A 45,279-nucleotide genomic window follows, 5' to 3' on the forward strand; every position below is an offset into this window, starting at 1 on the left:
CAATCAGCCTACAAATAGCTTGCCCCATTAATGACTCTACAAGCGCACTGGTGCATTTCCCGCCTATTTCTGGAAATGTTCTGCCTCGGTAGCAGCCCAAACTCGTCGCCCAACCGTTTCACCCCTGGCTAACGATGCTGATTAACCAAAGAATCGCTTATATTAAAAAAGCTCAATTGAAGCCAATTGCCTACTTCAAAATCCGCCAGACCTGAGCCAATCTACGCTCAGGGCAGCCCAAGAGCGGCGGGTTCTCTAGATACCTGCTTGAGGAGGTCAGTCGTTTGTCGTTTTCCAGTGATGACTTTGCCAAAGCCCTAGAACAGCACGACTATGCGTTTCAGAAGGGACAAATCGTGCGGGGCAAGGCCTACAGCTATGAATCGGACGGAGCCTATGTCGATATTGGCGGCAAGTCCGCTGCGTTTTTGCCGCTAGAGGAAGCGTCTTTGCGGCGCATCAGCAATGTGTCGGAAGTGCTGCCGCTGCAAGAGGAGCGCGAGTTTCTCATTGTGCGGGAGCAGGATGCTGATGGCCAGGTGACGCTATCGCTGCGTCAGCTTGAACTGCGCCAGATCTGGAGCCAGTTCGCCGAAATGCAGGAGGAAAACAAAACGATCCAGGTGCGGGTGAACGGGTTTAACAAAGGCGGCGTGACGGTGGATGCAATGGGGCTGCGGGGCTTTATTCCGCGATCGCACCTGAGCGAGCGAGAGAACCTGGAGTCTCTGATTGGCAAGTCTATGACGGTGGCCTTTATCGAGGTGAATCCCACCACCAAGAAACTGGTGCTGTCGCAGCGGCTCGCCGCGCAGGCTGCCAGCTTTAGCCAAATCGTGGAAGGTCAACTGATCAGCGGTAAGGTGTCGGGCATCAAGCCCTTTGGCGTGTTTGTGGATTTTGACGGCGCAACGGGGCTGCTCCACATCAACCAGATCAGCAAGAACTACATCTCGTCCCTTGGCGACCTGTTTCAGCTAGGGCAGCCTGTCCGGGCGCTCGTAAATGAGGTGGATGAAGTCAAGCGGCGGATTTCGCTGTCTACCAAGCCGCTGGAAAACTATCCCGGTGAGATGCTGGAAAATATGGCGGCGGTGATGGCCGAGGCTCGTGCCCAAAAGCTTCAGCAGTCGGCAGCCAGTGCGATCGCCCCTAAAGATGTGGAGAGAAATGCAGAGACAGATGCAGAAAGCAGCGTCGAGATGGCTGAAGAAGCCGTAGAAGCCCCAGAAGCTCCAGAAGCCTTAGACGAACCTGCTGCATCGGACGACTCAACCACAGACGAAGCCGCTGAATAACTTGGGGCGGGGTTTTGCGGGCGATCGCCCCTATGAGTTCTGAAACGCGGGCTAAACTCGAAGCGGAACGGGGCCAGCAGGCGATTCTTATCCTCGCGCTTGCCAGCCCCGTTGCCGTTCTGTTGTTATGACCAGTCAGTGAACCTAAATCCAGTGTGGCTCAAGCCTGGGTATAAGTCATCACATCGTCCAGGCTTTTTACGGAAACTATGTTTTTGCCCCTGGGCGATCGCACATTCCGCAAGGCTTCAGCAGAGCGAGTTTGCCCTTTTTCCATAGATCAACGGATTTGCTTTTTTGAGAGCGCGTTCAGCCCAGTTTGCGTGAATTGGGATGTGCGTGGAATTCTGGGGTGTGTTGCCGCAGGGGGGCGATCGCCGCCAAGCACAGAGTGCGTGTTTACAACCAGATGAATATTTTTGGTATAAAAAGAGACTCAAAAGTGTTGATTTTTGAGAACCTCACGGGTCAATTTTCCTGGCTGAGGCATCGTCTGTGGCGGATCTGCTACCTAAAGGTGAATATTCCTTAAAGCACTTGCCCGATCCCGCTGACCCGACTCTTGTCTACAGACTACCCTTCTGGGAAATTTCCCAGAGAAATTTTCCGGAGAAATTTCCCGACAGACAATTCCGCAACGCAGCTTAAACAGGCGCTAGGCTAGTATTGACTACACGACTGCTCTATCCCGTTGCCGCAAAGCTTGCCCATGACTGCCCCGACGGAAACCGACCTCGCCACCCAGAACGGAGCCACCCAGAATGGACTGAACGCCGCCGCTAACCCTGGGCGATCGCCCGCTGTGGATGTGCAGACGGATGATGTTGCCGATCTGGATGTAGAAATGTCCCTGTTCGACCATCTGGAAGAACTGCGGATGCGGATTTTCTACGCCCTCATTGCGATCGTGGTGGGTGTCATCATCTGCTTCTTCTTTGTCAATCCCATCGTGCAGCTTTTGGAAGTGCCCGCGCAGGGGGTGAAGTTTCTTCAGCTTTCGCCAGGGGAATATTTCTTCGTATCGCTGAAAGTCGCAGGCTACAGCGGCTTGCTGGTTGCCAGCCCGTTTGTGCTGTACCAGATTATTCAATTCGTGCTGCCGGGGCTGACTCGCAAAGAGCGACGTATCATTGGCCCCATCGTTCTTGGCTCCAGTTTTCTATTCGTCGGCGGGCTGGTGTTTGCCTATGTGGCGCTGATTCCCGCAGCCCTAAACTTTTTTATTAGCTATGGCGCGGACGTTGTGGAACAGCTTTGGTCCATCGACCGCTACTTTGAGTTTGTGCTGCTGCTCTTGTTTAGCACTGGGCTGGCATTTCAGATTCCAGTCATTCAAGTTCTCTTGGGGCTTTTGGGACTCGTCACCTCCAGGCAAATGCTGTCGGGCTGGCGGTATGTGGTGCTAGGCGGCGCGGTGCTGGGCGCAGTCCTCACGCCTTCTACCGATCCGGTGACGCAGAGCTTGCTGGCGGGCGCAGTGCTGGGGCTTTACTTTGGCGGCACGGGCATGGTGAAGCTGTTGGGTCGATAGCAACCGGGTTCATGCTCCAGGGATAATTTTTGACCCTCAGACCATCCACTCTGAAGCGCGATCGCCCAGGTCGATGGGATAGCTGACTGCCTTTCCCAGGCGCGGCTTCTCTGTGGTCTGCTCAATAAACTGCTGGACTCGCTCAGCGCTGCCCAGCGCGGTGAGATAACTGGCGACATCGTTGAGATGCTCCAGGTATTCGTCTTCCGTCATGGGAAACGACACCTGCTCCAAATATTTCCACATCACCTGAAACAACACCTTTCCCTGCACCTTCCGTAGCTGCACGTCGAAGGAGCGGCTCCATTTGGTCAGTAATAGCTGATGCAGTTCCTCGCCAGTCATCTCGCCAGTCATAGGGGCTAAGGGATTAGGGTTTAAGAAGTCAGGGGTCAGCTCAGGTTGGGCTATTAGGCTGGGCTGTCGGGTTGGGCTATTAGGTTGGGCTACTCGATTTATTTTAGGAGATCTGAAGTTTTACGTTTCGTTACGATACCGCTGTTCAGAGGGGCTATCTGCGGTTTCTGGTGCGGTCAGCGCTATAGAATACTTCATAGAAAACTGTAAACCATTGCCGAACAAGGATTGCTGCCAAGGATGGAGGCCTTGCACCGGACAGGGTTTTACCCAACGTTACTTCTCTAAACTCACCGTTCATAATCATGACTCAAGCTTCTGGAACGCCTGATGTGCCCGATTTGGGCCGGCGGCAGTTTATGAATCTTCTTACTTTTGGGGCAGCCACGGGCACGGTGCTGGGCATGTTGTATCCCGTCGTGCGGTACTTTATTCCCCCCTCCAGTGGCAGTGCAGGCGGCGGCGTGACGGCCAAAGATGCCCTGGGCAACGATGTGGTGTTGAAAGACTTTTTGGCTACCCATGCTGTGGGCGAGCGCGTGCTGGCGCAAGGGCTAAAGGGCGACCCGACCTATTTGGTGGTAGAAGACGCTGGGGCGATCGCCAGCTATGGCATCAACGCGGTTTGTACCCACCTGGGCTGCGTTGTTCCCTGGAATGCCAGCGAAAATAAATTTATTTGCCCCTGCCACGGCTCTCAATATGACGCGACGGGTAAGGTGGTGCGCGGGCCGGCTCCGCTGTCGCTAGCGCTGGTGCATACCGAGATCACCGAAGACGGCAAGATTGCCATGACCCCCTGGACGGAAACCGACTTCCGCACGGGCGATGCGCCTTGGTGGACTTAGGGATTTGCCCTGCCTGATTCTGACCTGCCCCATTTTTGGGTTTAACGTTGGGCGATCGCCCATTTCTGCCGAACCTTTTTCTAAACCGAACACGCACTCTAAAAAATGAACTTCAAGGTTTGCTCATTTCCCTCTCGTCGCCGGAGTATAACCGCTCTGGTTCGGGGGCTGATGGTGGCGGTGCTGACGCTAGCGGCGCTGGTGTCGAGCGATGCCCTGCTGCCTCAGTCCGCTGCTGCCTACCCCTTCTGGGCACAGCAAAACTACGCCAATCCTCGCGAAGCCACGGGTCGCATCGTCTGTGCCAACTGCCACCTGGCCGCCAAACCCGCCGAAATCGAGGTGCCCCAGGCTGTGCTGCCGGATTCTGTGTTTAAGGCCGTGGTGAAAATTCCCTACGACCACTCGGTGCAACAGGTACAGGCGGACGGCTCTAAGGGGCCGCTGAATGTGGGGGCAGTGCTAATACTGCCGGAGGGCTTCACCATTGCGCCGGAAGACCGTATTCCTGAAGAAATGAAGGAAGAGGTCGGTCCCAGCTACCTGTTCCAACCCTACGCCGATGACAAACAAAATATCGTGCTGGTGGGGCCGCTACCGGGCGACCAGTATGAGGAAATCGTTTTTCCGGTGCTGTCGCCTGACCCCGCCACGAACAAGAGCGTTGCCTTTGGCAAATACTCGGTTCACCTGGGCGCAAACCGGGGTCGGGGACAAGTCTACCCCACGGGTGAAAAGAGTAACAATGCCGTTTACAATGCCTCGGCAGCGGGTGTGATTACGGCGATCGCCAAAGCAGACGACGGCAGCGCTGAGGTCAAGATCCGCACCGAAGACGGTACGACCGTGGTGGACAAAGTTCCTGCTGGCCCAGAGCTAATCGTTTCTGAAGGCGAAGAAGTCGCCAGTGGTGCTGCACTGACCAACAACCCCAACGTCGGCGGTTTTGGTCAGAAAGACACCGAAATCGTGCTGCAAAGCCCGAACCGCATTAAAGGTCTGATTGCATTCCTAGCGGCCATTACGCTGACTCAAATCCTGCTAGTGCTGAAGAAGAAGCAGGTCGAGCGCGTCCAGGCTGCCGAAATGACCTTCTAAAGGCTGCGTTCATCGCAGGTTGATAGGTACAAGGGTGTTCCATTGGAGCGCCCTTTTTTGGACACTAAATGCGATGTGCAACTTGCAATCTGCCCTTTGCCTTTTGGGGTGCGCCGAAGGCTTCAAGCTCTTTCCAGCGTAGGATAGAACCTCCAAGCCAATTCCTCCACTCTTCTTCTCAGATTAGAGAAGGCGTGAGCGTTGCAAGCTATTCGCTATTCGACTTTATCTACACCAAAAAAGCCAGAGAGAATCGAGTCTCTCTGGCTTTTTGAATTCCAGCCCATCTGCGAACACCCAAGATGGAATTCAGCGTGGGGTATGCCTTAACGGAGTATTACCCAGGGCGATTAGGAAGCGGGTGTGTCGCTCCCAAACCACTTCACAATCAGCTTTTCCAACTCGCCGTTGGATTTCATCTCGGAAATGACGGGGTCAAACTGGCCAAGCAGCTCAGACCCTTTGGGGAAGGCGATCGCCGAACCCGCTTCTCCTTCGTTGGGGAGGACATTCATTTCCAGGTCGGGGTTGGCGGCCATGTAGCCCTTAGCAACCGTGTCTTCCATCAAAATGGCATCAATCCGTCCGGCCTTTAGCTCCTGAATCATCTCATTGATCCGGTTCAACGCCTTGACGTTTGCGCCCTGAAACTCCTTGGCAGCTTGCTCTTGAATCGAACCCAACTGCACGCCTAAGGTCTTGCCGCTCAGACTTGCAGCACTCGTCAGACCTGAGCCAGATTTCGACACGATCGCATTCTTGGCTTCGTAATAAATCTGGGAAAAATCGACGTTTTGCTTCCGCTCTTCCGTCGGGGTCATACCCGCCATCACAAAATCAGCCCGCTTAGATTGCAGAGTTGGAATCAGCGCATTGAAGTCAATGTTGTCAATTTTGAGGCCATAACCTAGCTTGCTGGTGATGTATTTGGCGATATCGACATCAAAGCCAACGATTTCCTGGCTGCCGCTCGACGTGTCGATAAACTCATAGGGGGGATAGTCGGCAGAGGTAGCCATGGTCAATGTTCTACCAGCGTCGCCGCCCGCTGTGGGGGCGCTGGAGTTACAGGCAGTCACGAGTGTAATCGTCAACAGGGCCGTCAAAAAGGCCGTGAACAAAAACTTGAGTCGCTTCATAATCAAAGTCTCTAGAAGAACTAAAACCAACCCGTGCAAACGTTGCAGTCTAAAAGTTGCAGTCTAAAACTCGTAATCTTTTCACTGCTCGCGTAATGCCTGCTATACAACCGTTTTTGAGCTTGAGGGATAAACCGTTTTTACGACGGTTCAGGTATAGTGGCATTTTCCGAGTTGGGTCGGTATCTCGAAATACCAAACCGAGTAGCCTTGCCTGCAATTAGGCTGGCCAGTTAGCTATTGTGCCACTTAAATTCGAGGTTGTGGAGCTTGCGTCCTCTAAAAGCTGCTTTCTGGGTGTTATTAGCGGTTGAGTTTTGGCGGCAATTCTGGCGCTGTTTCCGCTATTCGCTCTGCCACCCGCAGCTTGGCTGAGCGGGCGCGGGGATTGGCGGATAGCTCTGCATCGGTCGGCTGGACTGGCTTTTTGGTGATGACGCGCAGGGCGGGGGCGACTCTAAAAGTGTGTTTGACTAGCCGATCTTCCAGACTGTGGAAACTGATGATGACTAATCTTCCAGTCGGCATCAGCCAGGCGGGCGACCTGTTGAGAAATGTTTCTAAAACGTTGAGTTCGTCGTTGACGGCGATGCGGAGGGACTGGAAGACGCGAGTGGCAGGGTGAATGCGCCCGTGTCGATAGGCGGGGGGAACGCTGCGGGCGATCGCCTCTGCCAGTTCTGTCGTCGTCTCAAAAGGGCGCTGTTCCACAATGCGGCGGGCAATCCGGCGCGACAGCCGCTCCTCGCCGTAGCGGTAAAACAGGTTGGCTAGCTCAACTTCATCCCAGGTGTTAATGATGTCGGCGGCGGTGAGGGGCTGATGGCGGTTCATCCGCATGTCTAGCGGGGCCGCATGGCGAAAGCTAAAGCCACGATCGCCCTGGTCGAACTGTACCGAACTCACGCCCAGATCCGCCAGGATGCCGTCGAATCTGATTGCGCCCGGATCGTAAGCCGAAAAGTTGGTGTGGCAAACCGAGACGCGATCGCCAAATTCTGCCAGGTTAGCCCGAATCGCGGCGATCGCCTGCTCGTCTTGATCCAGGGCCACAAGCTGCGTATCGGGCGCTGCTTCAAGGATCAGCCGACTGTGGCCGCCGCCGCCAGCCGTTGCGTCCAGATAGCGTCCGCCAGGTTTGACCGCCAACCCCGCCAGCACCTCCGCGCCCAGCACGGGAATATGGTGAAAGGCGGGTTCAGACGTGATGTGTGGAGGGGCGATCGCCCCGCTAGTTGGGTCTGCGGCTAAACGGTCTGCCGCTGGGGAATCGCAGTGCAAAACCTCCCCGTCCGCCTCATCCGGCGGTGGGCCAGTAGCCATCTATCCGCCCTCCATCCGATGGCTCACTGCACCACACGCCCCGGCGTGTCTACTGCGTCGATGCAGGTGGCCAGGGCCCGGTCGGTGGTCAGGGTGCTGCCGTTTTTGATGCCCACTACGCAGTTGGCAAACTCGTTGGGCAGCAGGCTGCGGCGACAGTGGCTCAGCACGCTCGACAGGTTGGCCGTCTCATCATCTCCCACGATTTGGTTGAAACATTGCGCTAGGTCTTCGGGACGACGCACGCTGCGGCAAGCCTCTAGCACATCGCTGACCACCAGTGTCTCGCCACCGCCAATGCCTGCCACGCAGCGCGACACTTCTCGCGGGTGAAACGCGCTGGCGCAGGCCGTCGCTGCAACTGCCTCCGCTGCCCCTCGACCGATCAAATCCGCAGTACATTCTTCATAGTCGGACGTTCTGACGCGACGATAGCGATAGCTGGCCAGCGCGGATGATGTGGGCAACCCCAGGACAAGTAATCCCGCCGTCGTCAGCACCAGGGCAGACACACGAGCAAGGGGCGATCGCAGTGCAGAATGTGGCATAACAAAACCCGTGAAAGAGACCGTGGAGAATGCGTCAAACGCCCCAATTCTACGACAACTTCCGTCCGCTCGCTGCGCCAACTGTTTTATTTCATGAACATCTAAAAAGAAGTTGCCAAGAACCTGTGCCAACTGCCCCAAAACGCGCTACAACTCTCCAGATCTGCCTACTTCCAGGTTGGGGGCTGCATCGAAGCCTCTCTGAATCTCTCTGAATCTGAATCTCTCTGAATCTGAATCTCTCTGAATCTGAACCTTGCTGAAAATGTCGTGCCCCGGTTCCTTGCCCCTTCGTGCTGATTTGCTACCCTCGTCCATTGAATCCATCTCCCATGCAACCTTTGGAACAACTTCTGGAACAGGTCAACCAGCAGCGTGTGAAACACATCATCAAGCTCTACGCGCTCGATAGCGAAGAGACTCAAGACGTTTATACTTGCCTGGACGCTTTGTTTCGCCGCTATCCGCCGCCGCTGATCGAACTGGCGCTAGTGGAAACGCTGGTGGATTGCTGGGCCGCTGTGCCCCTACCCAAAGGACTGCCATTTATCAGCCAAGTGCGCGATCGCCTCCGCCAGTGGGAAGCCCAACGCGAGACAGAGCCACTACTTAACACCCTCACGCCCCAGCAGTTTCACCACATTACCGGACTGGACCCCGCGCCGATCTTTGGGCCGGGGCTGGTTGATGCTGGGGGCGATCGCCCTGCCGATCATTAAGAGCGCATAAAAATGCTTAAAGCCGAATAAATCAGCAAAAGCGTGGATAAAGCAGCAAAACCTCTCGGAAAAGATTTCGCAACTCTTGTACCGTGGCAAACCGGAAAATCCTAGCCCTGGATGCTACTCTAAGTAAAACTACTAGGACTTACGCAGTTGGACGATTTCTCGCGGGCGCAACCTGGGAGAAATCGTGCAAAACTTAGAAAATTTAACCGCAAGTGCGTAAGTCCTCATTACATAAGGCATTAATATTTCCAAGACAAACTGGAGAGCAGGAGGCCCACTATGCGCTGGGAGTTTGGTCGGCGAAGCACCAATATAGAAGATCGGCGTGGAATGAGACCCTCTCGCGGCGTGGTTGGCGGCGGGCTGGGGGCTTTGCTGTTGGCGCTGCTGGTGGCGCTGCTGGGGGGCGACCCGTCAATGGTGCTGAACCAGTCTCCCGTATACGACGGCCCCGCCCAAGTCGCTCCGGCCCCTCCCCAAGACGACCAGGCGGCTGCCTTCGTTTCGACGGTTTTGGGCTATACCGAAGATACCTGGTCGCAGATCTTCCGCGAAAAAGGCTCAAAGTACGTTGAGCCAAAGCTGGTGCTGTTTTCGGGTGTTGTAAATTCGGGCTGCGGCACGGCACAAGCCTCTATGGGCCCCTTCTACTGCCCGCTGGATCAAAAAGTCTACTTGGACATGAGCTTTTATAACGACATGCAGCGTCGGCTGGGGGCAGGGGGCGACTTTGCCTACGCCTATGTGATTGCCCATGAGGTCGGGCACCATGTGCAAAACCTGCTGGGGATTTCCGACCAGGTGCAGTCGATGCAGCGTCGCGTCAGCAAAACCCAGGCCAATCAGCTTTCGGTTCGGCTGGAGCTTCAGGCGGATTGTTTCGCAGGCGTATGGGCAAATCGCACCCACCAAGCTCAGCAGATCTTGGAGAAGGGCGATGTGGAAGAAGCGCTCAATGCTGCTGCTGCCATTGGTGACGATCGCCTCCAGAAGCAAGCCCAGGGCTATGCTGTTCCCGATTCCTTCACCCACGGCACCTCAGCACAGCGCGTCCGCTGGTTTACCCAGGGAATCAAGACAGGCGACGTGAATCAGTGCAATACATTTGAGGCGACGACGCTTTAAGGTTTGGGGATGAGATAAAGCGTGTCAGCCCGACTTTGGATTTCTTCGGCTGGGTCTTCAGGAGCTATACCCAAACGGTGACGGCGGCCACGGCAATTAGCATTTCGTCGTTTTTGTCATCTAGTTCCGGGATGGCTCGTCCCTGAACCACCATGCCGCCAGATTCCACGATCAGGCGTTTTTGCCCAAAGGGAAGCACTGCCAGCACTTCTGCCTGCCGCACTAGCTCTGGATAGGGCACGCCGACTTGCACTTCGACGAGCATTTCATCGGGGTGGTTGAGGCCAGCGACTTCCCAGATGCCGGGAAGGGCATTGTGGGCGATCGCATTTCGCACGGCCCGCGCTGCGGCAACCGTCGGGTCTTGGCCATGCTGGTCAATGCCCATGCCCATTTCGATGATGAAGCGTTTGTGGGTCATATCCGCAACTCGCTAAACAGCATCAGCAGCCCACCTAGCACCCCGATCACCGCAATCGTTCCCAGCGCGTTGAGTTTTTGGGGTAGCGGCTGGGCAGCGGGTTGCAGCCAAAAGGACAGCGTACGTGTAACCCACGGCATCACCAGCCAAGTCAGGATAGAACAGGAAATGAAATTGTCGAGCAGCATGGCGCTGGGGTGGGGCAGGTTTTTCATAATGCCCAGTGCGCCCAGCAGCACCGACTGAATCATGAGCGTCGGGTATAGCCCCAGCACGACTGCTAGGTTTTGCTTCCAGGCGGGCGGCCCCAACCCCAGTTGCTCACCGCCGATTTTGGGCGAAAACCAGCCCTCTAGCCCGGTGGTGAAGGACTTGAACTGGTAGGACTCGACGGGATGATCTTCGGCATTGATCACGGCTTCCCGGTCTTCCGACTTCAGCCAGGCGTTGAGATTCTCTGGCGAGTCAAAGTGAACGATGGAATACCACTTGAGCTGGCTTTTGCCTTTGACAGGCGGCAGCAGGTCGGTGCGGATATAGCCCTTGCAACGCCAGGCCGTGCGGGTGAGTTTGGCGTGCCATCGGCGAAAAGCAATGCCTTTGCCGCGTGGCACAGTATGTTCAACAACCAAGCTGGCATGGACGGGCTGCTCGGTTTGCAGATTAAACATGAGTTTGGGATTGAGGGATAGAGCGCAGGGAATTGGGGGTAGAAAATCAGTCGTTTTGAGGGTCTGAATCTTAACGATTGATTCAGTCGATTGATCAATCCACTGAAATGATCAGTTCCAGTTTCGACTGCTTCTAGTTTCCAGGTCTAGTTTCCAGCAAAGGAAAGCATACTGCTTTGTGGGATCGCGGATACTCTATCTGCCGATAGAGGAAAACCCAACTCCTAGAGGGAGAGGGCCGAATCCTTTGCCATAAGCGCCATAAACACAGGACTTACGCACCTGATTGACTGACAAAACTCGAAGCACCCTCACTCCAACCCCTCTCCCAGAGCGGGCGAGGGGCTTTTGACCCAGGTTTGGCAGTTCAAGTCCCTTCGCCCCTTGTGGGAGAAGGGATTTAGGGATGAGGGGAAAAGATTTGTCAGGTAACCAGCTTACGCACTTGCGATAAGCTTCCTAGATTTTGGACAATTTCTCGCGGGCTGCGCCTGTGAGGAATTGTCTAACTACATAAGTCCTAAAACAATGGTGTGAACGTTGTAAACAATGTCGTGGCGGGAAAGGACGGTGGAACAAGCGGTAGAACCGGGGGATGTATCGGGTTGCACAATCCCGCTGCTGGATTTGCGTTAGTTCTAGGCTAGACGATTCTACGTGAGTCGGCGCAAAGCCTTGACGAGAGTGCCAGGTAGCTTTTTGAGCCGCTCCTTTTAAGCAGATCTTTAGAAAAGACGCATTCTGCAAAATTTTGGAAGCTTTGGGCGATCGCCCAAGTTCCCGTCATAGAATCACCCTAATCTTTTGTCCCTAAGCGAGATCCGGATTCATCTACTTATTCAATAACCGTTAGATATCCATCTAGAGATATCCATCCAGATATCCATCAAACGCCATCCCTCAGACTCTACTCCTGACGCTCCTGTGACACAGCAACTCGAAACCCAACTGGCGATTACTATCAATGGCGATCGCGTTCGTATCCAAGACGTTCCCCTCACCACCACGCTGCTGGATTTTCTCCGACTCATTGGGCGTGTGGGCACCAAGGAGGGCTGCGGCGATGGGGACTGCGGAGCCTGCACCGTGGCCGTGGTCGGCGTGGGCGCAGATGGCAAGCCCCATTACCAGGCGGTAAATAGCTGCCTGATTCCGCTGGGTTCGGTGGTGGGGCGCGAAGTGATCACGGTAGAAGGCGTGGCCAACGGCAAGCTGCATCCTGTTCAAGACGCAATGGTGAAGCTGGGTGGCTCCCAGTGCGGCTACTGCACACCGGGGTTCATCATGAGCATGTTCGCCGCCTACTACGACGGCAAGCTGGACGATGTGGCCGTGGAAGGCAATCTCTGTCGCTGTACGGGCTATCTGCCGATTCGCCGGGCGGCCCAGGCTGCGGCGGCCGAAACGCCCTGCGACCATTTCAGCGAGCATCTGGCCGAGGCAGATGCCGATCTGATGCCCTACTGCTTCACGGGACACGGGCAATTCTATCGCCCGACGAGGCTTCTAGAAGTGCTGGAACTGCTGCGCGACCATCCCGATGCGACGCTGGTGGCGGGCGCGACCGACATAGGGCTAGAGCTTCAGCGGCGCGAGTTTCCGGTGCTGATTTCCCTAGAAGCGGTGGCGGAACTGAAGACACTGGTGCAAACCGACGAGTTTGTAGAAATTGGCGCGGCGATTCCCCTAAGCCACATCGAGACGCAGCTTCACGGCGTGTTTCCCTGCATAGACGAGATGATTCACTGGTTTGCGGCACGGCAGGTGCGGAACCGCGCCACACTGGGGGGAAATATTGGTACGGCCTCACCCATTGGCGATTTGCCACCCGTGCTGCTGGCGCTGGATGCGGAGCTGAAGCTGGCGAGTCTGGAGGGGGAGCGGGTCATGTCCCTGTCGCGATTTTTCCAGGGCTATCGCCAGACCAACTTGCAACCCGGTGAAGTGATTCAGTCGGTGTGGATTCCTAAGGGCATCACACCGGGCGCAGCGCAGCGCCTCAGCCAATCTTACAAAATCGGTAAGCGCGGTACGGACGACATCAGCATTGTGGCGGCGGCCTACGTGGTGGATTTGGACAGTGAGAAGCGAGTGGTTCATGCGCGGCTGGGCTATGGCGGCGTGGCGGCAACCCCAATTCGGGCGACGGCGGTGGAAGAGTTTCTGGTGGGCAAACCCTGGAGCCTGGACACGGTGCAACAAGTCAAACCTATGCTCTACAGCGCTTTTACCCCGTTGACAGATTTGCGGGGCAGCGCCGACTATCGCAAGATGCTGGTGGCCAATTTGTTTGAAAAGTTCTTTGTGGAGTTTGCAGCAGCGGCGGGGGTGGAAGTATGAGCATGGTCGGTCAACGCAAGAGCCATGAGAGCGCCGAAGGTCACGTTAGCGGCAAGGCGGTGTATACCGATGACCAGCGGATGCCGAGTGGGATGCTGTCGATTTATCCGGTTCTATCGCCCCACGCCCATGCCAGGATTCTTAGCATCGACACGGCTCCGGCGCTGGAGGTGGAGGGCGTGGTGACAGTGCTGACGGCGGCGGATGTGCCCGGAACCAACGATACGGGCGTGATTCGTCAAGATGAGCCGCTGTTTCCCACCGATGAAGTGAGCTACTGGGGGCAGGCGATCGCCTGGGTAGTGGGCGAGACGGAAGACGCAGCGCGGCGGGGAGCGGCCAGGGTCACGGCGGAATACGAACCTCTGGAGGCGGTGCTAACGATCAAAGGGGCGATCGCCGCCCATAGCTACCACAACGATCCGCAGTTCATCCGCCGGGGCGAAGTGGATCAGGCCATGACCGCAGCCGCCCACACCCTCGAAGGCGAACTGGAGATGAACGGGCAGGATCACTTCTACCTAGAAACCCACACAAGCTGGGTCGTGCCTGATCCTGAAGGTAACTACCAAGTTTACTCGTCCACCCAGCACCCCAGCGAAACCCAAACCATTGTGGCGCGGGTGTTGGGGATTCCTGTGAATCGCGTCGTCTGTACCTGTCTGCGGATGGGCGGCGGCTTTGGCGGCAAGGAGTCCCAGGCAAACCCGATGGCGGCCGCAGCGGCCGTCGCGGCGCACAAGACGGGTCGCCCGGTGCGCGTGAAGCTAGAGCGCCACCATGACATGATCCTGACGGGCAAGCGCCACGGTTTTTTGGGGCAATACAAGGTCGGTTTTGATCCCGACGGCAAGATCCTGGCGCTAGATGTGGCGCTCTATGCCGAGGGCGGCTGGAGCCTGGACCTGTCGCCCCCCGTGCTGATGCGGGCCATGCTGCACGTCGATAACGCTTACTACATCCCCAATATGCTCGTGCGCGGGCTGATCGTGAAGACTCATCGCGTGTCTAATACTGCCTATCGCGGCTTTGGCGGACCCCAGGGAATGCTGGTGATTGAAGACGTGGTGGATCGGGTGGCGCGGCATTTGAGCCTGCCGCCGGATGTGGTGCGCGAGCGAAATTTCTATCACGGCGAAGGCGACAGCACCACTACCCACTACGGCCAGGTGATTGTCGATAACCGCATCGCCCGTGTCTGGCATGAAGCGAAGGAGCGGGCCCACTTTGCCGAACGGGCCGCCGCTGTTACAGCGTTTAATCAGCAAAACCGCTACAAAAAGCGGGGGCTGGCGATTACCCCGGTAAAGTTTGGCATTTCCTTCAATAAGGTGCAATATAACCAGGCGGGGGCGCTGGTGCATATCTACACTGACGGCAGCATCCAACTGAACCACGGCGGCACGGAGATGGGACAGGGCCTACACACCAAGATGCAGCAGGTGGCGACGCGGGCACTGGGGGTGACGCTCGACCGCATCCGCATGATGCCCACCAGCACTGACAAAGTGCCCAACACCTCGGCTACGGCCGCCTCTAGCGGAGCCGACCTGAACGGGCAAGCGGTGAAAAACGCCTGCGAAATCCTGAAGTCGCGGCTGGCTCCGGTGGCGGCCAAGCTGCTGGATTTTGACGCAGCCGAGGAGATGGTGTTTGAAAATAACGAGGTCTATTGCCGCACCTACCCGACGGCGCGGGTGTCTTTTGATGCGGTAGTGCAGCAGGCCTATGGCGATCGCATCAGTCTCTCTGCCACGGGTTACTACCGCACGCCGATGATCCACTGGGACCCGGTGACCGCGACGGGTCGCCCCTTCTATTACTTTGCCTATGGCGCAGCGGTGAGCGAGGTGGAAGTAGACGGCTTCACGGGCACGTTCAAATTACGCCAGGTGGATATTGTGCATGACGTGGGCGAGTCGCTAAATCCGCTGGTGGATCAAGGGCAGATCGAGGGCGGCTTTGTGCAGGGCATGGGCTGGCTGACGATGGAAGAACTGGTCTGGGATGAGCAGGGCCGCCTCCGCACCTTTGCCCCCAGCACTTATAAAATTCCCACCATCAGCGAAATCCCAGAACATTTCCAGGTGCATCTGATCGAGCGAGGCAGCCAGGACGGCACGATCTACGGCAGCAAAGCGGTGGGTGAGCCGCCGTTTATGCTGGCGATGTCCGTCCGCGAGGCAATTCGAGCAGCCGTGGCCGCCTTTGGCAATGCCGCCGTGGTAGAACTGGCTGCACCTGCTACGCCGGAGGCAACGCTGCGGGCGATCGAGGCAGTTCGGAGCGCTACCTCTGCGACAGAAGCCGCGCTATCGTCTACGTCGGTCTAGGGTTTCTCCTGGTCTAATTTCGACCGAAATTCTGAGAAAAACGAGCTTTGTGAATGGAGGGGCGATCGCCCCTTTTTTATGCCCTTTTTATGTCTTTACCCAATTCCCCAGCGCTAGCGTTGTGGAGCAATCACCCCTAATCCCCAGTTTTCTAGTTTTTCTGCCCTCCGTTTTAGCTCGTCACGCTTTCAGATAATATGAAGGAATGCCTAATTTCCCACTAGGTCAAGCGCATCGTCGGTTCCCGGCACATCGCAAGCCTTGCGGACAGAGACAGGCAGTGTCCAATTCTGTCGAGTTTCAAGTTTGGATTCGGCTAGACTTGCACAACAGATTGAATTTCTTTGAATTTCTCAACTTGCATCCGCGTTGGGTAGGAACATAAAAGCTATGAGCGACGAGATTCTCACAAAGGTCAAAAAGATCGTATCCGAGCAACTGAGCGTCGAAGAGAGTGAAGTCAACCCTGAGTCTAACTTTGCCAACGACCTGGGCGCAGACTCTCTAGACACGGTTGAACTGGTGATGGCGCTAGAAGAAGAATTCGATATCGAAATTCCTGACGAAGCCGCCGAAGGCATCGCTACGGTTCAAGCTGCTGTGGACTACATCAAGCAAAAGGTCGCTGCGTAGGACTGGACGCAAGTTTCCACGCCTTCTCCAACCTCCTGCTGTTCTCTGCCCTGGCTATCTATAGGCCTCGGCTATTCTGTGGTTTGGGCAAAAGCCCACGAATTTGCTGTCATGACAACTTTGGATTCTGGATTAAAGCGCGTCGTGGTTACGGGTCTGGGTGCTATTACGCCCATTGGCAACACCTTGGCGGAATACTGGGACGGTTTGATGAGCGGTCGTAACGGCATTGGCCCGATTACGCTGTTCGATGCGTCTCGCCACGACTGCCGCATTGCGGGCGAGGTCAAAAACTTTGACCCACAGCTCTATATGGATCGCAAAGAAGCGAAGCGCATGGATCGCTTTGCCCAATTTGCGGTGTCTGCCAGCAAGCAAGCCCTCGCCGATGCCAATTTTGTCATTAACGATCTGAATGCTGAACAGGTCGGCACGCTAATCGGCACAGGCATTGGCGGTCTTAAGGTCATGGAAGACCAGCAGGAAGTGTTTCTAACGCGCGGCCCCGATCGCTGTAGCCCGTTTACTGTGCCGATGATGATTGCCAACATGGCGGCCGGGCTAACGGCGATTCAAGTGGGGGCAAAGGGGCCCAACAACTGCACAGTGACGGCCTGTGCGGCTGGGTCAAATGCCATTGGCGATGCGTTTCGCATTTTGCAGCGGGGATTTGCTCAGGCAATGATTTGCGGCGGCACAGAGGCGGCCGTCACGCCTTTGTCTGTAGCGGGCTTTGCTTCGGCCAAAGCCCTATCCACCCGCAATGATGATCCGCTACACGCCTGCCGCCCGTTCGACAAGGATCGCGATGGATTTGTGATGGGCGAGGGCGCTGGCATTCTCATTCTGGAAGAACTGGAACATGCCCTCAGCCGGGGGGCGCGGATCTATGCCGAGATTGTCGGCTATGGTATGACCTGCGATGCCTATCACATTACCTCGCCTGTTCCCGGTGGCGCAGGGGCTGCCCGTGCGATGCAGCTTGCAATGAAAGACGCGGGCTTGCGTCCTGAAGAGATTCACTATATCAATGCCCACGGCACCAGCACGCCCGCTAATGACTCTACGGAGACGGCGGCCATTAAAACTGCCTTGGGCGATCAAGCGTACAAGCTCGCTGTCAGTTCTACTAAGTCCATGACAGGCCACCTGCTGGGCGGATCGGGCGGCATTGAGGCGGTGGCAACCGTGATGGCTGTGGCTAACGATCGTGTACCTCCCACGATTAATCTAGAAAACCCAGACCCTGCCTGCGACTTGGACTACGTGGCAAACGAGAGCCGCAGCCAGACGGTCGATGCAGCGCTGTCCAACTCTTTTGGCTTTGGCGGCCACAACGTGACGCTGGCTTTCCGCAAATATCAGGGTTAAAGTCTGGGGTTCTTGCGATTTTCCCTGCATCCGATGGAAAGCCGGTCAGTCAAAACTCTGAAGGTCAAGACTCTGAAGCAGTGCCCCAAAGTAGCGAGGCTAACCAAAGTAGCGAAGCTAACCTCTAAGCTGCTCAGTTGCCTATCAAGTTGCCTGTAGCCTATACAGTATTCGGCTTTACAGAAAGCTGTGATTAACCCTTGTCCAGTTTTCCATAAACCGTTAAGCTAATTTTATTGAGTATATTTGCCTAGTGCGATCGCCCAGGAAATCTTTCACCTGTGATCCCCTGTAGTGGGATGATGGGAAGGATGCCTTTGGTGATTCAGGATTCTTCCGTTTGCCTATCCGCCCCGCTTGCCTGTTTTGGCGTGTTTGTGAGCGCCTGTCACCCGTCGTTGAGTAGAAAGAAGACAATGGCTGTTGCGACCTTAACCCTCGAACAACTCTGTATTAATTCCATCCGGTTTTTGGCGATCGATGCTGTTGAAAAGGCAAAGTCTGGACACCCCGGCTTGCCGATGGGTGCTGCGCCGATGGCGTTTGTGCTGTGGGATCAGTTCATGCGGTTTAATCCCAAAAACCCCAAGTGGTTTAACCGCGATCGCTTTGTGCTGTCGGCTGGGCACGGCTGTATGTTGCAGTACGCCCTGATGTACCTGGCGGGCTACGATAGCGTCACGCTGGACGAAATCAAGAACTTCCGTCAGTGGGGTTCAAAAACGCCTGGTCACCCCGAAAACTTTGAGACTCCTGGTATTGAGGTCACGACCGGGCCGCTCGGTCAGGGCATTGCCAATGCGGTTGGTCTGGCGATCGCCGAAGCGCACCTTGCTGCCAAGTTCAATAAGCCCGACCTGACCCTGGTAGATCACTACACCTACGTCATTCTGGGCGACGGCTGCAACATGGAAGGGATTTCCGGCGAAGCCTGCTCACTGGCGGGTCACTTGGGGCTGGGCAAGCTGATTGCGCTCTACGACGACAACCACATTTCGATTGACGGCTCCACGGACATTGCTTTCACGGAAGACGTGTCTAAGCGCTTTGAAGCCTACGGCTGGCATGTGCTGCATGTGCAGGACGGCAACACGGATTTGGAGGGAATTGCTAGGGCGATCGCCGAAGCCAAATCCGTCACCGACAAGCCGACGCTGATCAAAGTCACCACTACCATCGGCTATGGCTCTCCCAACAAGGCCAACACCGCTGGCGTTCACGGCGCGGCACTGGGCGAAGCCGAAATCAAGCTGACTCGCGAAAACCTGGGCTGGACCTACGATCCTTTTGTCGTTCCTGACGAAGCCCTGGCCCACACTCGCAAAGCCATCGAGCGTGGTGCTAGCTACGAAGCCGAGTGGCAGGAAACCTGGGCACAATACAAGACCAAGTATCCTCAGGAAGCAGCGGAGTTTGATCGCCTGCTGAGCGGCAAACTGCCTGAGGGTTGGGACAAAGTGCTGCCCACCTACAAACCTGAAGATAAGGCGCTAGCCAGCCGCAAGCACTCAGAAATCTGCCTCAACGCGCTGGCTCCAGTATTGCCAGAACTCATTGGCGGCTCGGCCGACCTGACCCACTCCAATCTGACGGAGTTGGAAATCAGCGGCAATTTCCAGAAAGGCGCTTACGAAAACCGCAACATCCACTTTGGCGTGCGCGAACACGGCATGGGCGCAATTTGCAACGGCATTGCGCTGCATGGTTCCGGGCTAATTCCCTACGGCGCAACCTTCCTGGTGTTTACCGACTACATGCGCGGCGCAATTCGCCTGTCGGCACTGGCAGAGTGCGGCGTGATCTGGGTGATGACGCACGATTCTGTGGCTCTAGGCGAAGACGGCCCGACCCACCAGCCCGTAGAAACCATCGCCTCGCTGCGGGCTATACCTGACCTGACGGTGATTCGCCCTGCGGACGGTACGGAAACTTCTGGTGCTTACAAAGTGGCGATCGAAAACGCTCGGAAGAACCGTCCGACGCTGCTGGCCCTGTCGCGCCAAGGTCTGCCAAACCTGGCAGGTAGCTCGATCGAAGGCGTGGGCAAAGGCGGCTACACGGTGATCGAGTGTGACGGCACGCCGGATCTGATCTTGATTGGCACGGGTTCGGAAGTGAATCTCTGCGTCAAGGCCGCAGAACAACTGGCCGCAGAAGGCAAGAAGGTTCGCGTGGTTTCTATGCCGTCTACCGAATTGTTTGAAGCGCAGGACGCTGCTTACAAAGAGTCGGTGTTGCCCAAAGCGGTAGCCAAGCGCTTGGTCGTGGAAGCGGGGACGACCTTCGGCTGGCATAAGTATGCAGGTAGCGAAGGAGATATTCTCGGCATTGACACCTTTGGCGCATCGGCTCCTGGCGGCGTTTGCATGGAGAAGTTTGGCTTCACGGTAGACAATGTGCTGAGCCGTGCTAAGGCGCTACTTGGCTAAGCCGTTGCTTTGCTAAACCATTTCCAAATTTGCTAAACCATTTCCAAAACCAAAGCCCAGCCTCGATTCGCTCTTGGCTGGGCTTTTCATATATAAACCTTCTTTTACGAATATGTTTTGGAACAGTCTTCTTGAGCTTACCCATCTAGCCGCTGTTGTTCGCTGCGATAGCGGATGAACTCTGCTGCAAAGGCTAGGGTTCCGGATGCCAGAATCAGCACGACGCTCAGTGCGTTAATGTCGGGCTTTACGCCTGTGCGGACGCGGCTAAAAATCTCCATTGGCAACGTCGTAGTGCCGCCGCCTGCGGTGAAGCTGGAAATCAGCAGGTCATCCATGCTTAGCACAAACGCCAGCAGACAACCGGAGATAATTGCAGGCATAAGCTGGGGCAGCAGAACTTTAGTAAATGCTTGAAACGGAGTTGCGCCCAGATCCAGCGCCGCTTCTTCTAGGTGAGGATTCATGCCCGTGAGCCGCGTCGAGACGACGACCGCGATATAGGCGAGGCAAAAGACAATGTGTGCGGCCACGACTGTCCACAGGCTCAGGGGAATTGCCAGCGAAGCCAGAAATACAAGCGTTGCAACGGCGATCGCAATATCAGGAATAATCAGCGGCAGGTAGGAAATGCCCTGATACAACTGCTTGCCGGGAAAGGTGTAGCGGGCTAGCCCCACGGCCATCAGCGTGCCCAGCACGGCCGCAATGCCCACGGCCAGCAGCGCCACCGACAAGCTATCTGCCAGCGCTGATAGAATCCGCGTGTCGTTGAACATGCGCTGATACCACTGCAACGAAAAGCCGCTCCAGCCTGCACTAAAGGGCGATGCGTTGAAGCTAAAAAACGCCAGCACCAGCACTGGGATGTACATGAATGCAAACATCACCAGCGTGAAGAGAAACTGCCAGGAGAGGCGGCGTTTGGCGGCAACAGTTTTGGGCAGATCGAGGGTTGCGGTCATAGTGGGAAACCGAGGGGAAAACAGGGGGAGTATTAGTAATTCTCTAGCTTGCGATCGCCATACTTCAGCAGCAGCCCAATGCCCAGCCCCATCGCGCCGATCAGCACCATGCTGAGGGCAGAGCCAAAGCCCCAGTTGCGAGTCGCGCCAAGGAACTGGTTGTAAATGAGGCGAGCCATAGTCATACTGGATGCTCCGCCCAGCAGTTCAGGCACCACAAAATCCCCCAGGCTGGTAATAAACACCAGCAGGCAGGCGGCAGCGATGCCAGGGAGCGTCTGGGGCACGGTGACTTTCCAAAAGCCCTGCTGGGGAGTTGCCCCCAGATCGGCCGCCGCTTCTAGCAGCCGCTTATCAAGCCGCTCCAGCGAAGCGTAGAGGATTAGCACCATATAGGGCAAAAAGTTATAGGCCAACCCAATCATCACGGCAGTCTGGGTGTTCAGAATATCCAGCGTTGGCAAGCGGAGGGTACTCAGCAGCGAGTTCAGCACGCCCGTCGGCCGCAGAATGGTGATCCAGGCGTAGGAGCGGAGCAGAGAGGATGTCCACAGGGGCAGCACAAAGCTGACCAGCAGCAGGTTGCGCCAGCGGGCAGGAGCCATCACCGCAATCCAATAGGCAACAGGAAAGCCTAGCACAAGGCAAAGGAGCGTACTGGCGATCGCAAAAAACACTGATCGCCCAATCACCCACAGATAAATCGCCTGACCGTCAATTAGCTCAAAGATTTTGACATAGTTGCCCAGACCGTAGGGTGCGGGCTGGCTGCCAGGACGGAATCCTGGAATCAGGCTCAGTTCCAGGATCATCAGCGTCGGCACGACCAGCAGCAACAGCAGCCAAAGCCCTGGCGGCCCCAGCAAGACAAAGGGCTGAATCAAACCCATCAGCCGCTGCTTTAGTCCCTTGCTGGCAGGGCGCTGGGGTTCGACTTCTGGAGTCGGGGAGAGCGGAGCGGAGGTTGCCATAGTGGAAAAATATTGAGAGCGATCGCTCAAAAACGGGGTCAGGCGCTGGTCAACTGCGTCCAGTACCGATCATAAATATCGACCGCTTCGCCCACATTGGCAAGAACCTCACACTTTGCCAGAATTTCTTCGGGGGGGAAGAGATCTGGGTTTTCGACCAGCTCCTTCGGCAATAGCGTCAGCGTTTTCTGGTTGGGCGTGGGTAGTTTGAGCCGTCCTAGATTCTTTGCCGCTGTCTGCGGTTCTACCGAATACTCAATCCATTTGTAGGCGGCATCAACGTTGGGAGCCGTTTTAGGAATGGCGATGGTGTCCGTCCAAACCGTTGCGCCACTAGACGGCACTACGTATTCTAGCTGGGGATTTTCCAGCACCATATCGATGCCATCCACCGAGTAGGCATGGGCCACGGCCAGGTCGCCTACTGCCATCTGATCTCGCCAACCATCGGTTGTAAAGGCATTGATCGCAGGCTTGAGTTCTTGCAGCTTCTTGTAGGCGGCTTCAATTTCTTTGGGATCTTGGGTGCTGTTGGAAAAGCCCAGCATCTTTAGCGCCATGCCCATAACCTCGCGCACGTCGTTGAGCAAGGTCATTCTTCGAGATAGCTCAGACTTTCGTTCCCACAGGTCAGACCAGTCAGTAATGGGCTTCTTCACCAATTCTTTGTTGTAGACCAACCCTGTTGTGCCCCAGGTATAGGGCACGCTGTATTGGTTGCCAGGGTCGTAGGGAGGATCTTGCCACTGCTCCAGAAGATCGGCATAGCCAGGAACGCGGTCTTGGTCAATTTCGAGCAGCATCTCTTCCTCAATCATGAGTTCTACCATGTAGTCGGAAGGATAGACGATGCTGTACTGACTGCCGCCGCCGGCCTGCATTCGAGCCAGCATGGTTTCGTTGGAGTCATAGACATCGGCAATGACCTTAATCCCGGTGTCTTGCTCAAAGCCCTTCAGCAGGTCTTCATCGATGTAGGCTGACCAAGTGTAGACATGGAGAGTATTATCTCCGCTGCTGGGCGGTGAAGCGGCGGAAGTATCTGTGGCGGCAGAACTGCCCGTTGTACCAATGTTTCGGGCGCAATTGCTCAACAGCACGCCAGAGAAAGCTGCACTCGACAACTGCAAAAAGCGGCGACGGCTGGCGCGGGAGGCGGAGGAATAGGGCGATCGCCCACCGCCAGGATTCCGCCTCAGCGAGGATTCAGAATTGGAACGACCAGAAAATCGATAGGGAGGCATAGCAAATCTCCTAAAACTGCGGTGTCCATGCGAAGAATGACCGCCCCCTTTGAGGGCAGTAATTCCAAGGAGTGCATCCAATCTTGACTCCCAACGCCTTCGTCCTTGGCCCTGGGTTCCAGGCTTCGGGTTCCAGGCTCTAGGCTCCAGGCTCTAGGCTCCAGGCTGAGTTGCAAGGGGAAGGGCATCTGCCGCCGACCAGGATACGTACACAGGCGTATCAACCTGGGGCATCGACTCTGGGCGATTTGGGCGCATCACCGTCACCATATCCCCCGTTGGCAAATCGACCACATAGTGGACATGGGTGCCCAGGTACATAGTGTGCCGGAGTCGTCCTTCAAAACAGTTCATTTCGCTACCAGGAGGCTCTAGCGACAGCCGCACCTTTTCGGGGCGAATGCTGACCACAACAGGCTCCGCTGCCGCGCCGGGGCAAGCCTCCGTCGGCTTCACCACCATCTGGAGTCCGCGCTCGGTTTCCACTTTTATCAGCATCGGGTCTGCGGCAGCCATATACCCTTGGAATAGATTCGTCTCGCCAATGAAGTCGGCCACAAAGGGCGTAGCTGGAAACTCGTAAATCTCGCTGGGCGTGCCAATTTGCTCTACCCGCCCCTCATTCATCACGGCAATCCGATCGGACAGGCTGAGGGCTTCTTCCTGATCATGGGTCACCATGATGAATGTGACACCCAGTTCTCGATGCAGCGTCGAAAGCTCCACCTGCATTTCTTTCCGCAGCTTCAGATCTAGCGCTCCCAATGGCTCGTCAAGCAGCACGACGGTTGGCTGGTTTGCCAGCGCCCGCGCCAGCGCGACCCGCTGCTGCTGTCCGCCAGAGAGCTGAGCCGGATAGCGTCGGGAAAAGGACTCCATCTTGACCAGTTGCAGCGCTTCTCCAACTGCTTTTTGAACCTCTGCCTTGCTCTTATTTTTTAGCCGCAGCCCAAACGCCACATTGTCCCACACGGTCATGTGTCCGAACAGCGCGTAGCTCTGAAATACTGTATTCACCGGGCGGCGATAGGGCGGCACGCCCACCATTGACCTGCCCTGGAGTAACACCTCACCTGCCGTTGGCTCGTCGAACCCCGCCACTAGGCGCAGCGTTGTAGTTTTGCCGCAGCCGGAAGGGCCAAGAATGCTGAAGAACTCCCCTTGTCGCACGTTCAGGTCGATGCCGCGAACCGCCGTGTAGCCATCGAAGACCTTGAATACTCTGCGGAGTTCGACATCATATTGGGTTTCGGTTTCTACCGTGGACTGATTTGGGGTGATGGTCTGTGCCATGTGGCAAATTCCCTGTAGAAATTCTGCTAGAACGGGGCAGTGGTCAAGGCTTAGGTCTGAGATTTTAGCAGTTGAGTCCTCACGTGAGTATGTGTGTCCCTATGGGCGACGCGGGGAAAGACAAGCGCCTGATTCTATATGATTTTATGACTCGTACTTTGATGACTTGTAAATATCCTAAGGGATGAAGCCTGTAGACTCGTGAAATTGCTGGATTTGAAACCGTTTGGATTTGAAATTGCTGGATTTGAAATTCGCAAGATGGAAATTCGCGAGATGGAAAGGCTCGAATGCCGGGGCGTTTCCTAATTCCGGGACAGCGACTCAGCTTGTAAGTCAGTTTGCCCGCGACGGGGTCACGACTATCGCTATGCGCTTTTCAAGCTGGATCTACGCAGACGGCCGCCGACACGCCATAACAGACATTGCAGGACAGATGTTGCACAACAAACATTCCATCCGGCTAACTTTCCCTTCATCTTCAAAGAAGCCAGGGTAATCAACGGTTGTTTGGTATACCGTTTGGCAATTTGGGCTGAGTGATTTCGGCAGCGGCTATGGCGGGTTTGGGATGTGGGGGCGATCGCCCTATACCAAGATACAGTCCAAAATACAGGTAGCTGAATCCGACACTACCGGGGATCAACACCGGGATCAATACCGGGATCAATGGCGGTAAACTATGTGAATTGATTTACCTAATGATTTACTAAACATTTAACGTTTCTCCAACCTGCACTGGGTTTCAGAGGTTCTGTCAGAGGGCGCGTTTTCATTTATGACGCTGACGCAAAATCCGCCAACCGTGCGGCAACAAACAGGCCGCACCGTGGGCAAGTCCTACCAATCGCTGGTGGTGATGCTCACCGTCACCGTCGCTCTGCTAGGAGGCATCGGCACTCGCCTAGCCTACCTGCAACTGGTCGAAGGGCAATACAATCGGCAATTGGCAGACGACAACCGGGTGCGGCTGATTCCTCGACAGCCAGAGCGGGGGCGAATCCTCGACCGCAAAGGGCGGACGCTGGCAGGGAGCCGCCTTTCCTATGCGGTGTTTCTCTGGCCGATTGCCAATCGCCAGGCCAACTGGCGGCCCATCGTCAAGCGGCTATCCACGATCCTCAATATTCCTGAAGAGACTATCCAGAAGCGGCTGGATCAGGCTGGCTATAGCTCTCCAGAACTACTCCGCATCGCTCGTGGCATCAGCCCTGCCCAGGTAACAGCGCTGGCCGAGTTTAGCCAGCAGATGCCGGGGGTGCAGGTGCAGGCAGAGGCGGTGCGCTACTATCCCCACGGGGATCTGGCGGCCCATGTGCTGGGCTATACGGGAGAAATGTCGGACGAAGACCTGGAACGGCGGCGGTCTGAAGGCTATCGCTTGGGGGATGTGGTCGGGCAGATGGGCGTGGAGGCGGCGTTTGAACGACAACTCCGGGGGCAGTGGGGCGGGCAGCAGGTCGAGGTGGACGGCATGGGCCATGTGCTGCGGGTGCTGGGCGAAAAGTCGGCACGGGCGGGCAATACCGTGACGCTGACGCTGGATCTAGATTTGCAAAAGGCGGCGGAAACGGTGCTGGGCGATCGCAAAGGGGCGATCGTTGCCCTCGATCCGCGCAACGGAGCCGTACTGGCGCTTGTCAGCCGTCCAGCCTTTGACCCCAATCTTTTTTCTACCCACATTACGGATGCCCAGTGGCAGGAGTTGCAAAGCAAGTCCTATCCGTTTGTCAACCGGGCCCTCCAGGGCTATCCGCCGGCCAGCACCTTTAAAATTGTCACCACGACAGCGGCGATTGAGTCGGGGCGCTATTCCCCCAGCACCGTTCTTCGGACTCGCCCCTATATCGAAGTCGGCGGCATCAAGTTTTGGGACTGGAACAATGCAGGCTTTGGGCCGCTGGATTTTCGCGGAGCCATGGCCTGGAGCAGCGACACGTTTTTCTACCAAACCGCGATGGGCATGGGCCACGAGCCGCTGATTGAGTGGACACGGCGCTACGGCTTTGGCCGGAAAACGGGCATTGAACTGGCGGCTGAGGAATCGGCGGGGCTCGTGCCCGATCCGGCCTGGAAGCGCGAAAACTTGGATGAGGAATGGTTTATCGGCGACACCATCAACATGTCCATCGGTCAGGGTTACATGCAGGCCTCGCCGCTCCAAGTGGCGGTGATGTTTGCGGTGCCCGCGAATGGAGGCGATTTGGTGCGTCCCCATTTGCTAAAAGACCAGGAGGCAACCCGCTCGTGGCGCACTCCTATTGGTCTAAGTCCTACGACGCTGAGAATTTTGCAAGAGGGGCTGCGTCGGGTGGTCAGCAGCGGCACGGGCACAGTGATGAATACGCCCAGCCTGCCGCCCAACGCGGGCAAAACGGGTACTGCCGAAGATCCGCCGCGCAAATCCCACGCCTGGTATGGCGGCTATGCTCCGCTGGATAATCCAGAAATTGTCGTGGTGGCATTTATCGAGAATTCCCCTGAGGGAGGCGGCGGGAAGGTGGCTGCGCCGATGGTGAAGCAAGTGCTGGAAACGTATTTCAATAAAACCCAGCCCGATAGCCAGGCTGCGCCCCAGGGCGGGGTCGTGTCTGATTAGGCTGGTGCTTCTGGGGCTTTTAGGCTGTTTTGTTGGGATGGTGGGCGCTTCTGTGCAGGGGGCGCTGTGAATGGGCGATCGCCCATCGGGTTTACACCCGTTCGCTAAAAAAAGCGCTAGCGTGGCGATTGGGGATACAGGATGGCAAAGCGTAGCGCCCGTGAGAAGCCGCTACTGTCACCTTAGATGTCATCAGATGTCATCACCTTGAGATGTCACCTTGAAATGTCACCTTAGATAACGGCTGGCTTTTGAGCCGGGGGCCTGTTCCCAGTCTTTCTTAGTTTTTCGTTTTGTATGTCTAGAAGTCGATTAATTACGCTTTTTCGCCGAGCTTATCGAATTTCGCAATGGTCTGAGCAAACAAAAATGTCCCTGCCCGAAGCAGCGGGATGGCTGGATGCACACCTGTCGCGGCGGCGCGTGTTGCAGGCAGGCGCAGTGCTGGGCGGCACGCTGGGGATGGGCAGTTTGGGAATGGAAGACTCGGTGGGGGGCGATCGCCCTCATCCATCAGGGCAGTCCACTCGCTCTGGCGCGAACCCGTCGCCCGTGCTGATTGTGGGAGCGGGCGTAGCAGGATTGACGGCTGCCTATCGGCTCCAGCAGGCGGGTATGCCGTTTGAGCTAGTCGAAGCCAGTGCCCGCATCGGCGGTCGGCTGCGGACTGTGCGAAACCCGGATGGACTGCCGGGGACAGTGGAACTGGGTGGCGAATTTATCGACACGCGACATACCCACGTCCGCGCTCTGGTCGCAGAATTGGGCCTGGAACTGTCTGACCTGCGGGCGGCCGATGCGGGGCTAGAGCCGGAGGTGCTGTATTTTCAGGGGCAAAAGGTGAGCCATGAGGCAGTGGTGGAGCGGTTTGCACCCCTCGCCAAGCGAATCACGCAGGACTTGCTGGCGATGGGGCGAGGCATCACCTATCGCCAGCATAATGACCACGCCGCCCAGCTCGATCGGCTGTCGCTGGCAGAATATCTGGATGCGGCAGAGATTGACCCGGTGATTCACCAATTAGTACGGGTAGCCTACATCACCGAATTTGGGCGAGACGCAGAAGACATGTCCTGCTTGAACATGCTCTATCTGATCGGGACGGAGGTGGGGCAGTGGAGCACCTACGGCGACAGCGACGAGCGCTGGCATGTGGTCGGCGGCAACCAGTCGATTCCTGAAGCGCTGGCAAAACGGGTTGCGGGGGCGATCGCCCTCAACACCGCTCTGGAATCGATTCGCCTCGCCCCCGATGGGCGTTATCGCGTCAGCCTGCGACAAGACGGCAAGAGCATCGAGCGCAGCTACGAAAAGGTGCTGCTGACCCTTCCGTTTTCGGTACTGCGACAGGTGGAACTCGCGATAGACCTGCCACCCGTGAAGCAAAAGGCGATCGCCGAGTTGGGCTATGGCACCAGCAGCAAGCTGGCCGTCCCCTTCCAGGAGCGTATCTGGCGCACCCGCTACGGCTCCACCATCAGCGTCTACACTGACCTGGATTTTCAAAATACCTGGGAAAGCGCCCGCTACTCGCCGGGGCCGAGCGCCTGGGTGACAGACCTACGGGCGGGACAACAGGGCGTATTGCTGGCGGCCGATAGCCCCGCCACCCACGCCAAGGCGCTCGCCGCTGATCTAGACCAGATCTTTCCAGGCATTGCTGAAGTGCAAAAAGGGCGATCGCTCCGCGCAATTTGGGCGGCCGAACCCCACGCGCTAGGGTCCTATTCCTGCTATCGGCCCGGGCAGTGGACGGCGATCGCCGGAGCCGAAATCGAGCGCGTGGGCAATCTCTGGTTCGCAGGGGAACACTGCTCTCTAGAATCCCAAGGCTATATGAACGGCGCAGTAGAGACGGCTGAAATCGCTGCCCGCGGCATTCTTCAGGCATAAAAGCTGAAAAGACCTGGTAGCTTCATCAGAAACCCTGGCAAGATTCCCGTCTTCTGCCAGGGTCTTTTATCGCCTACATCACAGGGCGATTTCGCAGTGTAATCTCACAGCGCGATTTCACAGCGCGATTTGACTGGGCAATCTCACAGGGCGATTTCATAGTGCGATCGCCCAACCCTAATCGCCGCCGCCCCCCGATCCAACGCAGCGGGTTCCGTCCAGAGGACAGGTACTGGTTCCTCTTCGAGCAAGCGTCACTGGAGCTACGGCTGTAGACAGCACCAGCACAAACAGCGCCATGAGAACAATTCGTTTCATCGCAAACCTCCTTGATGTTAGTCAATCCGTAGAAGGTTCCAGCCTGCTATTGGCAAGGCTTGGGAGTCCTTTCCGAGATAACTCACATCTTGGCGACTCTGGCTGAGGGGAACCTGAAACAACACTGAGTGCCCCAGAACCCTTTTGTGAGGAAACTGAAGCAACCGTGAGAATATGCCGAACCTTTGGGAGAAAGCTCAAGGGCACACGCAACAGGTGAGCTTTTGTCCGATAGGCGATCGCCCCCTTACAGAACTTCGGCCGTGCCCTCTAGAACTCATCGTCGGCATAGCCGCCAGAGGCCGCTGCCGCTTCAGTATCTCGCTTCGACCCCAGCAACTCCATCCGGTCAACCCGAATCACAGGCGCAGAGCGATCGGCTCCAGTTGCTCGATCTTTCCAGTATTCAAACTTGAGTGAGCCGCTAACCCCAATCAGACTCCCCTTACGGACGTAATTTGCGGCCAACTCAGCCGTCTTGCCCCACATCTCCAGGTTGAACCAGTCTGGCTCATCGCTGTTTCGAGTGCGGCGATTCACAGCCAGCGTAAACTTGCAGACCACGCTGCCCGACTCGAAATACTTTACATCCGGATCACGACCCGCCCGACCCACCAGGGTAACGACGTTCAAGCTCATAGAACATTCCCCAAACCTAAAAATCAAAACTTTGGAAACAGCAATTAAAGCCAGATACGCAGAAAATCTGAGTCAATCAATCCTTTCAAAATTAATTCCTTAAAAAAATGAGAGGAATGATTAGAATTGCATATCGCCTTATGTAGTATACCTGTCCTATTTTAACAGGATCTAGCCGGATTTTGAAGCGGTTGCTCCCCTGATTGTCGGATGATTGCCAGACTGTATTTGCCCAAACTTTTTCGCCTTAGCAAGCGCCGGAAACACCGTCAAATTGGCATCGGTTGGCGATCGCACAGTTGGCGATCGCCCCCATCCATCCACCTTCCGGCAATCTTCCTGGTATCTTGCGCCACAGGGGTCAGTTTTGCGGTATCGTGAGCGGGGTGCAATCCGTCAGGATCTCGTCAGGATCTAATGACCAGATCAAGCCGGGAGATAGCAGCAGGATGTTGGCGGCTGGTCTTCAAGCAGGGGCGATCGCCCTCATGCACTCCGTCAGCCAAAACCCGATCAGCATCTTAGGCATATTCCGACTAGACGGTTGACAAAAATCGTAATACAATCCCATCGACGGAGTTGGGATGCTGTGCTTGAGTCTCTTCCATACTCATAGGTCTTTGGAATCAGGTTGGAACTCTGAGATATTGTTTGGAGACATTAATTTTGAGGGCATAGGCTTAGCAGCATAGGGCAGATGGAGCGAGCTTAAGGCATAACGAATCCGGTCAGCATCAACAGCAAAGCTGCTTTTCAAAAGCAACGCGGCTCTCTGAAAAGGGAAGTCCGGTTCATCGGGCAGCATCTGCAAGTTTACCCCTGAGCATCGTCATCACCTCAGAATCGTTAACCAGGTGCCAACCAAGGGTTTTACCTGAGTTATCGGGGCATGTAGAGCGATCGCAGTAGTGTTTTTGTAACTAGGAGCTTGTTAGGCTAGTGGGACTTTTTAACCGCTTCTCGTTGTCACGCGACATGGGTATCGACCTGGGCACAGCAAACACCCTGGTCTACGTTTCGGGTCGAGGCATTGTGCTTCAAGAACCATCAGTGGTAGCCATTGACCAAAACGAGAAAGTACCCCTAGCCGTTGGCGAAGATGCCAAGAAGATGCTGGGACGGACTCCCGGAAACGTGATGGCACTGCGCCCCCTGCGTGATGGGGTGATTGCAGATTTTGACACGGCTGAGCTAATGCTCAAGCACTTCATCCGCCGCGTCCATGAAGGTCGGACGCTCGTTTCCCCTCGTATCGTGATTGGTATTCCCAGTGGCGTGACGGGCGTTGAGCGTCGGGCTGTGATGGAAGCTGCGTCCCAGGCGGGGGCCCGAGATGTTTATTTGATTGATGAACCCGTGGCCGCAGCCATTGGAGCTGGCTTGCCCGTAGCAGAGCCGACTGGAAACATGATTATCGACATCGGCGGCGGCACCACCGAGGTCGCAGTGCTGAGCTTGCAGGGCACTGTGCTGAGCGAATCGGTGCGGGTCGCTGGCGACGAGCTAAGCGAGGCCATTTCCCAATACATGAAAAAGGTTCACAACCTGGTGATTGGGGAACGTACAGCAGAGGAAATCAAAATCATGGTTGGCTCCGCCTATCCAACGGACAACCATGACGACATCATCATGGATGTTCGAGGGCTGCACCTGCTGTCGGGGCTACCCCGCACTGTTTCGGTGAAAGCACCAGAGATCCGTGAAGCGATGGCAGAACCTCTGTCGGTCATCATCGAAGCTGTTAAGCGCACGCTGGAGCGCACCCCTCCTGAACTGGCGGCAGACATCATCGATCGGGGGATCATGCTGGCAGGGGGAGGAGCCTTGCTGCGCGGGCTAGATACCCTAATCAGCCATGAGACCGGAATTGTGGTTCACGTTGCAGCGGACCCGCTGAGTTGCGTCGTGCTAGGCACTGGGCGTGTTCTAGAAAACTTCAAGCAGCTTGAGCGGGTCTTTAGCGGACACTCTCGCAATATGTAGCGTAAGGTTGTATACCTTATGGGTATTCTGAATTGGTGTTCTGAGCAAGTATTTCCAGTTTTCGTGGGGATTCCTCTCAGGATTCATATCGGGCATCTCAGGACTTGTGTGAAGCGCTGGCGATGAGGATTGAGCGCGGCTAATGTACGTACTGCGTCGATGGTGGGGGAAAAATGGGTTGCGGCTGGGGCTAGCAGTGCTGGCTCTTAGTACTGCGTGGATGCTCAGGCAAACCCAGGGTGCATTTGTGCTAGAGCTGTATCGAGCGATCAGCGCCCCGTTTCAAGCTAAAGGCCCGACTCGCGCCGAAATCCTGGACAACGCCCAGGTGCAGGAGTTGCAGCAGCGCTTAATTGAGCTAGAAAGCCAAAACCGCCGACTCCAAGAATTGTTGAACTACAATACAACGCAGCCACAACCGGGGATTGCGGCTCCGATTATTGGGCGCAGCGCTGACCACTGGTGGCAGCAGGTGACCCTGGGGCGGGGCCGGCGCGATGGGGTAGAAGTTGGCTCTATTGTTTCCGGAACGGGCGGACTGGTGGGGCGAGTGGTACAGGTGACGGCAAATACGAGCCGTGTGCTGTTGGTGAGCGACCCCACCAGTCGTATCGGCGTGACGGTTAGCCGCTCTCGCTTTATGGGCTATATGCGGGGGCAGTCGGGCAATCGGGCAGTGATGGAGTTTTTTGAAAAGGTGCCGGATGTGAAACCGGGGGATGTCGTGTCTACGTCGTCGTTCAGCCAGTTGTTTCCGCCGGGGCTGCCTGTGGGGCGCATTGAGTCAGTAGACTTTAGCAAAAGCCCCGCCCCAGAGGCCATTGTCGAGCTATCAGCCCCGATTAGCACATTGGACTGGGTGCTGGTTGCGCCCAATCCAAAACCTGCTGCTACTGAACCGCCCCCGCCGCCTCCGCCGCCACCAGACTCAACCTTGCCCTGATGATTCTGCCTAAGTGCTATGAATGATTTGCTGCTTCTGAGTCCTTATTTGAGGCAGGCGCTAAATGCACTGATAACGGCTGGCTCGGTCTTGGCCTGTTTGCTGGTTTTGCCAACCCGGTTTGTAGGGATGGAACTGTTGGGGGTGGGGCCAAACTGGCTGCTGATCTGGGTTGTGGCCTGGAGTATCAAGCGATCGCCCTGGCAGGGTGCGATCGCCGGAATAGTGCTGGGGCTGCTGCAAGACGGCATGACGGCGGCCAACCCAACTCATACACTGAGTCTCGCGCTGGTGGGATTGCTTACAGCATTGATTCAAAAGCAGCGCTATATCCAGGAAGACTTTATTTCGGTAGCGCTAATTGTGTTTGGCATGGCGGTGATTGCGGAAACCGTGACGGCGTTTCAATTTATGCTTCAAGATCTGCGGGTGCCCGATCGCCTTTCCTCCCGCACGCTTTCAGAAATTTGGAACTATCACCAGCAAATTGCCCTCTGCTCTGCCATTCTCAGTAGCCTCTGGGCACCAGCGCTCTATTACCCACTGAATCGCTGGTGGCAGCGAGTGAGTCTGGCGGATCAACTCCAGGCCTAGAGAGGAACTTGGGGCATTACCACTGATCCACGGTGTCTAAAATTTTTTGATCAACTTGGTCAACAACGCATCTCTGGATGTCCATTGACAGGGATAATAGGAGTGGCTGAAATCTTGCTCAGTCTGGCTTCCAGAGATGGCTCTAAGTATTTTTACTCAAAGCTGATATGCTAAGCGACCGGAGCAGCACGTTCAGCCAAAAGATTAGATGACGAGCGAGAAAATCTAGGGGTTCTCCTGCGTTTTCTTGACAACAAAAGCTTTTGCGACCACGTAGACGCATTGAACACACAGACGCATTTCTTGGAGCGATCGCAACAATGGGTTTAATTAAGAAACTACTTGGGGGACTGTTCTCGTTTTTGGGCGGACTAGGCAAGCTGCTGGGCTTGGGCAAGTCTTCAGAATATTTTCTAGAGGCTGAGCCTTCTAGTAGTGCTGCGGCTGCGGCTCCTGTTGCTGAGGCTGCCCCTGCGAAGACTGAAGCGCCCGTGGCAGCCCCTGCACCTGCGGCGGCTGTGGCTGCGGTTGTGCCTCCTGCAACGGATGTTACGTCGAATGGCAAGGCTCCTGCGGCTGCGGCTCCGGCCCCGGCTGCTAAGCCTACGCCTGAGGCTGCGCCCGCGGCTGACCAAACCTTTGCGCCGAATTTTGTGGTGTTGAGCAGCAGCCGGAGCGGCCGTCGTCGCCCTGGCCCCAGCCTTAATCCGTTCCTAGACATGGCGCGTCAGGTCAGACCCCAGGGCTAAGTCAGTGCTTTAAAGCTTTCTAGGTCGTTGATTGCCCTGAGCCGATCCCCCTAAATCCCCCTTAAAAAGGGGGACTTCCGGAGAGGTTTGGCCCAGTTTCCCTTTTGTCTTGGGTCTTGGCTGATTTTTTTGGCTAGATTTAGGTTTTTGGCTAGATTGAAAGCTGCTGTTGAAGAGTTCAACGGCAGCTTTTTGGTTTGAGATTTGGATTTGAGATTTGGTCTTGTGGCAGGTTTTTGGGATTCTCGCGGGTGCGGCTCCTGAGCAATCACGCAGATGCGTAAGTTTCATTCTCTTTGCGTCAATCCTGTTTAAGCTAGAAGCAGCCAACTCCCTAAGACCAGAGGCACGTAGCGATGGTTGCAATTGTCAAAAAGCTCCTTACCTTTGAGGAATTTCTCAACTGGGATGATGGCTCCGGCAGATCCTTTGAGTTGGTGAATGGAGTTGCGATGCCCCTCAGCGAACCGACTGCGAAACATGAGGATGTCGTGAAGGGGCTATGTCGTCTTTTGATTGATCATTGCCAATCGCTCAAGCTGCCCTACGTACCTCGCCAGGGCAAACAAGTAAGGCTTGTCGCTGGGGCCGGTGAACCTCAATCCAGCCGCAAGGCCGATATCGTCGTGTTTGCTAAAGAAGAATGGGACAGAATGCGTGAAAGTTCTGACCCGGCTGCGGCGTACATTCCACCGCCGCTGGTGATTGAAGTGGTTAGCACTAACTGGCGCGATGACTATCGAATTAAACTGAATGAGTACGAAACCCTGGGGATTTCAGAGTATTGGATTGTGGATTACGCAGAGCTGGGCGGTGTGCAGTATATCGGCTCTCCCAAGCAGCCAACCATCACGATTAATTCCCTGATTGATGGGGAATACCAGGCACAGCGATATCAGGGCGAAACCTCGATTGTGTCGCCGACATTTCCGCAAATCCAGTTGGCGATCGCCCAAGTGATCGCTATGACCGAAGCGTAGGGTTCCTTCGCCCAGCTCTGTATCAGCTCAACCCATCAAAAAAATGAGCTGCTGGAAGGCATGTCTTGCTCCAGGGCCGCTGCAAGGATCGCCAGTGCGGCCGCAGGTGCGGTGATGGCTCGCAGCACGCGCCGCCCCAGCGACACGACTCGATAGCCAGCGGCGATCGCCCCGTCGATTTCGGCATTGGTCCAGCCGCCTTCGGGGCCAATGGCGATCGCCACTGGTTTGGTTGATGGGGAGGCTCCACGAGTTGGCAAGAGTTTTTGGAGCAGATGGGGGCGATCGCCCCGCGCCTCGCACAGATATGCCTCACAAGTCTCCGCATTCCAGACGGTGAGCGCGTCGCTCCAGGGCTGAGGATCACCAATCGTGGGCACGAACTGCCGTTCGGATTGTTCCGCAGCCTCTTGGGCAATGCGCCGCCAGCGGTCGAGCTTTTGGGGACTGGGGTTGAGTAGCGTGCGATCGCTCAAAATCGGCACAATCTGCGCTGCGCCCAGTTCCGTGGCCTGGCGAACAATGTCGTCCATGCCCTGCCCCTTGGGCATGGCAATCAGCAGCACAACAGGGCGCGGCAGTTCTGTGGGTGCAATTGGGATCTGTTCCTCTAGAATTTGCATCTGGTCGGGCGGCTCGACGGCAACCAGCCAGCACTGCCCCAGACCATCCATTGCCAATAGGCGATCGCCCGCCTGAAGCCGCAACACTCGCCGCAAGTAGTGCTGCTGCTCTGGTGTCAGTCGGATATACGACCCACTAATCTGGTCAGGCGCAATGGTAAGCCGCTGAAACTGGGACACAGAGGATGCAGCAGGAGTTGGAGTTAGCAGGATTAGCGCTCGTGCTCGAATATTAACCGTGTTTGAATATTAATCACCTAGTGCGCTTGAAGCTAAAAATACTCATCGTCTAGTGAAGTTCGCACCAAAAACATGCAGCCGCCCACTGTTTCAGATGGCTCATGCACCGTTCCCTGGCGAGAGCGAATGTAGTCCCCTGCGCCATACACCTCACCGTCAATTCTCAAATCGCCATCGAGCATGTAAATCTCTTCGGGAGCCGCATGACGATGAATCGGATAGACTGCACCCGGCTCCGCCTTGAGCAGCGCGGTTACTTCTCGCCTTGCCAGATCTACGTAGAGCGGGGCAACGGAAACACCAGGAACCCGATAGGGCTGCCAGTCGAGGTCGCGGCCGCGCACAGTCAGTCGGTTGCCGCTAGAAAACTGGCGCATCAATACCCGTGCAGCGGCAACGGCCTCGCGCATTTGGCGGAACGAAAAAGAGGCGAGGGGTTCTGCGACTGGCGGCGGGGCGGATTCGGACAGGCTTGAGCCAGCGGGTTGAACCGCGTCTTGATGAATCCGCTGAAATAGCCGATCTTTCAGGTCAGCAGCAGGTGACACCAACTCCAAACTGTAGGGCAGCGTTGCCACGGTTTCTTCCAGTTCAGCCATTTCGATAGCCAGTTCTGGACATTCCTCCAGATAGGCGTTGATTTGCTCAAGCCCTGCATCGTCTAGCAGCCCCAGGGCATACAGCGCGGTCAGGTCACACAAGCAAGGGTCGTGATCGATCGTTACTGCTGTCATCATTTCTTCATCCTAGCTTGTGGATTTGGTAAGCGTTCTGACGGTGCAGAACAGTTGACCAAGCGTTTCTCTATACTGATCCATGTTTGACTCAATACATCTCAATATCTTTGGGTCTCTGGGCTTTGCACCTATGCTCTGCGTCTATGCTTCGTGCTGACGCTTATAGCTGCGCTTCTGGCCATGATGTATCTGTCTAGTTATGATGCTCTGTCGCCCCTCGTTGCAGGTGCAAGCCATGTCGGGCCGGATTACCACCTCACAACGTAGGACGGCTATGCTACTGCTATGCTGCGACCCTGTTGACTGGTGCAAGCCGTATTGGGCTAGTAGCACCATTCAGCGGCATTGCAGTTGCGCTATGGCTGTGAGATAGCTGCATGATAATTGCATCATCATATTTTTGGGTTCTGCTTTTTGGATTCTGTGTTTCTATCTATTTGTGTTGCATCTGCACTCTGTGTTGCATCCGCACTCTATATCCGCACTCCATCTATATCCGCACTCCATAACGTATGCGGCATCTATAGTGTATGCGGCATCTAGTGGCATCTAGTAGTGTGTGCGGCATCTAATGTATGCAGCGTCCAATCTTTTCAGCGTTCTTCCGGTTTTTGGGGGGCTAAAAAGGCTCCTTACTCTAACAAGTCCTCAATCTAACAAATCGAGTGCATCAAGCACCTGGCGGAGTTTGTTCAAACCCAGACGGATGCGCGTTTTCACTGTTCCTAGAGATTTTCCAGTCTTGGTTGCGATTTCTACATGGGTCAATCCTTCGTAGTAAGCTAGCTCAAGCACCTCGCGCTGTTCTACGGGCAGTCGCTGCATTGCTGCCAATACGCGATCGCGCCGTTCATTTATTAATACGTCTTCTGTCGGATCTGAGATCTGTGCTTGGGGGACTGTTTTTGCGGCTTCAGTAGAAGACTCGACAGCTTTGCTGACGCGCTGGAGCGATCGCAGTCGGTCGAGCGAGCGGCTACGGGTGAGCATGAATAGCCATGCGTCTACCCGTCCACGCCGGGGATCATAGCGCCCTGCCAGCTTCCACACCTGGCTAAACACGTCTAGCACAATTTCTTCTGCCTCTTCGACCGACCCCAAAATCCGAAATGCCAGGGAATACAGCACTCGCGCATAGCGGTCGTACAGGAGGGATAGGGCAGATTGATCCTGCTGGGCGATGCGGGCCAGCAGGTGCGCTTCCTCGGAGGTTGAGGGTTGAGGGGGCATGAGTCAGGATTGGGGAGAGATTAGACTAGCCCACAGCCGAGGCTAAAGCATGAGGCTAAAGCATACCGTCCAGAGCATACAGTCCAGCCTAGCCGCTCAACAGCGCTTCCACAAACTCATAGCTAGAGAAGGGGCGCAAATCTTCAATTCCTTCCCCTGCGCCGATGAAGCGGATGGGCAACCCCAACTGCTGCACGACGGCCAGCGCGATGCCGCCTTTGGCTGTGCCATCTAGCTTGGTTAGCACAACCCCGCTTAGCTGGGCGGCTTCGGAGAAAACCTCGGCCTGACGCAAGCCATTTTGCCCCAGAGTGGAATCCAGCACCAGCAGCGACTCGATACGGGCATTTGGCGCTTTTTTGTCGATGATGCGGCGAACTTTGGCGAGTTCATCCATCAGGTTTTTCTTGTTTTGCAACCTTCCCGCTGTGTCGATGAGCAGCAGTTCGGTTCCTCGCGCCTGGGCCGCCGTGATTGCGTCGAATACAACGGCGGCGGGGTCGGTGTTTTTGCCAGGGTTGGCGATGACTTCTACGTTGCTGCGATCGCCCCACACTTTCACCTGCTGCACGGCAGCGGCTCGGAAGGTGTCGGCTGCGCCAATCAGGGTTTTGTAGCCCGATTTTTGGGCGATGTGGGCAATTTTACCGATGGTGGTGGTTTTGCCCGCGCCATTAACCCCCGTGATTAGCCAAATGTTGAGGGTGTCCTTTTCGGGGGCAAAGGTGGGACTAACAGGCTTGCCGCCGGGGTTGTCGAGCATGTCTCGCAGGATTTCTTTGAGATAGGCGATCGCCGCTTCGGGGGGCAGAGATTCCTGGCGCAGTTTGTCCTGCAAGCGCTCGATGATCCGATCCGTCGCCTCCACGCCCACGTCTGCCTGGAGCAGCAACGACTCGATCTCCATCACCGCATCTTGGTTGAGCGGCCCCTGACCGACGATCGCCCGCAGTTGGTTCACCAAGCTGCGTCGCGTCTTGTCGAGACCCTGGCGCAGGCGCTTGAGCCAGGTAATTTCCTCCAGATCTACTTGGTCGGCCCGGCGGCCCTGGGAGGCTAGCACCTGCGCCGACCAAAGGAAGCTCTCATCCAGGGGAAGATCCGGTTCTGGGGCGGAGTCCGTTGGGCTGGCTGATTCAGTAGCCAGTTTTTCAGCTTCCGCTGCTGCTTCTTGGGCCGCTTCTGCTTTGAGTTGCTCCAGGCGGACCTGCCGCTCGGCCTCGGCTTGGGCCCAAAAGGGGAGCGGAGCCGCAGCCGTCTCTGGATCAGTTTCGGATGCAGTTTCTGGCGCGGTTTCTGGCGCGGCAGCCGTTGATAGTTCGCTGGGCGCTACTGCCTCAGAGGGTTTCGATGCGGTTTCTCCAGCCGCAGCCGAATCGGCGATCGCCCTTGACGCGGCTTCGTCTGTCGTAGCGATTTCTACAGCGGGTTCTATAGCGGATTCTGTAACAGTTTTGGATGTGGTGGACTCAGCGGTTTCCTGCTGGCGCTTTTGAATATTTTTATAGGCAGACTTTGCCCAGGCGAGATAGTCTTGGGCGATCGCCGCGTCACCCGCAGCAGCATCGGCAGGCGCTTTCGACTCTGGCGCTGGGGTAGCGTCTTTCTGTGGCTCTGGCTTTGCCTCAGCGGGCTGGTTTTCGTATTGACGGTTGAACCAATTAAACGACGACATAGGGAGGGTCAGGGGTTAGGGACATTGCTCTGGATCAGGAGCAAACGCCCAAGAGCGCCTGGAGCCGCTGCATCCAGATTTCCGCTTCATCTAGCTTATAGTGCTTGCGTCTTTCCTGGTGAAGAGATTTCCGCTAGCCTGGGACAGGGCAAGATTGGAAGTGCATCCCATCAGAACGTCGGCTGGGGAAAGTCTGATAAAGCCTTAGTTTAGAATTAGAACGCCTGGGCTGCGGGTCGTCTAAGGGGGGCTTCAGGCTTTTTCGAGCTTATCTTCGGGCTTGTCTTCGGGCTTCTCGACCACCCGCCGCAGCACGCCGTTGATAAAGCGATGCCCATCGTCGTCGCTATAGCGTTTGGCTAGCTCAACGGCTTCGTTAATCGCCACTTTGTCAGGAATGCCCATGTATTGAAACTCCGCCACGGCCAGCCGCAGAATATCGCGGTCGATCTGGGGAAGCCGATGAAGCTGCCAGTCTACCATTGCGGCGGAAATAATCTGATCGATTTCGGCGCGGCGGATGCTGACGGTTTGCAGCAGCGCCAGGGTGTAGTCGCGCACTTCCTGATGGTTGGCGAGTTGCAGTATTTCCGGCAGTTCGACGGCGGTGCCAATCCGGTTGATGGCTGCTTGAGCCAGTTCCAGCGCTTCTTTCACCATAACGCGGGCGCTGTCGAGATCCTGGGCTTTGGTTTCACTGGCCAATAGGCGATCGCTCCCCCGCTCCACCTCGGCGGCGGCGGTTTCCAGCATGTCGTGAACTTCGCCCGTCAGCGTCCGCACAGCGGCCAGGGCGACGGACTGAAGCTGTTGAGCCTCCAGTTTTTCGGGCTTGGAGGGAAGCTGGCTCATACTCAGCAGCGCCAGTTCTCGCGCAATGCGTCGAGCTTGCATGTCGGGTTCTCAATCCTTAAAAATTCGAGTGGAATTCGAGTGGAAACAGAGGGCAGGCTGGCGGAAAGGCTCAAGTTGGGTCGGATGGCAGCGGCATGGACTGACGTTTGGCTTCGGGGGAGGCGTTTTCAAACGGCGGCTCCATCAGTGGTTCATCCAAAACCAGATCGAGGGGACGGGTGTCTTTGGCCGCCGCAGGGCGATCGCCATAGCTGCTCGTTCCTACGTTAGCAGGGTTCAGCCCGCCCGTCGCAAGGGTTCCCGCAGGCGGGTCTCCGGGCGGCAGTCCACCTGCGGGCAGCGCACTGGCCAGGTTGGGGCCGACAATGCCGCCAGAGACAACCACCTTAAACGCATCTTCCACCGACATTGCCAGGTTGATGACCTCGGTTTCGGGTACGACGGCATACCAGCCCGTCGTGGGGTTGGGGGTAGTGGGAATGAACAGGCTCAGCATCTTGCCCGACAAGGGGCCGGCGATATCGGCGGTGAATGCACTGGTGACGAAGGCGATCGCCCACACGCCGCGTCGGGGATATTCCACCAGCACGACTCGCCGAAAACGGTCGTTCGTGTCGCGCAGCAGCGTTTCCAGCAGTTGCTTCAGGGTTTTGTAGACCGATCCTGCCAGCGGAATGGCTTGCAGCAGACGCTCTCCCACATCCAGCAGCCAGCGTCCGGCGATGTTACGAGCCATCAGACCAATGAGCAGGATTAGCGCCAGCGGCACGGTGAACCCAACTACTAGGTTGAGAAAATCACCCAAAATCGGCGGAAAATCGTTAAACGGGTTGATCTGCTTGGGGATGCGCGTCAAAAAGGCGATCGCCCAGCTTGCGATCGTAAACGACAGCCAGATCGTCGTAGCCAGCGGAATCACCACCAGCAGACCTGCGATCAGGTCGTTTTTCAAATCCTGCTTGAAGCGTTGAAGAACGGACAACCCAGTATCTCCCTGGTAAACAAGCCGAGAATAAACAAACCGAGATAGATTAAGTCGAAGGTGAACAAAGCGGCTGTGAAAATTGGCTGTGAAAAGCGTTTGTAAAAAAGTATCTGAATCTACAATCTAGCAGGTTAAGGCGGGGTTATCAGTGCTGCACTAGAGGAGCCTGTTTTGGGAGGACTGCCGTCCTCAGCTAGCACGTTACCTTATTTGTACGATTTGTAAAGAATTATTTCAAGTTTCAGGGCTACATTCTCTGTTTCTCAGCAGATGCTTTTGAGAATGTTTCCGGTGAGAATATTTCCAGCTTATGCGGTTGGCGAAGGGCGATCGCCCGACTCAGCGGTCTCTGCCTGTTGCACGGTCTTATCCAGGCTAGAGCCAGATTTGGAGAATCCCGACTCCACTGGCGGAGAGGCGACCTGCGGCTGGGTTGTCGCCTGCTGCAACTCCCAGACCTTGAGCAAAATCAGGTATTCGTAAAAGGCTTGCAGAACGCACCAGGTAAACCCCGGCCCGCCATCCCGCCATCCCCCCAGCCCAAAGTACATATAGAGAAACCGCAGCAGCGGCCGACCGGGCAGGCGATGGGACAGGTCCTTTAGGGCGCGGCGACGCTCCACCTCCGAAGCACCCCAAAAGAGCGATCGCCAGTTCACGGTTCCCTGCTGCAACTGCCGCAGGGTTTCCGCCGCTTCATCGGAGGAATAGCGGTTGTGCTTGTCGATCCAGCGGCTAAAACCCTTGCTACAGGTGTAGTGCGGATAGGTTTCCTGCAAAAAGCCGGTGGGCCCGTTGCAGACCTCACGCTCGGCGTGACCGTAGTCCTCAAACCAGACCTTGCCGTGGCGCAGCAGCCGGAGTTGATAGCGGGGATACTGCGTGCTGTGGCGAATCCAGCGGTTCATAAACATGACCCGCTCCGCGACGTAGTAGCCTACCCGCTCCTCAGACTGGATTACGCGGCAGCACTCTTGAAACAGCGCCGGAGTCATCCGCTCGTCCGCCTCTAGGATATAGATCCAGGGGTGCTTGGGCGGAATGGACTCTAGCATCCAGGTGCGCTGCTGGCCGTGGCTCTCGAAGGCGTGCTGTACGATGCGAACAGGATGGCGCTCGGCAAATTGGGCGGCGATTTCCAGCGTGCGATCGCCACTACAGGAATCCACCACCACCACATCGTCCGACAGCAGCGCCGACTCCAGGCAATCCGCGATGTCGATCTCTTCGTTGTAGGTGAGGATGTAAATCGAAAACATCGAGACGCTTTGCTGCCAAACCGCTAATCCAGCGATTTTAGCCCTGTCCAGCCAATAATGATGTAGCCCACTGCCAGCACCAGGCTACCCAGCCCAATTCGCAGACCCGACTTGATGGATTCTGTGCGAGCCGTCGCCTGGGCATCTTCCTTGCGGGTGCGGATTTCAGTCTGTCCCCGCGTGCGGAGTTCCTGCACCCGCTGCTGCAAAAACGGCTCTAGCCGCTCTGGGTTTTGCTTAAACTCCCGAATTTGATTTGCCTGCTCCTGGTTGATCTGGTTTGCCTGCACCGCCTGATTGATTTGCTCGTCGCTGGCATTGAGTAGTTGAGCAATCTGGGCCCGCTGCTGCTGCAATGCCGTCGCCAGACTTTGATCGAGTCGTCCTTCGGCCTGCTCGGCTTCCTGGTTGATCTGCTCCTGGGCGGCTGCATTGTTGAGCCGCAGATTGTTGAGATGCAGCGGAAACAACAGCACATAGATCAGCCCCAGCAGGCTGGCCAGCAGCAGCGCCCAAAATCGCAGATCCCGAGTCCGCCCTGATCGTCGCTCCTCGATCGCCCCGGTGGCATGGTCAATCCAGTATCCTGCAAACAGCAGCGCCAGCCCCACCAGCGGCACGATGCCCCGATCGACAAACTGGGTTGTAAAGGCAAGCTGCCATTGGCGATCGAGCAGTCGATAGGGAATCGGCAGAATAAAGAAGTCAATTAGTGCGGAGAGCGTGATGATGATTCCGACTGTTTTCAGAACGCGGGAAGCCAGCGGAGCAGTAATGCGGCCAGCAGGTTTAATCGATGTCATAACGGTAATTTCGATTTGTTGGGATTCACAAGATTAGGGGTGAACAAAAACAAACCCGCCCGCATCAGCCTATCGTGAGGGTTCACAGGTCGGTTTCATCGGTCGGTTTTACAGGTGAGTCTCACAGGTGAATTTTACGGGTCGGTTCATACAGGTCGGTTCATACAAAACACAGGTAAATCAGCCGTTGCAATTTCGCGCTCGTCATTCTCAGACTGGTCATTCTCGGAATCTTTAGGGATAGCGATATTCAGCGACATTCAGCGACATTCAGCGACAAGGTTAATCGCGTTGCTCAGAGACAGCGACCCGTTGGATACAGCAGTTACTTACAGAGACAGCATCTCAGAGACGGCATTGGACAAGCGCGATCGCGCTTGAGGATCGAGCTTCGTCAAAGCTTGGGAAAGCGAAGCCTTGGGAAAAATGAGATGCTTTCGCACAGGTTCCCATCGGTCAATTAAACACTAAACAGGATGCAAGTCTGAAAAAAAATAGCGGTTCTATCGTGCTTTTCGACTTGTGCCGATACGCTTGTCGGAGTGGTGACATGCCGTGGTGTAAGCGAGGGAACGCATGACTCGACAGGTTGAAGTATTGCCGGATGTGGCAGGCATTGTGAATCGGGCGCTGGCGCTAATTTTGGAGCGGGCCGAAGCGGCGATCGCCCAGCGGGGAACCTTCTCGATTGCGCTGTCGGGAGGCAGCACGCCCAAGCCGCTATACGAGGCGATCGCCCAGCAGCCCCTTCCCTGGGACAAAATCCAGGTCTTTTGGGGTGACGAGCGCTACGTCCCGCCTGATCATCCCGACAGCAACGAAGGCATGGCCCGCCGTGCGTGGCTCGACCATGTGCCCATTCCCGCTGCAAATATCCATCCAATGGACACGACCCCTGCCGACCCGACAGTCGCGGCTGATTTGTATGAGCAGCATTTGCAGCAAGTCTTTCAGCTTACACCCGGAGACTTTCCATCGCTGGACGTGGTGCTGCTGGGCATTGGCGACGATGGGCACACCGCCTCCCTATTTCCCCACACAAAGGCGCTAACCGTGGGCGATCGCCTGATCACCGTCGGCAACAAAGACGGCCAGCCCCGCATCACCTTCACTGCGCCGCTGATTAACCACGCCCGCTGCGTCATCTTCCTCGTCGCCGGAGCCAACAAGCGCCCCGCCCTGACCCAAATCTTCGCCCCCGAAGGCGATGCAGACACCTACCCCGCCCGCCTGATTCAGCCCGCAGGCGAACTCTGGTGGCTCCTCGACCAATCTGCCAGCATTCCCGTTCCCTAACTAGACGGGATGTGTAACTTTACAATCTGCCCTCATCCCCCACCCCCTTCTCCCGACCTGGGAGAAGGGGAGCCAGACATAGGTTTGAAGTCCCTCTCCCGCTCTGGGAGAGGGATTTAGGGTGAGGGCCGAAATTGCTGCGTGAAGTACATTGGTGCCCTTAGGAGGGGGTGTGGGGGACGCTTCGTCCCCTGCAAAAGGGGGTTTGGGGG

At 56.2% G+C, this 45,279-nt stretch carries 37 protein-coding genes and 2 pseudogenes; 19 read left to right on the forward strand and 20 right to left on the reverse strand.

Annotated features, from left to right (window positions below):
• Window positions 1–263 precede the first annotated feature (263 nt).
• Window positions 264–1,130, forward strand: a pseudogene (locus IGS51_RS18550) (S1 RNA-binding domain-containing protein); the annotation flags it as partial.
• A gap of 877 nt (window positions 1,131–2,007) precedes the next feature.
• Window positions 2,008–2,829, forward strand: coding sequence for a twin-arginine translocase subunit TatC (gene tatC / locus IGS51_RS18555; RefSeq protein WP_297080262.1), 822 nt, complete (start codon window positions 2,008–2,010; stop codon window positions 2,827–2,829).
• A 36-nt stretch (window positions 2,830–2,865) separates the two neighbouring features.
• Here the strand turns inward: tatC and IGS51_RS18560 are convergent, their stop codons facing one another.
• Window positions 2,866–3,174, reverse strand: coding sequence for a DUF3067 family protein (locus IGS51_RS18560; RefSeq protein ID WP_172354176.1), 309 nt, complete (start codon window positions 3,172–3,174; stop codon window positions 2,866–2,868).
• Window positions 3,175–3,491: 317 nt separating this feature from the next.
• Here IGS51_RS18560 and petC point away from each other — a divergent pair, with 317 nt between their 5' ends.
• Together petC and petA are read left to right on the forward strand one after the other, a co-directional pair.
• Window positions 3,492–4,034: a cytochrome b6-f complex iron-sulfur subunit gene (gene petC / locus IGS51_RS18565; RefSeq protein WP_297080264.1), complete on the forward strand. Its 543-nt coding sequence runs from the start codon at window positions 3,492–3,494 to the stop codon at window positions 4,032–4,034.
• 105 nt (window positions 4,035–4,139) lie between these two features.
• The gene (gene petA / locus IGS51_RS18570; protein ID WP_297080265.1) at window positions 4,140–5,132 is read left to right on the forward strand and encodes a cytochrome f; all 993 of its coding nucleotides are present in this window, start codon (window positions 4,140–4,142) and stop codon (window positions 5,130–5,132) included.
• A gap of 350 nt (window positions 5,133–5,482) precedes the next feature.
• Here petA and IGS51_RS18575 read toward each other — a convergent pair whose 3' ends face one another.
• The 3 genes from IGS51_RS18575 to IGS51_RS18585 form a co-directional block, all read right to left on the reverse strand.
• Window positions 5,483–6,271 (reverse strand): transporter substrate-binding domain-containing protein, encoded by a 789-nt coding sequence (locus IGS51_RS18575; RefSeq protein ID WP_172354173.1) that lies wholly within the window; start codon window positions 6,269–6,271, stop codon window positions 5,483–5,485.
• Window positions 6,272–6,574: 303 nt separating this feature from the next.
• Window positions 6,575–7,594 carry a 16S rRNA (cytosine(1402)-N(4))-methyltransferase RsmH gene (gene rsmH, locus IGS51_RS18580; protein ID WP_367279376.1) on the reverse strand — a complete coding sequence of 340 codons (1,020 nt, stop codon included), beginning with the start codon at window positions 7,592–7,594 and terminating at the stop codon, window positions 6,575–6,577.
• 23 nt (window positions 7,595–7,617) lie between these two features.
• Window positions 7,618–8,142 (reverse strand): hypothetical protein, encoded by a 525-nt coding sequence (locus IGS51_RS18585; protein WP_297080266.1) that lies wholly within the window; start codon window positions 8,140–8,142, stop codon window positions 7,618–7,620.
• Window positions 8,143–8,474: 332 nt separating this feature from the next.
• Between IGS51_RS18585 and IGS51_RS18590 the strand changes: the two genes are divergently transcribed.
• Complete coding sequence (locus IGS51_RS18590) at window positions 8,475–8,861, forward strand: hypothetical protein (protein WP_297080267.1); 387 nt, start codon at window positions 8,475–8,477, stop codon at window positions 8,859–8,861.
• Between the two features lie 288 nt (window positions 8,862–9,149).
• Entirely contained in the window at window positions 9,150–9,995 is an 846-nt protein-coding gene (locus IGS51_RS18595) for a neutral zinc metallopeptidase (RefSeq protein WP_297080268.1), read from the forward strand.
• Window positions 9,996–10,059: 64 nt separating this feature from the next.
• On the opposite strand, the gene IGS51_RS18600 is transcribed toward IGS51_RS18595, so the two are convergent.
• Together IGS51_RS18600 and IGS51_RS18605 are read right to left on the reverse strand one after the other, a co-directional pair.
• Window positions 10,060–10,416: a Lin0512 family protein gene (locus IGS51_RS18600; protein ID WP_172354168.1), complete on the reverse strand. Its 357-nt coding sequence runs from the start codon at window positions 10,414–10,416 to the stop codon at window positions 10,060–10,062.
• Entirely contained in the window at window positions 10,413–11,087 is a 675-nt protein-coding gene (locus IGS51_RS18605) for a hypothetical protein (protein WP_297080269.1), read from the reverse strand. The genes IGS51_RS18600 and IGS51_RS18605 overlap by 4 nt, the downstream gene beginning before the upstream one ends.
• Window positions 11,088–12,011: 924 nt before the next feature.
• Here IGS51_RS18605 and xdhA point away from each other — a divergent pair.
• The 5 genes from xdhA (at window position 12,012) to tkt (ending at window position 20,193) form a co-directional block, all read left to right on the forward strand.
• Complete coding sequence (gene xdhA, locus IGS51_RS18610) at window positions 12,012–13,427, forward strand: xanthine dehydrogenase small subunit (protein ID WP_297080271.1); 1,416 nt, start codon at window positions 12,012–12,014, stop codon at window positions 13,425–13,427.
• Window positions 13,424–15,760: a xanthine dehydrogenase molybdopterin binding subunit gene (gene xdhB / locus IGS51_RS18615; protein ID WP_367279377.1), complete on the forward strand. Its 2,337-nt coding sequence runs from the start codon at window positions 13,424–13,426 to the stop codon at window positions 15,758–15,760. The genes xdhA and xdhB overlap by 4 nt, the downstream gene beginning before the upstream one ends.
• Window positions 15,761–16,150: 390 nt before the next feature.
• Complete coding sequence (acpP, locus tag IGS51_RS18620) at window positions 16,151–16,393, forward strand: acyl carrier protein (protein WP_068512699.1); 243 nt, start codon at window positions 16,151–16,153, stop codon at window positions 16,391–16,393.
• A gap of 111 nt (window positions 16,394–16,504) precedes the next feature.
• The gene (fabF, locus tag IGS51_RS18625) at window positions 16,505–17,764 is read left to right on the forward strand and encodes a beta-ketoacyl-ACP synthase II (protein ID WP_297080275.1); all 1,260 of its coding nucleotides are present in this window, start codon (window positions 16,505–16,507) and stop codon (window positions 17,762–17,764) included.
• 416 nt (window positions 17,765–18,180) lie between these two features.
• Window positions 18,181–20,193, forward strand: coding sequence for a transketolase (gene tkt / locus IGS51_RS18630; protein ID WP_297080277.1), 2,013 nt, complete (start codon window positions 18,181–18,183; stop codon window positions 20,191–20,193).
• A gap of 137 nt (window positions 20,194–20,330) precedes the next feature.
• Here the strand turns inward: tkt and IGS51_RS18635 are convergent, their stop codons facing one another.
• The 4 genes from IGS51_RS18635 to IGS51_RS18650 all read right to left on the reverse strand — a co-directional run bounded on the left by IGS51_RS18635 (window position 20,331) and on the right by IGS51_RS18650 (window position 24,666).
• Entirely contained in the window at window positions 20,331–21,158 is an 828-nt protein-coding gene (locus IGS51_RS18635; protein ID WP_297080279.1) for an ABC transporter permease, read from the reverse strand.
• Between the two features lie 32 nt (window positions 21,159–21,190).
• Window positions 21,191–22,048, reverse strand: coding sequence for an ABC transporter permease (locus IGS51_RS18640; RefSeq protein WP_367279378.1), 858 nt, complete (start codon window positions 22,046–22,048; stop codon window positions 21,191–21,193).
• A gap of 119 nt (window positions 22,049–22,167) precedes the next feature.
• Window positions 22,168–23,373 carry a PotD/PotF family extracellular solute-binding protein gene (locus IGS51_RS18645; RefSeq protein ID WP_297080283.1) on the reverse strand — a complete coding sequence of 402 codons (1,206 nt, stop codon included), beginning with the start codon at window positions 23,371–23,373 and terminating at the stop codon, window positions 22,168–22,170.
• A 153-nt stretch (window positions 23,374–23,526) separates the two neighbouring features.
• Window positions 23,527–24,666 carry an ABC transporter ATP-binding protein gene (locus IGS51_RS18650; protein WP_297080285.1) on the reverse strand — a complete coding sequence of 380 codons (1,140 nt, stop codon included), beginning with the start codon at window positions 24,664–24,666 and terminating at the stop codon, window positions 23,527–23,529.
• A gap of 778 nt (window positions 24,667–25,444) precedes the next feature.
• Here IGS51_RS18650 and mrdA point away from each other — a divergent pair.
• On the forward strand, window positions 25,445–27,265 hold the full coding sequence (gene mrdA, locus IGS51_RS18655; RefSeq protein ID WP_297080287.1) for a penicillin-binding protein 2: 1,821 nt from the start codon (window positions 25,445–25,447) through the stop codon (window positions 27,263–27,265).
• Window positions 27,266–27,634: 369 nt separating this feature from the next.
• On the forward strand, window positions 27,635–29,158 hold the full coding sequence (locus IGS51_RS18660) for an NAD(P)/FAD-dependent oxidoreductase (RefSeq protein ID WP_297080289.1): 1,524 nt from the start codon (window positions 27,635–27,637) through the stop codon (window positions 29,156–29,158).
• Between the two features lie 177 nt (window positions 29,159–29,335).
• Here IGS51_RS18660 and IGS51_RS18665 read toward each other — a convergent pair whose 3' ends face one another.
• Window positions 29,336–29,476 (reverse strand): hypothetical protein, encoded by a 141-nt coding sequence (locus IGS51_RS18665; protein WP_297080291.1) that lies wholly within the window; start codon window positions 29,474–29,476, stop codon window positions 29,336–29,338.
• 270 nt (window positions 29,477–29,746) lie between these two features.
• Window positions 29,747–30,115, reverse strand: a complete 369-nt coding sequence (locus IGS51_RS18670; RefSeq protein WP_297080292.1) for a single-stranded DNA-binding protein — start codon at window positions 30,113–30,115, stop codon at window positions 29,747–29,749.
• Between the two features lie 975 nt (window positions 30,116–31,090).
• Between IGS51_RS18670 and IGS51_RS18675 the strand changes: the two genes are divergently transcribed.
• From IGS51_RS18675 to IGS51_RS18695, 5 genes are all read left to right on the forward strand, one after another.
• On the forward strand, window positions 31,091–32,098 hold the full coding sequence (locus IGS51_RS18675) for a rod shape-determining protein (protein ID WP_297080313.1): 1,008 nt from the start codon (window positions 31,091–31,093) through the stop codon (window positions 32,096–32,098).
• 142 nt (window positions 32,099–32,240) lie between these two features.
• Window positions 32,241–33,041 (forward strand): rod shape-determining protein MreC, encoded by an 801-nt coding sequence (gene mreC / locus IGS51_RS18680; RefSeq protein WP_297080294.1) that lies wholly within the window; start codon window positions 32,241–32,243, stop codon window positions 33,039–33,041.
• Window positions 33,042–33,059: 18 nt separating this feature from the next.
• Window positions 33,060–33,635, forward strand: a complete 576-nt coding sequence (mreD, locus tag IGS51_RS18685; RefSeq protein WP_297080296.1) for a rod shape-determining protein MreD — start codon at window positions 33,060–33,062, stop codon at window positions 33,633–33,635.
• Window positions 33,636–33,955: 320 nt separating this feature from the next.
• Window positions 33,956–34,384 carry a hypothetical protein gene (locus IGS51_RS18690; RefSeq protein WP_297080298.1) on the forward strand — a complete coding sequence of 143 codons (429 nt, stop codon included), beginning with the start codon at window positions 33,956–33,958 and terminating at the stop codon, window positions 34,382–34,384.
• Window positions 34,385–34,740: 356 nt separating this feature from the next.
• Window positions 34,741–35,364 carry a Uma2 family endonuclease gene (locus IGS51_RS18695; RefSeq protein WP_297080300.1) on the forward strand — a complete coding sequence of 208 codons (624 nt, stop codon included), beginning with the start codon at window positions 34,741–34,743 and terminating at the stop codon, window positions 35,362–35,364.
• Between the two features lie 35 nt (window positions 35,365–35,399).
• Here the strand turns inward: IGS51_RS18695 and IGS51_RS18700 are convergent, their stop codons facing one another.
• From IGS51_RS18700 to IGS51_RS18735, 8 genes and pseudogenes are all read right to left on the reverse strand, one after another.
• A complete protein-coding gene (locus IGS51_RS18700) occupies window positions 35,400–36,167 on the reverse strand; it encodes a 16S rRNA (uracil(1498)-N(3))-methyltransferase (RefSeq protein ID WP_297080301.1) in 768 nt (255 codons plus the stop codon).
• A gap of 92 nt (window positions 36,168–36,259) precedes the next feature.
• The gene (locus IGS51_RS18705) at window positions 36,260–36,961 is read right to left on the reverse strand and encodes a cupin domain-containing protein (RefSeq protein ID WP_297080303.1); all 702 of its coding nucleotides are present in this window, start codon (window positions 36,959–36,961) and stop codon (window positions 36,260–36,262) included.
• A gap of 651 nt (window positions 36,962–37,612) precedes the next feature.
• Entirely contained in the window at window positions 37,613–38,194 is a 582-nt protein-coding gene (locus IGS51_RS18710; protein WP_297080305.1) for a sigma-70 family RNA polymerase sigma factor, read from the reverse strand.
• 88 nt (window positions 38,195–38,282) lie between these two features.
• On the reverse strand, window positions 38,283–39,869 hold the full coding sequence (gene ftsY, locus IGS51_RS18715) for a signal recognition particle-docking protein FtsY (protein WP_297080306.1): 1,587 nt from the start codon (window positions 39,867–39,869) through the stop codon (window positions 38,283–38,285).
• Window positions 39,870–40,121: 252 nt separating this feature from the next.
• Window positions 40,122–40,763 carry a transcription antitermination factor NusB gene (gene nusB / locus IGS51_RS18720; protein WP_297080307.1) on the reverse strand — a complete coding sequence of 214 codons (642 nt, stop codon included), beginning with the start codon at window positions 40,761–40,763 and terminating at the stop codon, window positions 40,122–40,124.
• A gap of 313 nt (window positions 40,764–41,076) precedes the next feature.
• Window positions 41,077–41,706, reverse strand: a pseudogene (locus IGS51_RS18725) (DUF502 domain-containing protein); the annotation flags it as partial.
• A 311-nt stretch (window positions 41,707–42,017) separates the two neighbouring features.
• Complete coding sequence (locus IGS51_RS18730; protein WP_297080309.1) at window positions 42,018–42,968, reverse strand: glycosyltransferase family 2 protein; 951 nt, start codon at window positions 42,966–42,968, stop codon at window positions 42,018–42,020.
• Window positions 42,969–42,991: 23 nt separating this feature from the next.
• Window positions 42,992–43,771 carry an HpsJ family protein gene (locus IGS51_RS18735; protein ID WP_297080310.1) on the reverse strand — a complete coding sequence of 260 codons (780 nt, stop codon included), beginning with the start codon at window positions 43,769–43,771 and terminating at the stop codon, window positions 42,992–42,994.
• Window positions 43,772–44,347: 576 nt separating this feature from the next.
• Between IGS51_RS18735 and pgl the strand changes: the two genes are divergently transcribed.
• Window positions 44,348–45,067, forward strand: coding sequence for a 6-phosphogluconolactonase (gene pgl / locus IGS51_RS18740; RefSeq protein ID WP_297080311.1), 720 nt, complete (start codon window positions 44,348–44,350; stop codon window positions 45,065–45,067).
• Window positions 45,068–45,279: the final 212 nt, after the last annotated feature.

Source organism: Thermoleptolyngbya sp. M55_K2018_002 (assembly GCF_015295965.1).
In the GTDB taxonomy this organism is placed as follows: Bacteria; Cyanobacteriota; Cyanobacteriia; order Elainellales; family Elainellaceae; genus Thermoleptolyngbya; species Thermoleptolyngbya sichuanensis.

What these genes read in the sequence shown, in the direction of transcription:
- IGS51_RS18665 (WP_297080291.1), bottom strand. Translation starts at nt 29,476, where the DNA reads ATGAAACGAATTGTTCTCATGGCGCTGTTTGTGCTGGTGCTGTCTACA.
- acpP (WP_068512699.1), top strand. Translation starts at nt 16,151, where the DNA reads ATGAGCGACGAGATTCTCACAAAGGTCAAAAAGATCGTATCCGAGCAA.
- IGS51_RS18705 (WP_297080303.1), bottom strand. Translation starts at nt 36,961, where the DNA reads ATGACAGCAGTAACGATCGATCACGACCCTTGCTTGTGTGACCTGACC.
- pgl (WP_297080311.1), top strand. Translation starts at nt 44,348, where the DNA reads ATGACTCGACAGGTTGAAGTATTGCCGGATGTGGCAGGCATTGTGAAT.
- mrdA (WP_297080287.1), top strand. Translation starts at nt 25,445, where the DNA reads ATGACGCTGACGCAAAATCCGCCAACCGTGCGGCAACAAACAGGCCGC.
- IGS51_RS18605 (WP_297080269.1), bottom strand. Translation starts at nt 11,087, where the DNA reads ATGTTTAATCTGCAAACCGAGCAGCCCGTCCATGCCAGCTTGGTTGTT.
- mreD (WP_297080296.1), top strand. Translation starts at nt 33,060, where the DNA reads ATGAATGATTTGCTGCTTCTGAGTCCTTATTTGAGGCAGGCGCTAAAT.
- IGS51_RS18710 (WP_297080305.1), bottom strand. Translation starts at nt 38,194, where the DNA reads ATGCCCCCTCAACCCTCAACCTCCGAGGAAGCGCACCTGCTGGCCCGC.
- IGS51_RS18585 (WP_297080266.1), bottom strand. Translation starts at nt 8,142, where the DNA reads ATGCCACATTCTGCACTGCGATCGCCCCTTGCTCGTGTGTCTGCCCTG.
- IGS51_RS18595 (WP_297080268.1), top strand. Translation starts at nt 9,150, where the DNA reads ATGCGCTGGGAGTTTGGTCGGCGAAGCACCAATATAGAAGATCGGCGT.
- IGS51_RS18600 (WP_172354168.1), bottom strand. Translation starts at nt 10,416, where the DNA reads ATGACCCACAAACGCTTCATCATCGAAATGGGCATGGGCATTGACCAG.
- mreC (WP_297080294.1), top strand. Translation starts at nt 32,241, where the DNA reads ATGTACGTACTGCGTCGATGGTGGGGGAAAAATGGGTTGCGGCTGGGG.
- IGS51_RS18640 (WP_367279378.1), bottom strand. Translation starts at nt 22,048, where the DNA reads ATGGGTTTGATTCAGCCCTTTGTCTTGCTGGGGCCGCCAGGGCTTTGG.
- IGS51_RS18670 (WP_297080292.1), bottom strand. Translation starts at nt 30,115, where the DNA reads ATGAGCTTGAACGTCGTTACCCTGGTGGGTCGGGCGGGTCGTGATCCG.
- rsmH (WP_367279376.1), bottom strand. Translation starts at nt 7,594, where the DNA reads ATGGCTACTGGCCCACCGCCGGATGAGGCGGACGGGGAGGTTTTGCAC.
- tatC (WP_297080262.1), top strand. Translation starts at nt 2,008, where the DNA reads ATGACTGCCCCGACGGAAACCGACCTCGCCACCCAGAACGGAGCCACC.
- IGS51_RS18590 (WP_297080267.1), top strand. Translation starts at nt 8,475, where the DNA reads ATGCAACCTTTGGAACAACTTCTGGAACAGGTCAACCAGCAGCGTGTG.
- nusB (WP_297080307.1), bottom strand. Translation starts at nt 40,763, where the DNA reads ATGCAAGCTCGACGCATTGCGCGAGAACTGGCGCTGCTGAGTATGAGC.
- IGS51_RS18645 (WP_297080283.1), bottom strand. Translation starts at nt 23,373, where the DNA reads ATGCCTCCCTATCGATTTTCTGGTCGTTCCAATTCTGAATCCTCGCTG.
- IGS51_RS18660 (WP_297080289.1), top strand. Translation starts at nt 27,635, where the DNA reads ATGTCCCTGCCCGAAGCAGCGGGATGGCTGGATGCACACCTGTCGCGG.
- xdhB (WP_367279377.1), top strand. Translation starts at nt 13,424, where the DNA reads ATGAGCATGGTCGGTCAACGCAAGAGCCATGAGAGCGCCGAAGGTCAC.
- IGS51_RS18635 (WP_297080279.1), bottom strand. Translation starts at nt 21,158, where the DNA reads ATGACCGCAACCCTCGATCTGCCCAAAACTGTTGCCGCCAAACGCCGC.
- IGS51_RS18690 (WP_297080298.1), top strand. Translation starts at nt 33,956, where the DNA reads ATGGGTTTAATTAAGAAACTACTTGGGGGACTGTTCTCGTTTTTGGGC.
- IGS51_RS18695 (WP_297080300.1), top strand. Translation starts at nt 34,741, where the DNA reads ATGGTTGCAATTGTCAAAAAGCTCCTTACCTTTGAGGAATTTCTCAAC.
- petC (WP_297080264.1), top strand. Translation starts at nt 3,492, where the DNA reads ATGACTCAAGCTTCTGGAACGCCTGATGTGCCCGATTTGGGCCGGCGG.
- IGS51_RS18730 (WP_297080309.1), bottom strand. Translation starts at nt 42,968, where the DNA reads ATGTTTTCGATTTACATCCTCACCTACAACGAAGAGATCGACATCGCG.
- ftsY (WP_297080306.1), bottom strand. Translation starts at nt 39,869, where the DNA reads ATGTCGTCGTTTAATTGGTTCAACCGTCAATACGAAAACCAGCCCGCT.
- tkt (WP_297080277.1), top strand. Translation starts at nt 18,181, where the DNA reads ATGGCTGTTGCGACCTTAACCCTCGAACAACTCTGTATTAATTCCATC.
- IGS51_RS18650 (WP_297080285.1), bottom strand. Translation starts at nt 24,666, where the DNA reads ATGGCACAGACCATCACCCCAAATCAGTCCACGGTAGAAACCGAAACC.
- IGS51_RS18735 (WP_297080310.1), bottom strand. Translation starts at nt 43,771, where the DNA reads ATGACATCGATTAAACCTGCTGGCCGCATTACTGCTCCGCTGGCTTCC.
- IGS51_RS18560 (WP_172354176.1), bottom strand. Translation starts at nt 3,174, where the DNA reads ATGACTGGCGAGGAACTGCATCAGCTATTACTGACCAAATGGAGCCGC.
- IGS51_RS18575 (WP_172354173.1), bottom strand. Translation starts at nt 6,271, where the DNA reads ATGAAGCGACTCAAGTTTTTGTTCACGGCCTTTTTGACGGCCCTGTTG.
- fabF (WP_297080275.1), top strand. Translation starts at nt 16,505, where the DNA reads ATGACAACTTTGGATTCTGGATTAAAGCGCGTCGTGGTTACGGGTCTG.
- petA (WP_297080265.1), top strand. Translation starts at nt 4,140, where the DNA reads ATGAACTTCAAGGTTTGCTCATTTCCCTCTCGTCGCCGGAGTATAACC.
- IGS51_RS18675 (WP_297080313.1), top strand. Translation starts at nt 31,091, where the DNA reads ATGGGTATCGACCTGGGCACAGCAAACACCCTGGTCTACGTTTCGGGT.